We start from the raw sequence: 44,923 nt of genomic DNA, 5'->3' as shown, positions 1-44,923 counted from the left end.
AAAGGACGGGGCCTTTTATTCTACCGAACGGAGGAAAACACCATGAAGCGTCGCAGATTCAAGCAGTTGACCAGGACGGACCGCCTGAACATTGAAAAGTATATGCGCCAGGGCATGACGAAACAGGCCATCGCCGACGCCCTGGGTGTCAGCCTTCGGACGGTCTATTATGAACTGAAGCGGGGCCAGTATGTCCACACTAATTCCGACCTGACGGAGGAAATCCGGTATAGCTGTGACGTCGCCGAAGCGGTCAAGAAGTACAACGGCACGAATAAAGGCCCCCAGTTGAAGATCGGCAACGATCACGAACTGGCGGCCTATATTGAACAGCGGATCGCCGGCGACGGATATTCACCGGCGGCGGTCCTGGGTGAAATCCAGGTCCAGGGCCTGAAGTTCAAAACGTCGATCTGTAAGTCGACCTTGTATTCCTATATCCGGAAGGGCGTCTTCCTGTCGCTTGAAATGCGCGACCTTCCCCGCCACGGCAAGAAGAAGCGCGGCTACACCCGTACCCACAAGAAGGGCGCCAGGGCGTCCGCCGGAACCAGCATTGAACACCGGCCGGAGGAAGTGAACGCCAGGACGACTGTCGGTCATTGGGAAATGGACTCCGTCCTTGGAAAGAAGAAGACGAAGCCGGCCCTTCTGGTCCTGTCTGAACGGCTGTCCAGAAAGGAACTGATCATCAAGGTCCAGGACCACACCGCCGCCAGCGTGGTTCGCGCCCTGGACCGCCTGGAACGGAAGATGGGATCGCCGGCCTTCCGTGCCACCTTCAAGTCGATAACCGTCGACAATGGTTCCGAGTTTGCTGACGTCGACGGCATGGAACGAAGCTGTCGCCGGAAGGGGCCGCGGACGAAGGTCTACTACTGCCACCCCTATTCTTCCTGGGAACGTGGGACCAACGAAAACACGAACGGCCTGATCCGCCGCTGGTTCCCAAAGGGGACCGACTTCAGCAAAGTCAGTGTCCAGGAAATCCAGAAGGTCGAAGACTGGCTGAACGCCTACCCCCGCGAAATCCTGGGCTTCCGATCTGCTGACGCGGTCTTCTCCACCGCCTTCGCGGCCTGTGTCTGAAACTTTTTTATCTTTTTTGCAAAAATATGTTGACTTTTGCGCCTTTCAGTGAGGTAGGGATGTCGGCTTCTACTTTGTTGACTGTTCGATTCTTTGGGAGGATCAGAAAAGGAAAAGTGACGCTGCATGGAAAAAACGCCTGGGCAGAGGGTTAGCCTCTGCCCAGGCGTTTTTTTAGCCAAGTAAAGAATCCGTCGGACTCCGAGGTTGCCGGCGGCAGGACGGTGGAGGTCTCGGCTTGCTCCTGCAAAGCCTCCTGTAAAAATACTGCTTGGGCATCCACAGGAGCTTCGCCCTCGGGCCGGGGAATAGGCGACAAGCTTCCATCCGATCCGATGAGCCGGGCCTTCGTATTGTCTCTGCACAGCACTTCAATGTCGTGAGCCAGCTCCCGACGAACGCCAGGATCTAGGATCGGGCAGGCGATCTCCACCCGGCGCTGGGTATTGCGGGTCATGAAGTCGGCTGAGCCGATGTACATCCGTGCGTCCTCACCCGTTCCAAAGACAAAAACCCGTGGGTGTTCCAGAAAGCGTCCCACGATGGAAAAAACCCGGATATGATCGGTGAGCCCGGGGACGCCGGGGCGCAGACAGCAGATGCCCCGCACGTTCATCAGGACCCTGACCCCGGCCTGGCTGGCCTGGGCCAGCTTATCGATCAGAACCCGGTCGGTGATGGAGTTCATTTTGAGAAAGAGAAAGCCCTTGCTGCCCTTGGCAATTTCCCCGTCCATGAGGCTGAGCAGGGTGGGGCGCAGGCTGTGGGGGGCGGCGAGCAGCAGGCGGTATTCTCCTTCCAGATTGCCGGTGGACAGGTCCTGAAAGAAAGCAGCGGCGTCGGAGCCGATGGCGGGGCTGGCTGTCATGAGGCAGAAATCGGTGTAGAGCTTCGCGGTCTTTTCATTGTAGTTGCCGGTGCCGATCTGGGTGATGCACTGCACCCGGCCCCGGTCCCGGCGGGTGATGAGACAGATCTTGGAATGGACCTTGTAGCCCTCGATGCCGTAGATGAGGGTGCATCCGGCCTCCTCCAGACGCTCTGCCCACTGGATGTTGTTCTGCTCATCGAAGCGGGCCCGCAGCTCCATGAGCACAGTGACGTCTTTGCCGTTCTCCGCCGCCGCCGCCAGATACTCCACCAGCTTTGCCTTGGAGGCCAGCCGGTAGATGGTAATTTTGATGGAGAGGACGTCCGGGTCGGAGGCCGCCTCCCGCACCAGACGAAGAAAAGGCTCCATGGAGTGGTAGGGGTAAAAGAGAAGAGCGTCCCGCCGGAGGATCTGTGGGATCATGGGTTCCGTTTGGGAGAGACCCGCGGGCCATCCGGGGGTGAAGGGAGGGTAGGTGAGCGCGGCCCGACTCTCAGGCGGGAGCTTTGGCTCCAGGGCGTAGACATAGTCCAGAGAGAGGGGGGCCTTGGAGTGAAAGACGCGCTCTTCGTCCAGCCCCAGGCGCTGGCGGAGGCAGAGCAGGGTTCCCGGTGCCAGTTCCCCCTGATATTCCAGCCGCACTGGCGCCAGCCGGGCCCGTTTCTTCAATACCCGCTTCATGTGCTGGCGAAAATCGTCCTCTGCCTCACTGTCCTCGTCCTCTGGAGAAATATCGGCATTCCGGGTGACGGAGACCACCGCCCGGGCCCCCACGGAGTAGCTGTCGAAGAGCTCGTGGGCGAAGGTGAGCACCACCTGTTCGGTCAGTACGTAGCGCAGGCCCCGTTCTTCCAACTGCAGAAAAGGGGGCAGAGACCGGGGAATGGGCACCAGGCCCAAATACTCTTTTCCGTCCCGTTTGAGGGACAGAGCTACATTGAGCTGTTTGGTGGGCAGGTGGGGAAATGGGTGGTGGGCGTCCACTACCAGGGGGGAGAGAATGGGGGAGACACTGTTCCGGAAAAAGCGCTCCACCTGACGGCGCTCCCGGCCATCCAGCTCACTCCACTCCAGATTGCAGACGTTGCAGGCCCGCAGCCGCTTCTCCAGGGCAAGAAACAGTTTGTCCCGGCGGCGGTAGAGAGGCGGTACGGCCTGAAAGACGGCGGCGAGCTGCTGGGCGGGGGTGAGCCCGCTCTTGTTGTCCACATGGGGCTCCTTGATGAGGGCCATGTCCCCGATGCTCCCCACCCGGATCATGAAGAACTCATCCAGATTGCTGGTGAAGATGGCGGCAAACTTAAGCCGCTCGAAGAGGGGGACTGTCTCGTCCCAGGCTTCTTCCATCACCCGCTCATTGAATTTGAGCCAGGAGAGCTCCCGCTCCTGGGTGTAACGAGTGTCTACCTCATCCCGCCTGGACATCGCGGCCCCCCTTTCCCATGACGCGGCACAGCAGATAGCCCTCCCGGACACCCTGAGCGCTGACTGAGACGGTCTCCACTCCGTGGATCTTGATGACGGTGTTGAGGATGATCAGGCCGGGGAGGAAGGTGTGGACCCGGTCGGGGGCGGAGCGGAGGATCTGGCGCAGAGTGGATTTGTCGCCTTTTTTCAACAGGTGGTAGAGCTCCCGGATCTCCTCGGCGGAGAGAAGGCGTCCGGGGGCCCCGCCGTTGAGATCATCGCAGAGCTTGCCCACAGCCCGGATGGTTCCGCCCACACCCAGGAGATGAGGGAAGGAAGTACAGTCGTCACAGCCTGCCCGGCTCAGTTCCTGCCGGACTTGCTGTCGGATGCGCTTGGCCTCCTCCGGAGTGGGGAAAAGCCCGGAGACAAACTGAGTGTACAGAGAGAGGGAGCCCATGGGCAGGCTGCGCCCGGACCGGATGGCGCCGTTTTCATAAGCAACCAGCTCAGTGGAGCCGCCGCCGATGTCGGCCAGCAGCCCGGTGTGTTCCGGCTGCCGGGAGGCACTGAGAGCGCCCCGGAAGGAGAGCACGGCCTCCTCGGCACCGGAGATGACTTCCAGTGCCACGCCGGTCTCCGACCGTATGACGTCCACGGCTTCCTCGGTGTTTGAGATGTTTCGCAGAGAGGCGGTGGCGAAGGCGTGAAATTCAGAGATCCCCAGATTCTCCAGCAGGATCCGAAAGCTCAGAAGGACCCGGCAGGCGACCCGGATGCCCTCCGGGGAGAGCACTCCCTCTTTTACATAGCCGGCCAGACCGGCCATTTCTTTTTTGTTGAGCAGAAGCCGAAAACCGGCTTCATCATACTGAAAAATAGACAGACGCATGGTGTTGGAGCCCACGTCCGCAATTCCACAAGTGGCCATGATCGAAAGGCCCTCCCTCAAAGGATAGTGTTCCATTATTTTATGCCTCTTCTGCGAAAAAAACAACGGCAGTTACAAAGACTTTACAAAAAAGCCACCTGCAAGGAACCTTGCAATTCTTCGCTGGGTAAACTATAATGAACACAGATGTCAAAACAGCCCCAACCGGGCGGAAAAGAGAAGAGGGGGCGGGGGCCATGCTCTCCATCCGCAAAACCATAGACGGAAAAATGACCGCAGTGAAGGAGATCCAGGAGGGATGCTGGATCAACCTCATCAGCCCGACAGAGGCGGAGCTGGCGCGGGTCTCCCAGGCGCTGGAGGTGGACCAGACCTTTCTGCGGGCGGCGCTGGACGAGGAGGAGACTTCCCGGGTGGACTCCGATGACGGACAGACCCTGATCATCATCGACCTCCCCTCTGCCGAGGGGAGCGATCCGGTGCTCTATTCCACGCTTCCCCTGGGCATCCTGGTGACGGAAAACCATATCGTCACCGTCTGCACCCGGGAGAGCTCCATTCTCCAGGATTTTGAAAATGGGCTTATCAAGGCGGCCCAGACCCAGAAAAAGACCCGGTTCATCTTCTATATCCTTCTCCAGGTGGCCAAACGGTATCTCTACTATCTGCGGCAGATCGACAAGCTGTACAATCACATGGAGCGCCAGCTCTATAAGTCGCAGAGGAACAAGGAACTGATCCAGCTCCTGGATCTGGAGAAGTCTCTGGTCTACTTCAACACGTCCCTGAAGGCCGATGAAGTGACGCTGGAGAAGATCCTCCGGGGCCGCATCCTGCCGCTTTACGAGGAGGATCAGGAGCTGCTGGAGGATGTGCTCATCGAAGTGCGGCAGGCCATCGAGATGACAGGAATCTACTCCTCCATCATCTCAGGTATGATGGACGCCTTTGCCAGCGTGATCTCCAACAACCTGAACGTCATTATGAAGGTGCTGACCTCCATCACTATTCTGCTCACGATCCCCAACATCGTGTTTGGATTTTACGGAATGAATGTGGCCGGTCTGCCGATGGACCGGTTCTGGTGGTTCCCTCTGGCGCTCACCGCCGTCATTGTGGCTGTGATCGCGGTGATCCTGAAGGGAAAGGATCTGTTCTAGGCAAAAAAACTGCCCGCCGGTCGAATTCGATCGGCGGGCAGTTTTTTCTGTAGTTATGCCGGGAGAATATCCACATAGGACAACAGCCGGTAGAGGGTGTAGGCCGCCTCGTCCCGGGTGGTGGCGGCAGTGGGAGCAATCTCTCCGGCGTCAGCCCAGAGCAGGGTGATGGTGTTTCCGAGATAGCCCTTCTGGCTGTAAGACATCAGCCAGGCGGAGGCCTTGGACCAGTCGGCGTAGTGCATCAGGCCCACCACATTGTAGGAGCCGTCGGGAGCCTCCTGAGCGGTGTTGTAGAGATGCATATTCAGCCGCTGGGCCAGACGGCCCATGATGGTGATAAACTGTTGGTGGTCAATGGTGTCCTCGGGGCGGAAGGAGCCGTCCCCGGTGCCGGTGACCAGCCCCAGATTGGACAGGGCGGTGACGGCAGGGGAGTACCAGGCCTCGGGGGAGACATCAGTATAGGGACTTTTGTTTTCGGGCACCCGGCAGTTGAGGGCAGAGGCCAGCAGCTGGCACAACTCGGCCCGGGTGAGGGTGTCCGAGGGATGAAAGTCTCCGTCGTCCTTGCCGCTGATGAGTCCGTAGGTCTTGAGAACGCTCAGGGGGGTGAGGTAGTCGGAGTCCTCCTGGTCGGGAAAGACCGGGGCCTGGTAGGTCAGGCCGACGCGCTGGGCTACCGCAGAGGCCGAAGAACGGGTCCAGCCGCCGCTGCCGTTGGACAGCCAAAGGTCTTTGTTGTCTGGTACGGCGTTCAAAAGGGCCTGAAAGGCATCCCGGTAGTCGGTGCCGGCGGCGGTGGATAGGTCTATGTACCACTGCCAGTCCAGATCGAGACGCAGGGTGTTTTGGTTGTTTCCCTTGGGATCGGCCCCAGCCAGCAGATAGGCAATGTCGGCGGTGTAAGACGGATCTACCAGCAGATCGGGGATGACGCCCACTTGGTCGGTGGTGTTTCCGGCGGGGGAATAGAACCGGTGAGAGGTGATCTTTATGGCGTCTCCGTCGGCAAAGAAATCGGGCATGCTGTCCTCATCCAGCACGGATTGTGCCACGCCCTTTCCGAAAGTGCGGGTGCCCACCACGATGCCTGCTCCCCGGTCCCGGATGGCAGAGGCAAAAATTTCAGAGGCGCTGGCAGTATAGGAGTCCACCAGGACGATGACCGGGTAAAGAGTGAGGCTCTCCTCCTTGTGGTAGTAGGCGCCATATTCGCCCTCTCCATCCCGGAGGTAGGCCATTTCGCCGACTCCGGTGAACAGCCCGGCAGCCTCGGTAGCGGCCTCGGTGACACCGCCGGTGTTGGACCGCAGATCTACGATCCAGGCGGTGGCCTGATCCTTGTAGGCTGTGATGCCCTCCCGGAAGTGGCCCACCGTCTCGTTGCCGAAGGTGGTGCAGCGGATGTAGCCGATATGTCCGTCCAGCAGCTCGGTGGTGGTGGCGGGGATGACGATCATCTTGCGGGTGAGGACGGCGGTGGCCTCCTGACCGTCCCGGCGGTAAACGAGCTTCACCTGGGTGCCCTCTTTGCCCTGGATCCAGCCGGTGACAGTGTTGGAGTCCTGGCCCAGCACCGAGTGGCCGTCCACCTGGAGAATGAGGTCCCCGCCCCGCAGCCCCGCCTCTAAAGCGGGAGAGGCGTCCAGGACCCGGTCAAGGAGCAGGCCCTCCTCCGTGACGGTGAACACTACGCCGATACCCACCAGGGAGGCATCGGACATGCTGGCGTTAAAGCGCTGGTATTCCTCGGGAGTGAAATACTGGGTGTAGGGATCGCCGAGGGCTTCGATCATATCTGAAATGGAGGGCTGGTTCAAAACCGCCTCCGGAACGCTGTCCACATAAAACTGCTGAAGGAGAGAGCCGGCCTGCTCCGGGGTGAGCGCCCGGGCCGCGGGGACCAAAAGGAGCGTGAGAGAACAGGCGGCCGCGGTCAGCCGGGGGAGAAGTATTTTTTTCATGGCATTGCCTCCAATGGAAGATTGTCCTCATTGTAGTCCCAAACGCCTCCGGGCACAATGGCTGGAGGCGTTTTGTCATCCTTTTGTCATTTTTCTGAAAAAGTGGTTACAGAAGGAGCAGGGAGACCGGGCAGTGGTCGCTGCCGTCCATGTCGGCATGGATGGAGGCGTCCTCGATGCGTGGGCGGAGCCGGTCGGAGGTGAGGAAATAGTCGATGCGCCACCCGGCGTTGTTTTCTCGGGCGTGGAAACGATAGCTCCACCAGGAATAGGCTCCGGTGAGGTCCGGATGGAGCCAGCGGAAGGTGTCGGTAAAGCCGCTGGCGAGCAGTTGGGAGAACTTCTCCCGCTCCTGGTCGGAGAAGCCGGGATTGCCCCGGTTGGATTTCGGATTTTTCAGGTCGATCTCCTGGTGGGCCACATTGAGGTCGCCGCACACCACCACCGGCTTCTTTTGATCCAGCGTCAGCAGGTAGTCCCGAAAGGCGTCCTCCCACGCCATGCGGTAATCCAGCCGCTTCAGACCGTCCTGGGCGTTGGGGGTATACACCGTCACCAGATAGAAGTCCTCAAATTCCACCGTGATGGAGCGTCCCTCTCCCACGTGGTCCGGGTCATCGATGTCGTAGGAGACCGACAGGGGAGGGACGCGGGTAAAGACGGCGGTGCCGGAGTAGCCCTTCTTTTCCGCCGAGTTCCAGAACTCCTGATACCCGGGCAGATCCAGATCGGCCTGGCCGGGCTGCATCTTGGTCTCCTGCAGACAAAACACATCGGCGTCCAGCGCAGAAAAGTGCTCCAGAAACCCTTTTTTCAGGCAGGCCCGCAGGCCGTTGACGTTCCAGGATACCAGTTTCATGATGAGAGACCTCGTTTCATTTGAATGTAAAGGTGATGCTTCCCATGCCGTCGGTGCGGTAGATGTCACACCCCGCGGCCCCCAGCCGCTCCAGCATCTCCGGGGCTGGGTGGCCGTAGGGGTTGTATCCGGAGGAGATAACCGCCGCTTCCGGGCGTGTGGCCAGCAGCAGCTCCTCCGAGACGGCGTTCTTTGACCCGTGGTGGCCTGCCACCAGAAGCTCAATATCCGGCAGGTGTTTATACTTGACAAGCCGACGCTCCATGACGTCGTTCAGATCGCCCGTGATCAGCACGTCGAAGTCCCCGGCGGTACACAGGGCGGAGAGGCATTCCTCGTTGTCCCCGCCGTCACCCAGGGGGGCGTAGAGGGTCATGGCGGCGTCGCCAAAGGTGAGCGTGGAATCGTCAGAAAGAAATTCCACCTCACAGCCTGACTGCCCGGCCAAGGCGGTGATCTCCTGCCGGAGAGGGTCCTCCGGCTCCACATCGGGGACCAGGAGCAGGGATACCTCCACCCGGGCCAGCAGCTCGGGCACCCCGCAGGCGTGGTCGGCGTGGAAGTGAGTCAGGACCAGCGCGTCCAAGCGGGACAGCCCCAGGGACTGGAGGGCGTCGGCAGCCACATTGCCGGGGTCATCGGCGCCGCTGCCGCCGCAGTCCACCAGCACGGCCCGGCCCCGGGAGAAAAAGAGGGTAGAACTGCCCTGCCCCACATCCAGAGCGGTCACGGTGAGCCGGGCGTTGAGAGCGGGCCAGGCGCTCATCAGCAGGGCGGTGCAGAGGGTAACGATGGACGCCCCGATGGGGAGGGCGGGGCGGATGCGGCGGCGGAAGCGGAGCAGCAGCAGGAGCATGGAGTAGGACAGGACAAACCAGCCCGTCAGATAGACCGTGGTGAGGGAGAGCGCCGCGAAGGGCCGCCGGGAGATGGCTTGGGTCACCCACAGGACCCAGCGGGCGGGCCAGGCAAAGAATTGCCCCAGCAGGGAGGAGAAAGTGGGGAGGATCGAGCCTGCCAGCGCGGTGAACAGACCGCCGAGAAAAGTCTCAGACACCGCCCAGAGGGTGAGCAGATTGGTCAGCGGCCCTGCCAGAGAGACCGAGCGGAAATACCAGGCGGTCAGCGGGGTGGTAAAGAGGAGCGCTCCCAGCGTGGTGGCCAGGGAGCCGAACACAAACGCGCCCGCCGCCCGGAAGAGAGGCCAAAGCCCGCCCTTTTTTGGGGGGAGGAGTTTCATCCACCGGGCGTACAGCGGCCCGGTGACGAGATAGATGCCCGCCACTGCCGCGAAAGAGAGCTGAAGGCCCACATTGGCGGCGGCGTCCGGGCACTGGAGCAGAAGAAGCAGGAGCACGGCGGAGAGGGCGGTGGGCTTGTCCTCCTCCCGATTCAGCAGGGGAGCCAGCAGGAGAAAGCCCTCCAGAAAGGCTGCCCGCAGTACGGAAGGGGTGTTTCCCGCCGCCGCGGCAAAGAAAAAGACCAGGGCCATTCCCACGGCGGCGGAGAGGCGTTTTCGTCTGCCCAGGAGGGTGGTGAGCAGTCCGGCCAGAAAGCCCACATGGAGTCCCGACACCGCCACCACGTGGGCCAGACCCGCTCGCTGGAAGGCGGCGTACAGCCCGTCCGGGAGGCGGCTCTTGTCTCCGGTGACCAGAGCCGTGACAAAACCGGAGACATCCTCCGGGAAGCGGGCGGCAATGGCTGATTTCCAACTTCGGGACGCTTTCTGAGGAAGAAAACGCAGGGGGATGTGTCCCGGGCGGAGGGTCAGGGTGAAGGAATCGGCGGACCCGGTCAGATAGATGCCCCGGGACCGCGCATAGGCGGAGAAGCCGCCCTGCCTGAGCTCGTTGGCGGACCAGCGGACCACGGCCGAGAGCGTATCTCCGGGCCGCAGGTCGGCGGTGCTGACGTCCAAATGGAGGAGTGCTTCGGGGTCTGGAGCACTCGGGAGAGGGACCCGGACAAGCACGGAAACCCCGTAGGTGGCGGTCGTGGGATAGTCGGTTACCGTAAGAGTCACTGCGGAGGCTTCCTGCTCCGCCAGCGCATGGGCGGGGGCCCGGAACAGCAGATGGAAGCCCCCGGTCCAAAGCAGGCCGAAGGCCGCGCCCAGGAGGGCCAGAGCGGCCCGTCGGCGGGGGGTTCCGAGGAACCCCAGGAAGGCCAGGGAGAAAAGAGCGCAAAAAAGGCCCGCCGGAAAAAGCCAGACCTCCGGCAGGAGACAGACCGCGAGAAAAATGGCGGCGGAGCAGGGGACGGCAAACCAGCACAGCTTACGCACGGGGCCTGGAGGGGTTGTCCGTCCGACCCAGCAGATAGTCGGTGCTTGTCCCATAATAGTCTGCCAGCTGCATCAGTGCCCAGACCGGGATTTCCCGGTCTCCTTTTTCATATCGGCGGTATACGGAAGGCTGCATATGCAGCATCGCGGAGATTTCCTTCTGCGTTTTATCGTGGTCGATGCGCATATCGGCCAAACGTCTAAAGTACATCATTCATCACCAAACTAATCCTACTGGGGAATAGTATTGGTTTGAACGATGAGCTTCATTCGGAGCGAAAATGGAAGAAAAAGGCGTGATGTAGGCCGCCCCGAGGGGCGGCGTTTTGGCCTTGATCAGCCCCGGCAGCGACGGCCGCTTCCATTGCCGTTATTGCCGTTGGAGGCAAAGAGGGCCTCGTTGGCGCCGGTCAGCGCGGTCTCGCCGGCGTAGAAGCTGGGGTAGGAGACATAGACCGGGAACCGGGTGATGGGGAACTCCGGAAAGGGGGTGATTTCGTCGTCCTCGTCCCAACAGCATCCGCAGCAGGTATGGCGGCAGCAGCACTCCCGCCAGCCGCAATGATTCATGCACATAAGATGAATCCCTCCGAATGAGATATGGTGGCCTGACAGCCACGCTCTATCTTATGTGACGGGTGCGGTTCAGGTGCCGGACGGCTCCGCCCAGCTCCGGCTGCGCTCCACCGCCCGGTGCCAGTCCCGCAGGAGTGTCCGGCGGCGATCCGCACCCATTTCCGGAGAAAAGACGGCGTTCTGCCGCCAGAGGCTTTTCAATTCCGACTCATCCTTCCATATGCCGACGGCCAGCCCGGCCAGATAGGCCGCACCCAGGGCGGTGGTCTCCCGGATGGCAGGGCGCCGCACCGGGCGGCCCAGCAGGTCGGACTGGAATTGGAGAAGAAAGCCGTCCCGGCTGGCTCCGCCGTCGGCATTGAGGGCGGAGAGGGTCAGGCCGGTGTCCTTCTCCATGGCGGAGACGAGGTCCCAGACCTGATAGGCGATGGATTCCTCTGCCGCCCGGACGATATGCTCCCGCCGGGTGCCCCGGGTGACCCCGAGGAGACAGCCCCGGGCGTACATGTCCCAGTAAGGCGCGCCCAGACCGGTGAAGGCGGGCACCAGATATACCCCGCCGGTGTCCTTGACCCGGCGGGCCATTGGCTCGGCCTCGCTGCTGTCGGAGAGGATGCCCAGCCCGTCTCGCAGCCACTGGATCACCGCCCCGCCGGTGAAGGCGGAGCCCTCAAGGGCGTATTGGGTCCTGCCGCCCCGGCGCATGGCGACTGTGGTGAGCAGGCCGTTTTTGCTCACGCAGGGGGTCTCTCCGGTGTTCATCAGCAGAAAGCAGCCGGTGCCATAGGTGTTTTTTGCCTCACCCGGGGCAAAACAGGTCTGGCCGAAGAGGGCGGCCTGCTGGTCTCCCGCCATCCCCGCGATGGGGATGCGGGCCCCCGCCAGATCGGTCTCCCCGTAAATTTCGCTGCACTCCACCACACGGGGGAGCATGGCTGCCGGAATATCCAGGGCCCGGAGCAGCGTGTCGTCCCAGCACAGGCGGTGGATGTCGTAGAGCATGGTGCGGGAGGCGTTGGTGGCGTCGGTGACGTGGACCCGCCCGCCGGTGAGCTTCCACACAAGCCAGGAGTCCACTGTCCCGAACAGAAGCTCTCCCCGGCGGGCCTTTTCCCGACTGGGGTCGACCTTGTCCAGGATCCAGCTGAGCTTGGTGGCGGAGAAATAGGCGTCTGGGAGAAGCCCGGTGGTCTCCCGGATGTGCCCCTCCAGTCCCTCGGCGCAGAGCAGGTCCACCCGGTCGGCCGTCCGGCGGCACTGCCAGCAGATGGCGTTGTAGGCGGGCAGGCCGGTGGATCGGTCCCAGACCACCGTGGTCTCCCGCTGGTTGGCAAGGCCGATGGCCGCGATATCCCGGGGGTCCACGCCGGACTGGGCGATGACCTCCATCATCACCGCAGACTGGGAGCTCCAGATCTCCATGGGGTCGTGCTCTACCCAGCCCTCCCGGGGGTAGAACTGGGTCAACTCCTTCTGGGCAAGGCCCAGAATGTTCTGCTGTGCGTCAAAGAGGATGGCACGGGAGCTGGTGGTGCCCTGGTCGAGAGTCAGAATGTAATTTCCCATTTTTTGATTCAGCCTTTCGTGGAGACAGTCTTTCCACCCTTGACAAAAGGGGCCTGGATGGCGCCGCAGGGGCAGGCGCGGACGCATTTGCCGCATCGGATGCAGTCTGTGCCATTGGGCTTTTTCCATACCTGGATGTCCAGAGGGCAGGCATCCTGACAAACGCCGCACTGGACGCAGGCCCCGGGATCGACCTTCAGACGGACCAGAGACACCGGATTGCACAGGCCGTAAACGGCCCCCAGAGGGCACAGGTACCGGCAGAAAGGCCGGTAGACCACGAGAGAGAGGAGAATGAGGAGAATGAGCAGGAGGATCTTCCACCGAAAGACCCAGCCGGCGGCATCCCGGAGGGCGGCGCTGGCCAGAGTGAGGGGGATGCCCGCCTCCAGTGTGCCCGCGGGGCAGAGATAGGTACAAAACCAGGGCTTGCCCAGTCCGTAGGCGTCTGTTACAAACATGGGCAGGAGAATGACAAAGCCCACCAAGATGACATAGCGAAGCAGCCGCAGGGCTTTTTCGCCCGGCAGCCGCCTGAGTTTTTTGGGAAAGGGGATCCTGTGCAGCAGATCCTGAAAAAAGCCGAATGGACACAGCCAGCCGCAGACGAACCGGCCGCAGAGGGCTCCTACCGCCAGCAGAAAGCCCACCACATAGAAGGAAAAGCCGTACTCATGACTGGTGAGGACGGCCTGAAGTGAGCCGATGGGGCATGCTCCCAGCGCGCCGGGACAGGAATAACAGTTCAGACCGGGAAGGCACAGACCCTTGGTCCGGCCCTTAAAGATGGTTCCCCTGGCAAAGCCAACGGCATAGCCGTTGGACAATGCCGTGACACAGAGCTGGACAAAGGCCCGGGGATGGGTCTTCATCCACGCTTTCACCCTACCCAAGGCCGATGCACTCCAGGCAGACGTTGGCGGCCTTGGTGAGCACGGTGCCCGGTTCCCCCCGCAGCACGCCGAGGACGAGGAAGAGTACGCCGACCCCCAGCAGGCAGAGGCCGGAAAGAGCCCGGCGCATCATTTCTGCACTTCCTTCAGGCGGGCCTCGATGGTCTTTTGCCAGAAATCCTTGTCCCGGGCCAGCAGAAAGGTGGTGCCCACCTTGTTGCCCTCGCTGTCGATGAAGAAGGTGGTGGGAAAGCCCTGCATGTCGTCCAGAATGGCCTTGGCCAGACTGTCGGAGGGGAGAATGTGGATGTAGTTGGTGGCCCCGGTCTGTTCGATCAGGTCCTTGGCCCGCTGGATCTTCTCATCCTGATGGTCGCCGTCTGTGTAACGAATATCGCCCACGATGCCGAGAATTTGAACCTTGGTTCCGGCGTATTCATCCGCCAGGGAGGCCAAGTCGGTCATTTCCGGCAGGCACTTGGGACAGAAGGTGCCCCAGACGTTCAGCAGGGTCAGGTCGTAGTCGGCGAAAATGGAGGAATCCACTTCTTCCCCATCAATGGTGGTGGCGGTGAAATCAGAGAGCAGTCCGTCGGAGGACTTCCCGCCGCAGCCGGAGAGCAGGGTCAAAACCAGGCCGAAGCTGAGAAGCAGTGCACCAATTCGTTTCATAGTAGGGACCTCCTAAATAATTACGGGTGTGAGAAAACTGTGCTAATCAGGAATGGTTGTCTTTATTATCTATTATTTCCCAATGAAAAGCAATCGAAATTTCAACATCATGACTCTTTTGTATGAAACAGTTGACTGCGGGAAAACTGAGGGAGCGTATGAAAAAGGGGGAGTCCGCATGGATCGGATGGAACTGGGGCGAGAGACGGCGCGGGGATTGCGGCCCACGGGGCACAAAACAGGCCGGGGCGCGGCGAGAGAGATCGTCCGATCCCTGGATGAGGTGGAGCGGGTCCGGGAGCGGATTTCCCGTCAGAACAGGGAGCGGCTGCCGAGGGCGGCGGAATGGCTGCTGGACAACGCTTATCTGGCCCGGAGAGAGGGGCTGGAGAGTGCGGCCGATCTGCGGCGGGGACGGGGGCTGAGAGCGGCGGGGGGTCTTTTGTACATTCAATGCCTTGCCCGCGCCTTTGCCCGGGAGACTCCGGAAGCGGAGCCGGAAGAACTGGCCCGGTTTTTGGCGGGTGTGCAGGCCGTGCAGAGCCTGACCGAGGAAGAGCTGGCCTTGTTCATTCCTGCCCTGAAGGGCGCGCTGTGCCAAAGGCTGGCCGAACGATGTCCGGCACTGGAAGGGGAAACGGAGCCCGAGGGACTGGCGGAGGTGCTGGAGCGGATCTTTACCTGGCTGCGGCTGCTGTCCACCGCCAACCTGGGCCCGCTTCTGGAGGCCTCCAGCCCTGTGGAGGCGGCCCTTCAAAAAGATCCGGCGGGGCTGTATCCCAAGATGGACGACGCCACCAGGGCCCGCTACCGGAACCGGGTCTGTCAGCTGGCCCATCGGGAGGGGAGGGGCGAACGGGAGACGGCGGAAGCGGTGCTGGCGCTGGCCCAGGAGGAAAAGGGGGAGCGGGCGCACATCGGCTGGTTCCTGTTCCGCTGCCCGATGGGAAAGCCGGAGAGACGGCCTACGGGAGCCCTCTATGTTGCGGCAGTTCTGCTTCCGGCGCTGTTTCTGGCCCTGTTCCTGGGCTTTCTTCTGGAGAGCTGGGCGCTCTTTTTCCTCCTGCTTCTGCCTGCCACCGACCTGACCAAAAATCTGGTGGATTTCCTGATGGTACGGCTGGTGCGGCCCAGACCCGTCCTCCGGATGGAGCTCCGGGACGGCCTGCCCCGGGAGGGGCGGACCCTCTGCGTCATTGCCGGACTGCTCACCGGAGAGGACAGCGGCGATCAGTATGCCGCGCTGCTGGAGCGCTATCGCCTGGCCAACCGGGACAGCGGGGAAGAGCTGCGCTTCGGGCTGCTGGCCGACCTGCCGGACCGGGCGGCCCCCATGGCCTCGGCCCAGCGCAGACAGCTCCGCAGGGCCGAACAGGCCATCCGGGCCCTCAACGACAAATACGGGGGCGGGTTCTATCTCTTTTTCCGCACACCCGTGTTCCAAAAGACCGATGAGCGCTATGTGGGCTGGGAGCGGAAGCGGGGGGCCCTCATCGAGCTCAGCCGCCTGCTCCGGGGAAAGCCCGCCGGGCTGCGGGTGCGGGCGGGGGATGCGGAGGCGCTGAACGGCACCCGGTATGTCATCACCCTGGACTCCGATACGGCCCTCAACGTGGGTACGGCCCGGGAGCTGGTGGGAGCCATGCTCCACCCCCTGAACCGTCCGGTGGTAGACCCAAGGCTGCGGGTGGTCACAGAGGGCTACGGCCTGCTCCAGCCCCGGGTGGGGGTGGAGCTGAACGCCGCCAACCGCTCCCAGTTTTCCCGCATCTTTGCCGGACAGGGCGGCGTGGATCCCTACGGCGGGGCGTGCAGCGACGTCTACCACGACCTCTTTGACCGGGGCACCTACACCGGAAAGGGCATTTTCGACGTGGAGGCCTTCGGCCGCTGTCTGGACGGGCGCTTTCCCCAGGAGCGGATCCTCTCCCACGACCTGCTGGAAGGGGCCTACCTCCACGCGGGACTGCTGGGGGACGTGGAGCTGACCGACGGCTACCCCCACAAGGTCAACAGCTACTTTGCCCGCCTCCACCGCTGGGTGCGGGGAGACTGGCAGCTGCTGCCCTGGTTGGGCCGCTGGGTTTACAACGAGGCGGGGGAGAGGGTGGTCAATCCCATTGCCCCCATGGACAAGTGGAAGATCTTCGACAACCTCCGGCGGAGCCTGTCTCCGGCTTTTACCCTTCTGGCCCTGCTGCTGGGGATGTGCCTGTCCGCCCCTGCCTTTGGGACGGCGGCGGTCCTGGCCATCGTCTCGGCTTGGTCCAATCTGCTCCTCACCGGAGCCGATCTGGCCTTCCGGGGCGGGGTGGGCCTGCGTCGGCGATACCACTCTACCATCATTGCCGGCTTTGGAGGCATGATCCTCCAGACGCTGGTGCAGCTTTTGTTTCTCCCCTATCAGGCGTGGGTGTGTGCCTCCGCGGCGGCGGCGGCCCTGTGGCGGAGCTTTGTCAGCCACAGACGGATGCTGGAGTGGGTGACGGCGGCGGACGCCGAGGGGCGGAAGGACGGCGTCTGGGCCAACTTCCGTGCCCAGTGGCCCGCGGTGGCGGCGGGCGCGTTTGCCATGGCGTTCGCCCGTTTCCCGGCGGGGGCGGCGGCCGGGCTGGTGTGGGCCTTTTCCCCCGCCTTTGCCTGGGCCCTCTCCCGGCCGGTACGGGAGAAAACGGCCGCTCCGGAAGAGGATCGGCCCTTTCTGCTCCATCAGGCCGCTCTCATCTGGGGATATTTTCAGGACTGGCTGCGTCCCGAAGATCACTGGCTGCCCCCGGACAACGTCCAGGAAAAGCCCTGGCTGGGCCCCGCACGGCGAACCTCGCCCACGAACATCGGCATGGCTCTGCTGAGCTGCTGCGCAGCCGCCGATCTGGAGCTTACCAGCCGCCGCCGGGCGGCGGAGCTCATCGGGCATGTGCTGGACACCGTGGAGGCCCTCCCCAAATGGAAAGGGCACCTCTACAACTGGTACGACACCTCGGACTGCAGCCCCCTGTGGCCCCGCTATGTCTCCACGGTGGACAGCGGGAACCTGCGGGGATGCCTCATCGCCCTCCGGGAGGCCCTGTATGCCTGGGGGGAGGACGGCCTGGCCCGCCGGGCGGAGCGGCTGTCGAACGCCATGGACCTCAGCCCCCTCTACGACCGGGAGCGCAAGCTCTTCACCATCGGCTTCGACGCGGAGAAGGGGGCGTTCACCCAGGGCTGGTACGACCTGATGGCCAGCGAGGCCCGGCTGTCCAGCTATCTGGGGGTGGCGCTGGGGGAGGTGGACCCCCGCCACTGGCGGCGGCTGGGGCGGATGCTGGTGGAGGACAACGACTACTGCGGTATGGCCTCCTGGACGGGGACCATGTTTGAGTATTTCATGCCCAATCTGCTGCTGCCCTGTGAGCAGGGCAGCCTGATGTATGAGTCTCTGGCCTTTTGTATCTACGCCCAGAAGCGTCGGGGGGCCAAAACCGGCGCGCCCTGGGGGATCTCCGAGTCCGGCTTTTTTGCCTTTGACCCCGGTATGGCCTACCAGTACAAGGCCCACGGCGTGCAGGCGCTGGGGCTGAAGCGGGGGCTGGATCGGGAGCTTGTGGTGGCGCCTTACGCCTCCTTTTTGGCCCTCCTTCTGGCTCCGGGCAGTGCCGGACGCAACCTGCGCCGCCTCCGGGATATGGGGCTTGAGGGAACGTACGGCCTCTATGAGGCCGCCGACTTCACCCAGGGCCGCGTCCGGGAGGGGGAGAAGTGGACGGCGGTGCGCTCCTTCATGTCCCACCATCTGGGCATGAGCCTCATCGCTATCGACAACGCCTTGCAGGGAAATATCATGCAGGAGCGGTTCATGCGGGACTGCTCCATGGCCGCGTACCGGGAGCTTTTGCAGGAGAAGGTGCCGGTGGGCGCACCGGTGATGAAGCCAAGCCGCACCGTTCAGCCCGATCGGGCACGCCCCGTGCGGCAGAGTGAGTTCCACCGGGACGGGGAGCTGCGGGAGGAGGGGATGCCGGTCTGTCATCTCCTGTCCAATGGCCTGGTCTCCGCCCTGTGTACCGGGGACGGCTCTGTGCGGCTGACCGACGAGCGGGGGGAGAGCCCGATTCTGACGACTCTGCGGGAGCGTTTTTCCCCGGCAGGGGTGTCCTTTTTCTTCCGGGACGGGTCAGGGCGGCTCTGCCCGCTGACCGCAGCACCCCTCTGGCGGGAGGGGCGGTTTTCCTGGAGCTTTGACGGCTCCGACGCCGGCTGGAGCACGCAGGACGGTGCGTGTACGGCAAAGGTCTCTCTGTCTCTCCCGAAGGAGGAGCGGGGAGCCCTGTGGACAGTGAGTCTGGACGGGAGCGGCGGCGGAGAGCTGATCTGTTATCTGGAGCCGATGCTGGCCCGTTCCGCCGACTATCTGGCCCACCCGGCCTACTCCAAGCTGTCACTGGAGAGCGCCCCGCTGGAGCGCGGGGTTCAATTTGTCCGGCGGCCCCGGGAGGGAAGCCGCCGGGCGGCGCTGGCCGTGGTGTGGGACCGGGAGGAGGCGTCCTGGGACACCAGCCGGGAGCGGGCGCTGGGGCGGGGGGGACTCCGGCGGCTGGAGCAGGCGCTGGAATCCCCGGCGGGATCCACGGCAGGGGCGGTGCTGGATCCCTGCCTGCTGGCCCGGTTCCCGGTGGAGGAAGAACACTTCCGCCTGCGAGTGGCTCTGGGCTTTGAGGACGGTCCTCAGCGGGCTGAACAGACCGCCCGGGAGATGCTGCGCAGCGCAGGGGAGGGAATCGGGCGGCTGCCTGGTCTGCTCCGGGCGCTGCAAATGACTACGGAAGAGGGAAAGAGGGCCATGGAACTGCTGTCGTCACTGGTCTTTGCCCGCCGCCCGGGCGGTGAGTTTCCTCAGTCCGATCTCTGGGTGCATGGCATTTCGGGGGATCTGCCCATTGTCCTGGCGTCCCCGGAGCCGGAGGGGGAGGCTCTCTCTCCCTTCCCGCTGAAGGCCCACGCATTGCTGGCCCGCTGCGGCTTTTCCTTCGATCTCGTCTATCCTCTGGCCGATGGGGGAGACTACCGCCGTCCGGTTCGGGGAGCGGTGCTGGAGCTGGTGAAAAACCTTGGGATGGAGCCTGAGCTGGGACGCCGGGGCGGGATCTGCCTTACCGACGTGGGCCCCCAGGGAGAGGGAGAAGGCGCTTTGGCGGCATGGGCGGCGGTCCGTCTGAACGGAGCGGGACGCTGGCGCTCTCCCGAGGCGCTGCCGCCGGTCCGTCCGCAGCTTCCGCCCTGCCGCATCCAGCCGGGGCAGCCACGGGGATGGTATCTGCCGGAGGGAGAATATGCCTTACGGCTGGAGGGGACCCTGCCGCCTCTGGGCTGGAGCCATCTGCTGGTGAATCCGGCCTTCGGCTGGCTCACCGACGAGACGGGCTGCGGCCACCTCTGGCAGGGCAACGCCCGGGAGAGCCCCATCACCCCCTGGAACAACGATCCGCTGGCCATCGGCGGCCCGGAGTGGTTTTTCCTCACCTGGGGGGAGGAGACCCACAGCCTGTTTGCCGACGGCGACGGCCTCCCCGTGACGGTGACCTACGGCTTTGGCTGGGCCCGGTGGGAGAAGGAGTGGCCGGGCGGTGTCGTCCGGACCACAGCGCTGGTGCCCTGGGAAGAGCCCCGGCGGCTTCTGCTGGTGGAACTGCCCGATGGGGCCGGAGAGATCCGTCATATCAGCAAGGGGAAAGCGGATCAGCCTTACAGCTTTGCGGGGAGCATCCTGTTCTCCAGCGGCACGGAGGGGACCCGTCGGGCCGCGCCGGGGGAGTGGGAAAGCCGGTTCCGGGACACGGCGGCGCGCTGGCGGCGGATCGTCTGCCCCCTGACGGTGGAGACGCCGGACGCCGCCCTGAACCACTACCTGAACGGCTGGTGCCTCTATCAGGTGGTGGCCTGCCGGCTGCTGGCCCGCACCTCCCGCTATCAGAACGGCGGGGCGTTCGGGTTCCGGGATCAGCTCCAGGACGCTCTGGCCCTGCTGCCGGTGGACCCATCCTGGTGCCGGGCCCAGATCCTGCGCTGCTGCGCCCACCAGTTTCAGGAGGGAGACGTACAGCACTGGTGGCATGAGGTGAGGGAGGAGAAGAACCGCGGCGTCCGCACCCGCATCTCCGACGACCTGCTGTGGCTCCCCCATGCCTTGGCTCGGTACTGCGAGAGCTGGAACGACTGGACCATCTTGACTGAAAAGGTAAATTACCTGTCAGGTGAGCCCCTGAAAGAAGGAGAAGCGGAGCGCTATTTTATCCCCTCGACCGCCTCGGAGGCGGAGAGCGTCTACGACCATGCTGTGCGGGCGCTGAACTGTGCCCTGGATCGGGAGGCGGGCAGCCACGGCCTGATGAAGATGGGCTCGGGCGACTGGAATGACGGCATGAACCGCGTGGGAGTTGGCGGACAGGGAGAAAGTGTATGGCTTACCTGGTTTACAGCCATTACGCTGCAATCTTTTGCCCCTGTCGCGGAGCGGATGAGCGATCCGGAGTCGGCCGAACGGTTCCGCAGCGCGGCCGGCCGGCTGAAGCAGGCGGCGGAAAACGCCTGGGACGGGGCGTGGTATCTCCGGGGCTGGTATGACGACGGTACCCCTTTGGGCAGCGGCGGCGCTCCGGAATGTCAGATCGACTCCATCGCCCAGAGCTGGGCGGCGCTGACCCCCGGCGTGGACCGGACACGAGCGGGGATCGCCCTGCGGTCGGCGCTGGACCGTCTTTTTGACCGGGAGCTGGGGGTGGTTCGACTCTTCACCCCTGCGTTTTCCAGTGGAGAGACCGACCCGGGCTATATCCGGGGGTATGTTCCCGGCGTCCGGGAAAACGGCGGGCAGTATACCCACGCCGCCGTCTGGCTGGCGCTGGCCTGCTATGAGCTGGGCTGGAATGAGGAGGGGTGGGAGCTGCTCCGGGCACTCCTGCCGGAGACCCATCCGACGGAGGTCTACCGGGCCGAGCCCTATGTGCTGGCCGGGGATGTCTACACCAACCCCGATCACCCGGGCCGCGGCGGCTGGAGCTGGTATACCGGCGCTGCGGGCTGGTATTATCAAACCGCGATAAACGGCCTGTTTGGAATCACCGTAAAGGATCAATGCCTTTCAATTTCCCCAAAGCTGCCCACCGGTTGGCCCGGCTGTTCCGCCCGCTGGGCGGGGAAGGGCTGGACGCTGTTTCTCACAGTCCGCCGGGGTGGGGACCACGCCCTGCTGCTGGACGGGGAGCCTGTGTCTGCGGTCCGGCTGGAGGGATTGGAGGGGGAGCACCGGCTGGACGTTACGGTATCCGAATGATCCAAATGGAAAGGACCCCCAAATTTTTCCCGAAAAGGGTGCCCAAGCGAGGGAAAATGTTGTATAATAGCCTTCGTCTAATCATAGAAAGGAAGGTGGCTCCATGAGCGCTGTCACCCGGACGCAGCTGTTACCGGGCGTGTTTCTCACGTCGGTCCACACCAAAAAATTCAAATCCTCGGTCCTGTCCATGACTCTGCTGGCTCCGCTGGCAGAGGGAGACGCGGCCGCCAATGCCCTGATCCCCTACCTACTGCGGCGGGGGAGCGAACGCCATCCCGACCTTCAAGCCCTCTCCGCCGCCCTGGACCAGCTCTATGGAGGCTCCATCGAGCCCATGGTCCGCAAAAAGGGCGAGGCACAGTGCGTAGGCTTTACCGGGAGTTTTTTGGATGACGCCTATACCCTGGACGGCAGCGGCGTGCTGGACGAGGCCGCCGGGCTGATGGGGGAGCTGCTGCTTCGGCCCTACACCCGGGACGGGGCTTTCAGCCCCGACTATACCCGTCAGGAGAAGGCCAACCTCATTGACCGCATCCGCGCGGAAGTCAATGAAAAGCGCAGCTACGCCGCCAACCGCGTGGTGGAGGCGATGTGCGCCTCGGAGCCCTACGGGGTGAACCGCCTGGGCCGGGAGGCCGACGTGGAGGCCCTCACGCCCCAGTCCCTCTGGGAGCGCTATCAGCAGCTTTTGGCCCACGCCCGGCTGGAACTCTACTACTGCGGCTCCGCCGAGCTGAACCGGGTGTGCTTCATCCTGCAGAAGGCACTGGCGGGGCTCCCCCGGGAGGGGGGCTACACGCTCCCGGCATGCACCGTGATCCCCGCCGCCCAGACGCCCCGGCGGGTAGAGGAGACCATGGATGTGGCCCAAGGCAAGCTGACCATGGGCTTCCGCACCGGCGGCATCACTGCCGCCTCACCCGAATATCCGGCGCTGATGCTCTGCAACGCGCTCTTCGGCGGCACCACGACCTCCAAGCTCTTTCTCAATGTGCGGGAGAAGCTCTCTCTCTGCTACTATGCCAGCTCCATGCTCCACAAGTACAAAGGGCTGATGGTGGTCTCCTCCGGTGTGGAATTTGCCAACGTGGGAAAGGCGGAAGCAGAGATCAAGGCCCAGCTGGAGGCCTGCCGCAAGGGGCAGTTTGAGACTTGGGAGGTGGAGGGCGCCAGGCGGTACACCGTCAGTTCCCTCCTCACGCTGCCGGACAGCCAGGGCCGGCAGGAGGACTATTGGCTGGGACAGGCGGTGGCCGGTCTCACCGAGGGCCCGGAGGAGGTCGCCCGGGCGCTGGAGCAGGTCACGGCGGAGCAGGCGGTGGCCGCGGCCAAGAGCCTGAGCCTGGACACGGTCTATTTTCTCAAGGGAACGGAGGCGTGAGCATGGAAGAAAAACAGTATACGAGAGTGGGGGAGAAGCTCTTCCACACCGTGCTGGACAACGGCCTGCACGTCTATGTGGACCCCAAGCCGGGCTTTCAGAAGAGCTACGCCTTTTTTGCCACCAACTACGGCGGCATGGACATGCGCTTCCGGCTGGACGGGCGGTGGCTGGACACCCCCGCGGGCGTAGCCCACTTTCTGGAGCACAAGACCTTTGACACGGAGGACGGGAACGCCCTCCAGGATCTGGCGGCCAACGGGGCATCCCCCAACGCCTTCACGTCTACGGCACTGACGGGCTACTACTTTGAGAGCACGGAGAAGTTTGAGGAGAATCTCAAGATTCTGCTCTCCTTTGTCTCCATCCCTTATTACACCCAGGAGAGCGTGGACAAGGAGCAGGGCATCATCGGACAGGAGATCCGCATGGGGGACGACGAGCCGGACACCCAGGTCTTTTACGGAATGTTGGAGGGCCTTTACGCCCACAGCCCTATTCAGGTGAACATCGCCGGAACGGTGGAGTCCATCGCTCAGATCACCGCAGACACCCTGAACCTCTGTCACCGGGCCTTCTATGACCCGGGAAACATGGTGCTCTGTGTGGCGGGAGACGTGGATCCTGTCCGGGTGGCCGCCATCGCCGAGGAGGTCCTGCCCAAAGCGGGCCATCCGCCGGTGGAGCGGGACTACGGCGAGGCCGAGGGAACTCAGGCGGCCAAGCCCCGCTGGGAGAAGGAGATGGCGGTCTCCACCCCCATTTTCCAGCTGGGGTTCAAGGACACTCCCCCGAAAAAGGGAGAGGACTGGCTCCGCTGGGAGCTCATCGGCAACCTGGCCTGTGAGGCCCTGCTGGGCACCTCCACGCCTCTGTATGCCAAGCTCTATAACGAGGGACTGGTGAATGAGGGCTTTGCCTACGGCTGCGAAGCCTATCCCGGAGCGGCTTTCCTCTGCGCGGGCGGCGAGAGCCGGGACCCAGAGGCGGTCCGGGCCGCCGTGCTGGCCGAGGCTGAACGTATCCGGAACCAGGGAGTGGACGACGCTCTCTTCCAGCGGCTGAAAAAGGCGGCTTACGGTAATCTGGTGCGGGGGCTCAACTCCTTTGAGAACATCTGCGTCAACCAGGCCATGTCCCACTTTGCCGGGTTTGCGTATCTCTCTTTCCCCGAGGTCTTTGACCGCATCACCAAAGCGGACGTGGAAGAATGTCTCTGCCGGGCTGTGACGGAGAAACGGACCACGCTGGCAGTCATCCGTCCGAAGGGAGGCGCCCAATGAACACGGTCTCCTTTCCCGGGATCGGCTTTGCAGTCAATGTAAAGCCGATCGCCTTTCATATTTTCGGCTGGCCCATCCACTGGTACGGCATCATCATCGCCCTGGGGTTCCTGCTGGCTGTCTTTTATTGCAGCCGCAAGGCGGCGGACTACGGCATTATTCCCGACGATGTCATTGACCTGCTCATCTGGGCGGTGCCGCTGTGTATCATCGGAGCCCGGCTCTACTATGTGATTTTTTACCTCGATCTCTACCGAAGGGCTGACGGTTCACTGGATTTTCCGGCCATGATCCGCATCTGGGACGGCGGCCTGGCCATTTACGGCGGGATCCTGATGGCCATCTTGGTACTGCTGGTCTTCTGCAAGGTGAAGAAGATCTCCTTCCTGGCCTTTGCGGACCTGGGCTCCCTTGGAATGCTCATCGGCCAGCTGGTGGGCCGGTGGGGAAACTTCGTCAATGTGGAGGCTTACGGCGGCCCCACCGATCTGCCGTGGCGCATGGGGATCTACGACCTTGTCAATGGGACCTATCAGTATATGGAGGTCCACCCCACCTTCCTCTATGAGTCCCTTTGGAATCTGCTGGGCTTTCTGCTGCTGGCCTTCGTGGTGGCCCGCCGCCGGAAATTCGACGGGCAGATCTTTCTGAGCTATATGGCCTGGTACGGCCTGGGCCGGGCCTGGATCGAGGGCCTGCGGACCGACAGCCTGTACTTCTTCTCCACCGGCCTGCGGGTGTCTCAGGTGCTGGCCATCGTCTTTTTCCTTGCGGCGGCGGCAGTCCTGGCCGTCCAGCTGCGGCGGAAGCACAGTCCGGAGGACCTCTGGGTGAACCGGCAGAAGGTGGCGCGGACGGCGGCGCTCGAGGCGTCCGATCCCGCCGCCGGGACCGGGGAAGCTGACGGAGGCGTAAAGGCGGAAGAAAACAAGACGAAAGGGGAGGACAGCGATGATCCTGCTTGACGGCAAGGCTTTGGCGGCCAAGGTGAAGGAGGAGGTTTGCGCACAGGCGGCCCTTCTGCCCCGAAAGCCCGGCCTGGCGGTGATCCTGGTGGGAAACGATCCGGCCTCCCGGGTGTACGTCACCAGTAAACGCAAGGACTGCGAAGCCTGCGGCATTTACAGCGAGGAATACGCTCTGCTGGAGAGCACCACCCAGGAGGAGCTTCTGGAGCTGGTGGCGGAGCTGAACGGCAGGCCGGATCTCGACGGGATTCTGGTACAGCTCCCCCTGCCCCGCCATTTGGACGAGTCGGCAGTGCTGGAGGCCATCGCCCCGGAGAAGGACGTGGACGGGTTCCACCCGGTCAGTGCCGGAAACCTGCTCATCGGCCGCCCGGGCTTTCTGCCCTGTACCCCGGCGGGGGTGATGGCGATGCTGGACGAGTACGGGATCGACCCTGCCGGAAAGCGGGCGGTGGTGGTGGGTCGCTCCAACATCGTGGGCAAGCCCATGGCCCTGCTTTTGCTGCGCCGGGACGCCACAGTCACCCTCTGTCACTCCAAGACCCCGGAATTGGGGGAACTCTGCCGTCAGGCGGATATCCTGGTCAGCGCCGCGGGCCGTCGGGGCCTTATCACCGGCGATATGGTGAAGGAGGGGGCAGCGGTGGTGGACGTGGCCATGAATCGGGACGAGGCAGGGAAGCTCTGCGGCGATGTGGTATTTGCCGAAGCGGCGGCGCGGGCGGCCTGGATCACACCGGTTCCGGGGGGCGTGGGTCCCATGACCCGGGCCATGCTGATGAAAAACACCCTTTTGGCGGCACAAAACCGGCAAAAAGCCCACTGAGACTCTTTTAAAAAGAGACAAACCATGGTAGAATCAGGTATCATAAAGATACATAGGAGCGTGCGCATATGAAATGTCCTTATTGCGGCCATTTGGACAGTAAAGTCGTGGACTCCCGCCCGGCAGAGGACGGCACCAGCATTCGCCGCCGCCGGGAGTGTTTGGAGTGCCACAAGCGGTTCACTACCTTTGAGATCATGGAGTCCCTCCCGGTGATGGTCGTCAAGAAGGACGGCAGCCGGCAGAGCTTCGACCGCAGTAAGGTCCTGGGCGGGATGCTCCGGGCCTGTGAGAAGCGGCCGGTCTCCTTCAGTACGCTGGAGAAGATCGCCGAGGAGATCGAGCAGACCCTGCAAAACGAGATGGATCGGGAGGTCCCCTCCGCTAAGATCGGAGAGATGGTGATGGACCGGCTGAAGGGTGTGGACGAAGTAGCCTATGTCCGCTTTGCCTCGGTCTATCGCCAGTTCAAGGACATCAGCACCTTTATGTCGGAGCTCAACAAGCTGCTGCAGGAGAAGTAACTGTCGGCGGGGATTGGAAAGAACGAAGTCAAAGAAGCACGGGAAGCGGCTGGTTCCCGTGCTTCTTTGCGCAGACAGGTCATAAAATGTTTTTGATATTCAGCTGTTCCGCCTCGGCCAGCAGTTCCAGCTCTGTGATGAGGCAGGCGTTGGCGGCGGAGTATTCCCCGGACTCCCGGCACTGGATAAATTCCGCCACCTGGCGGAAACCGGTGTGGATCTGATCGGTCTCCCCGTGTCGGAGCATGACATGGAGGTAGGCGTCCCGCTCCTGCCAGCGGTGATTGGCCAGCTGGGTGCTCTCCTCCGCGGCAGCCCACTCGCCCTGCTCTGCCTGGATCTCGGCCTGTTCCAGAAGCCCGGTGATCTCTCCAATCAAATGGTTGACATAAAAGCTGTGACACAGCGTGCCGGTGAGGATGATCAGAAGAAGGCAGACGGCGATCCACACTCGTTTCATTTCTCTTCCTCCCTGGGGGCAAAGTAGATCCGGCCCAGCTCATCCACTGTCAGCAGATAGACTTCCTTGGGATCTTTGACTTTGTGGGCTTTGAGCTGTTTGTTGAGCCAGTTGCGGTCATAGCCCCGCAGTTTCAGGTTGTGCTCCAGCACCCGGCCGTCATTGATGAGGACTGCCGGGAGGCCAGGTTCCTCAGGTGCCACCTTCAGATCCTTGGCCGTGGGGGGCTTTTGGTCGGCAAAGGGGAGGACGGAGATCTGCCCGTTGGTTTCCAAAATGGCGTATTTGACCGTGGCAATGTCGGTGATTCCCTTCATTCTCAGCTCTTCCATCAGTTCGTCAACTGTAAAGCGGTTTTTGGCCATTTCCAGTTGGTGGAGCGTTCCGTTTTCCACGATAATGGAGGGCCTCCCGCAGATGAGAGCCCGGAATTTGATGCTCTTCATGGAGATGACAGAGATGATCATGGTGAGGGAGAGCAGGGTGAGGATGGGGATGATGCCCGCCAGAAGAGGAATGCCGAAGTCCTGCATGGGTACGGCGGCCAGGTCTGCGATGATGAGGGCGAGCACCAGCTCAGAGGGCTCCAGCTCTCCCACCTGACGCTTTCCCATGAGGCGGATTCCGGCAATGATGAGCAGATAGAGGATGATGGTACGGACGAAGGCAATGATCATATCGCGACCTCCCCAGCGTGTTCTTCCGTTCAGTATGGCCGGTTTCCGCGGAAGTATGAGCGTAAAACGTCAGGAAATTTTAAAACGCTGCGGGCGGGCGCATGGTAATATGGGAAAAAAGGAGGGCTGCCTGTGGCGGGGAAAAAGAAAAAGTGGGCCTGGATTGCGGCGGCGGCGCTTTTGATCGGAGTGGTTGGAAAGGGGCTGGATCACCGCCCGGTGGTCCGCCGGTATGAGGTAAAGAGCGAAAAGCTTACCCAGCGGGTTCGTCTGGTGTTTTTGTCCGATCTCCATTCCTGCGATTATGGGACCGGCCAGTCCGAACTGTTGGAGCTGGTGGAGGCCCAAGGCCCCGACTTGGTGCTGCTGGGGGGCGACTGGGTGGATGACGAATGGGACCGCCTCTCGCCGGAGCGGGCCTATACAGCGGCCCAGGCGCTGGCCGAGCGGTGGCCGACCTATTATGTGACAGGCAACCATGAGATCTGGTCCGGGCAGGCGCAGCAGATCAAAGTGGAGCTGGCGGCTCTGGGCGTCACTGTGCTGTCCGGGGAGAGCACAGTGGCCGAGGCGCAGGGCCAGCGGCTCCAGATCTGCGGGCTGGACGATCCGGACGCGGGGGAGAATGTCTGGCGGAGAGAACTGGAAACTCTGAGGCGGGGGAGGGAAGAGGCGGCGTTTACCATCCTGCTGACCCACCGGCCCGAGCGGGCGGAGGAGTACGGCGGTTTTGATCTGACGCTCTCCGGCCATGCCCACGGAGGGCAGTGGCGGATCCCGGCCCTGGTCAACGGCCTGCTGGCGCCGGATCAGGGGTTTTTCCCCGCTTATGCCGGAGGCGTTTACCCGGTGGATGGGGGAGGAACACTGCTCGTCGGCCGCGGCCTGGCCCGGGAGAGCACCCGGGTGCCCCGGTTTTACAATCCGCCGGAGGTGGTCGTGGCGGAGCTGGTCCCGGCGCTTTGACAAGAAGGGAAAATACGGCGCCGGGCCCCTTTGTCCAAAACCACAGTTTTTCGGTGGTGAGGGAAATCCATCCATTTTTATATTGTCAACCGCCTGATTTTGGAATAGAATCAAACAGATAACGACTGTGAGAAGAAAGGCGGGAGGCAGAGTATGAGAGCGACCCTCATTCTGGAAAACGGCGCAGTTTTCCGAGGCGAGAGCATCGGCGGCACGGCGGACCGGGTCTGTGAGATGGTGTTCAATACGTCCATGACCGGTTATCAGGAGATCCTGACCGATCCTTCCTATGCGGGGCAGGGCGTTGTGATGACCTATCCCCTCATCGGCAATTACGGCGTCAACAGCGCTGACAATGAGTCCGGCCGGCCCTGGGCCGAGGCGTTCGTAGTCCGTCATCTGGCGGAGCGGGGCAGCAATTTTCGTCGGGAGGGAGACCTGAACGACTATCTCAGACAATATCATATCACGGGCATCCAGAACGTTGATACCCGTGCGCTGACGCGTTTACTCCGCAGTCAGGGGACCATGAACGGCATGATCACCTGTGCGGAGGATTTTTCTATGCAGGCAGTTTTGGAGACCATCCACGCCTATCGGGTCTCCGGAACGGTGGAGCGGGTGAGCCGGAAGGAGGCGGAGTTCTGCCCCGCGGAGGGAGAGACGCTCTGCCGGGTGGCTCTCATGGACTACGGCGTGAAGGCCAACATGATCCGCTGCCTCCAGCGGCGGGGCTGTGCCGTCACGGTCTTTCCCGCCCATACGCCCGCCGCAACGGTGCTCGCCGGCGGCTTTGACGGAGTGATGCTCTCCAACGGTCCCGGCGACCCGGCGGACAACCAGGACATCATCCGGGAAGTCAAGAAGCTCTACGACGCCGAGCTGCCCCTCTTTGCGGTCTGTCTGGGTCATCAGCTGCTGGCGCTGGCCACCGGGGCCAGGACCCGGAAAATGCGCTTCGGCCACCGGGGAGGCAACCATCCGGTGAAGGACTTGGCCAGGGGGCGGGTGTTCATCACTTCCCAGAACCACGGCTACGCCGTGGTGGCCGACTCTGTGGATCCGGCGGTGGCCCGGGTCTCCCACAGCAATGTCAACGACGGCGGCGTAGAGGGCCTGGAGTATCTCCGGAACAATTGCTTCACTGTCCAGTTCCACCCGGAGGCCTCTCCGGGGCCCATGGACACGGAATATCTCTTTGACCGCTTTGTGGCATCCATGCAGAAAGGGGGCGCGCAGTAATGCCGAAGGATCCGAACATTCACAAGGTGCTGGTGCTGGGCTCCGGCCCCATCGTCATCGGCCAGGCCGCCGAGTTCGACTACGCCGGGACCCAGGCCTGCCGCGCCCTGAAGGAGGAGGGCGTGGAGGTGGTGCTGGTCAACTCCAACCCTGCCACCATCATGACCGACAAGGATATCGCCGACCATGTGTACATCGAGCCGCTGAACATCGCCTCGGTGACGCAGATCATCGCCAAGGAGCGTCCCGACGCCATCCTGCCCACCCTGGGCGGCCAGACCGGCCTCAATCTGGCTATGAACCTCCACGAGCAGGGGATTCTGGACGAGTACCGCGTCCGTCTGCTGGGGACCTCCCCCGAATCCATCCGCAAGGCGGAGGACCGGCAGGGTTTCAAGGACGCCATGGAGGCCATCGGCCAGCCCTGCGTGGTCTCCGACGTGGTGGAGGACGTGGAGTCCGCGGTGGCCTTTGCGGGGCGCATCGGCTACCCTGTCATTGTCCGCCCCGCCTACACGCTGGGCGGCTCCGGCGGCGGCATCGCCTACGATGAGCCCTCCCTCCGGGAGATCGCCGACCGGGGCATCCATCTCTCCCGGGTGGGCCAGGTGCTCATCGAGCGCTCCATTGCCGGCTGGAAGGAGATCGAGTTCGAGGTCATGCGGGACTCCGCGGGCAACGTGATCCAGATCTGTTCCATGGAGAACGTGGATCCCGTTGGCGTCCACACCGGCGACTCCATCGTGGTGGCTCCTACCCAGACCCTGGCCAACAAGGAGTTCCAGATGCTCCGCTCGGCCTCTCTGAACATTATCTCTGCCCTGGAGATCGAGGGCGGGTGCAACGTGCAGCTGGCCCTGGACCCCGATTCCTTTGAGTACGCGGTCATCGAGGTCAACCCCCGGGTGAGCCGTTCTTCCGCCCTGGCCTCCAAGGCCACCGGCTATCCCATCGCCAGGGTGGCGGCCAAGATCGCCCTGGGCTATACCCTGGATGAGATCCCCAACGCCGTCACCGGAAAGACCACCGCCTGCTTCGAGCCCACGATGGACTACTGCGTGCTGAAGATCCCACGCCTTCCCTTTGATAAATTCACCACTGCCAGCCGCACCCTGGGCACCCAGATGAAAGCCACCGGCGAGGTGATGGCCATCGGAAACTCCTTTGAGGCCGCCCTCATGAAGGCCATCCGCTCCCTGGAGCTGCCGGTGAAGTCCCTGAAAATGGACGGCCTGGACGAGCTCTACACCGAGGAGATCGAGGACCGGCTCCAGAACATTGACGATCAGCGGCTCTTCGTGGTGGCCGAGGCCCTGCGCCGGGGCTTCTCTCCGGAGAAGATCAACGCCATCACCAAGTACGATGTATGGTTCCTGGACCGGCTGCAAAAGATCGTGGATATGGAGGATCGGCTGGAAAAGGGCGTCCTGGACGCCGCCGCGCTCCGACGGGCCAAGGAGATGGGCTTCTCCGACCGGTGGATCGCCGACCTCTCCGGCACCACGCAGGAGGCTGTCAAAGCCCTGCGGGAGGAGAACGGCATCCGCCCCGCCTTCAAGATGGTGGACACCTGCGCGGCTGAGTTCGAAGCCGAGACCCCCTATTACTACTCCACCTATGACGCCGAGAACGAGGCCGGACAGCCCCGCGACTGGGGCAGCGCTCCTGTGGCGCCCAGCCTGCTGGGGGAACACGCTTACCATCTGCCCCCCGAACCCAGGGAGGGGAAACGCAAGGTGCTGGTTCTGGGTTCCGGTCCCATCCGCATCGGCCAGGGCATTGAGTTCGACTACTGCTCGGTCCACTCGGTGTGGGCGCTGCGGAAGCTGGGCTGCGAGACCATCATCATCAACAACAACCCGGAGACCGTCTCCACCGACTTCGATGTGGCCGACAAGCTCTACTTTGAGCCTCTTACCGCCGAGGACGTGGCTGCCGTGGTGGAGCAGGAGCATCCCTGGGGCGCGGTGGTCCAGTTCGGCGGGCAGACCGCCATCAAGCTGGCCCAGGCCCTTACTGACATGGGGGTGTTCCTCCTGGGCACCTCCGCCGACGGCGTGGACGCCGCCGAGGACCGGGAGCGCTTCGATGAGATCCTGAACGAGTGCCGGATCCCCCGGGCCAGGGGCGAGACGGTGTTCACCACCGAAGAGGCGCTGAAGGCCGCCCACGACGTGGGCTATCCCGTGCTGGTCCGGCCCTCCTATGTGCTGGGCGGCCAGGGAATGGAGATTGCCTACAACGACCGGAACATCATCGAGTTCATGAAGGTCATCCACCAGACGGTGCAGGAGCACCCCATTCTGGTGGACAAGTATCTCATGGGCAGGGAGGTGGAGGTGGACGGCGTCTTTGACGGCGAGGACATCCTCATTCCCGGCATCATGGAGCATGTGGAGCGGGCCGGCATCCACTCCGGCGACTCTATCTCGGTCTACCCGCCGCTCCACATCGAGGAGAGGCACCGGCAGACCATCCTCCGCTACACCCGGGATCTGGCCCGTGCGCTTGGGGTCATCGGCCTTGTGAACATCCAGTTCATCCTCTACGACGACGAGGTGTACGTCATTGAGGTCAATCCACGCTCCTCCCGGACCATTCCCTATATCTCCAAGGTAACCGGCGTGCCCATCATCGATCTGGCCACCCGGGTGATGCTGGGGGAGAAGCTGAAGGACCTGGGCTACGGCACCGGGATCTACCCTGAGGCCAGGTATTATGCGGTCAAGATGCCGGTGTTCTCCTTCGAGAAGCTCACCGATGTGGACACCGGCCTGGGGCCGGAAATGAAGTCCACCGGTGAGGTGCTGGGCCTGGCGGAGACCTTTCCCCTGGCCCTTCGGAAAGCCTTCAAGGGTGCCGGACTGAAAGCCCCCAAGCGGGGTGGACGGGCCATCATCACCGTCAAGGACGAGGACAAGGACGAGATCGTGGGTATCGCCCGGGGCTTTGCCGACATGGGGGTGGAGCTCTACGCCACCGCCGGCACCTGCCGGGTGCTCCGCGGCGCCGGCATCGACTGTAAGCTGGTGGCCCGGGTGTCGGAGGCCCATCCCAATATCGCAGACATGATCGCCTCGGGTACGGTGGACCTGATCATCAATACCCCCACCCACGGACGCCGCCATGAGAGCGACGGCTTCAAGATCCGCCGTATGGCGGTGGAGCACTCCGTAGCCTGTGTCACGGCGGTCGACACCGCCCGGGCCATGCTCACCGTGCGTGCCCGGAGCCGCTCGGCCGAGCTTCGGCCGGTGGATATCACCGGGATCTGAGTGCGGAAGCGGTTGACCGCGGCGGCAGGGACGTGGTAAAATAGCAATGTTCTTTAAGAATGTTTGATGCACAGAGAGGAAGAAACAATATGTCTCACCAAACCGTCCTCGTTTTGGATTTCGGCGGGCAGTACAATCAACTGATCGCCCGCAGGGTCCGGGAATGCGGCGTCTACTGCGAGGTCAAGCCCTATACCACTCCGCTAACCGAACTGAAGGCCATGGCTCCGATCGGGATCATCTTTACCGGCGGACCGGGGAGCGTCTATGAGCCAGACTCTCCCCAGGCGGATCCGGAGCTCTTCCGGATGGGGGTGCCCATCCTGGGCATCTGTTACGGCTGCCAGCTTTTAGCTCACAATCTGGGGGGGTGTGTCACCCCTGCCCAGGCCGACTCTGCCCGGGAGTACGGCAAGACCGAGACCTTTTTCGACACCGGCTGCAAGCTTTTCCGGGACCTGCCCGCAGAGGGCATTTCCTGGATGAGCCACGGGGACTATATGGAGAAGGTACCTGATGGGTTCTCTCTGGTGGCCCACTCCGACGCCTGCCCCAACGTGGCCATCTGTGACGAGAGCCGCGGTTTCTACGGTGTCCAGTTCCACCCCGAGGTCAACCACACCCAGAATGGCACCAGCATGATCCGCAACTTCCTCTATGAGGTATGTGGAGCCAGGGGTGACTGGACCATGGGAGATTATAAGGAGACCGCCATTCGTCAGATTCGGGAGAAGGTGGGCTCCGGCAAGGTGCTGCTGGCCCTCTCGGGCGGCGTGGATTCCTCGGTGGCCGCGGCACTGGTGGCCGAGGCGGTGGGCAGCCAGCTCACCTGCGTGTTTGTGGACCACGGCCTCATGCGCCTCAACGAGGGCGACGAGGTGGAAGAGGCCTTCCGCAAGTGGGACATCAACTTTGTCCGCTCCAATGCGGAGGAATTGTTCCTTTCTAAGCTGGCGGGGGTGACTGATCCAGAGCGGAAGCGGAAGATCATCGGGGAGGAGTTCATCCGGGTCTTTGAGGCGGAGGCCAAAAAGATCGGCCAGGTGGATTATCTGGTCCAGGGGACGATCTATCCCGACGTCATTGAGTCCGGCGCGGGGGATGCGGCGGTCATCAAGAGCCACCACAACGTGGGTGGCCTGCCCGACTATGTGGACTTCAAGGAGATCATCGAGCCGCTGCGGATGCTCTTTAAGGATGAGGTCCGCCAGCTGGGCCGGGAACTGGAGCTGCCGGAGTACCTGGTGATGCGCCAGCCTTTCCCGGGTCCGGGCCTGGCGATCCGCATCATTGGCGAGATCACGAAGGAGAAGCTGGACACGCTGCGTCTGGCGGACTTCATTTTCCGGGACGAGATCGACAAAGCCGGGCTGGAGGGCAGCATGAACCAGTACTTTGCGGTGCTGACCAACATGCGTTCGGTGGGCGTCCAGGGCGATGGCCGGACATATGATTACACCTTGGCGCTGCGCAGCGTCACCACCAGTGATTTTATGACGGCGGATTGGACCCGCATCCCATACGAGGTGCTGGACCGAGTCAGCGTCCGCATCGTCAACGAGGTGCCGCACATCAACCGCATTGTTTACGACATTACCAGCAAACCCCCCGCGACCATCGAGTGGGAATAACTAGCAAAACCCGCAAAGCCTTGAAAACACTGGGTTTTTGAAACGGAAACGGGGCATTTGATAGCAAATTGATAGCAGATACCAAAACCGGATTTACTTTGTTCACTCCCGTATAGCGGGTGGCTTGCGGGTAAATCCTCCATATCCTAAGAAAAAGGTCTTGCTGACTTTCACCAGTCGGCAAGACCTTTTTTGCTATTTGTCTTTTCTCTGTTTCTTCAATCCTTTTATCAGAGCATCGCTTAATTCCTTCGAGGGGACTTTGGCCCACCGCTGGGTGGTGTCATACTTGGGGTAGTTGTACCGCCAGCGGTCATAGTCCTCCTTGGTAATCTCCCCGGCCTCCAGCTTCGCCGCCTGTTCCCGCCACGCAATCAAGATTTTGTTCAGCTCACTGGCTTGACGGCCTCCCTGAAAAATATCTGCTTGCAGGCAGGCACGTCCATCCGCCTCTACCACTTTCAGACTGTAAACATCCTCCAAGGCGAACAGCGTATGGGCCAAACCTATGTAGTTATCTATGTCCGGGACGCTCAACGCCTGGGGCGATACATCTAATGTATGCGCCAGGGCAGCGGTCAAGTCGGCCTTCGGCGTCCGGGTGCCTGTTTCGTACTGTGCCAGACGAACATCGGCGGAACGCTCTGGAAAGCCCACCGCCATACCAAGATACTTCTGTGTCATACCCCGGAGGGTGCGGAAAAAATGGATGCGCTCTCCTATTGCCATAAATGCCAACTCCTATCTGGTGGTTTCTGTCGAAAACAGTATAACATATTCGCTTAGTAACAGTCAAGAGTATCTTAAACAAAAAAGTTAAAAATTATTCCGCAAGCCACTTGACAAAGCAAATTTGCTTAGTTATAATAGGTTAAGCATAAAGGCTTAGTCCTGGAGCCGTGAAAGGAGGTGAGCGCACAATGGCAAGCACCATGTTCATGCGGGTGGACGAGGTAGCGGAGGAATTAGGAGTTTCTGTCCCCTATGCCTATAAGCTGATTCGTTCTATGAATGCGGAGTTGAAAAAGACGGGCTGTATTACCATTTCAGGCCGCATCGACCGCAAATTCTTCCACGAAAAATTTTATGGCACAAGAGGCCAGAGCGAAAGGAGTGATTAACCTATGGCGGCGTTTAAGAACAAGGCCAACGGCACTTGGTACGTCCAGTTCCGCTATACGGACTGGAAAGGAGAGCGCCAGCAGAAGTTAAAGCGTGGCTTTGCCACCAAGAAAGAGGCCCAGGCGTGGGAACGGGAGTTTCTGATGCAGAAGCAGGCCGATGTGAACATGACCTTTGAGAGCTTCGCCCAGCTCTATGAGAAGGACATGAAGCCCAAGCTGAAGCTGAACACCTGGCTGACAAAAGAGAGTATCATCCAGAAGAAAATCCTGCCGTATTTTGGAAAGCGGAAGTTGTCGGAAATCACCGCCAAGGACGTGATGGATTGGCAGAACGCGATCCGAGGGTTGACGGACGCCAAGGGAAAACCCTATTCCCCTACCTATCTCAAAACCGTCCACAATCAGTTGAGCGCCCTCTTTAACCATGCTGTCCGATACTACGGCCTCCAGGTCAATCCTGCGGCCAAGGCCGGGAACATGGGGGTGGAGGAACGGCGTGAAATGCTGTTCTGGACGAAGGAAGAGTATCTGAAATTTGCCGACGCCATGATGGACAAGCCCCTCTCCTACTATGCCTTTGAAATGCTCTACTGGTGCGGTATCCGGGAGGGGGAACTGCTGGCCCTCATCCCAACAGACTTCGACTTTGAGGCGGGTACAGTGTCCATCAGCAAATCCTATCAGCGGCTCAAGGGCAAGGACGTGATTACCACCCCCAAGACGAAAAAGAGCAACCGTGTCATTAAGATGCCCAAATTCCTCTGTGGAGAGATGGAGGACTACTTAAAGATGTTTTACAGCGCCGGGGCGGATGAACGGATTTTCCCTGTCAGCAAGCACTATCTCCACCATGAAATGGACAGGGGTGCGAAAGCGGCGGGAGTGAAGCGGATCAGGATTCACGACCTCCGACATTCACACATTTCCCTGCTGATTGATATGGGCTTTACCGCCTTGGCAATCGCTGACCGGGTAGGGCATGAGAGTATCGACATTACCTACCGCTACGCCCACCTGTTTCCCACAAGGCAGACGGAGATGGCGGACAAGCTGGACTTTGAAAGGATGGGAACGTAACCATGTCACTGAAAAACCGAGACAACAAAAATCGCTGGAGGAACAAGACCGTGGCCTTCCGGGTGTCCCCGGAGGAAGATGGACAGATCGAGGCCGCTGTGCGGCTCTCCGGCCTGACAAAGCAGGACTACATCACAAGACGCCTCCTGTGCCGGGACGTAGTGGTACAGGGCAATCCCAAGGTCTACAAGGCCCTGCGTGACCAGCTTGCCGCCGTTCTGGACGAACTGCGGCGGGCCGAGGACGGGGCTGGCGTGGACGATGAACTGCTGGACACCATTCAGATGATCGCTGCTATCATGGGCGGCATGAAGGAGGATTGATAGATTGATGGATTCCAGAGAAACGAAAAGGACTGTCCCGGTTCCGTCTGTTGGCGCAGACGGGGAACAGCCCATTTCACAAACACCTACCGCAAGTATAACAGAGGAAACGACAGAAAACAATCCCCCTGAAAAAAATTATGCGGAACTGCTGCGGAAAATGCAACGCATGAACGACCCGGCATATCTCCCCACGATTTCCATGAACGAGTTGTACGAGAACGTCTATCAGAGCAGACCGCCCGTCATTGACGGTCTGCTCTATCCGGGGACGTACCTCTTTGCGGGAGCACCCAAGGTGGGCAAGTCGTTCCTGATGGCCCAGCTTGCCTACCACGTCAGCATGGGCCTCTCCCTGTGGGACTATCCCGTTCACAAGGGGACTGTCCTCTATCTGGCGCTGGAGGACGATCATCGCCGTTTGCAAGAGCGGCTTTACCGGATGTTCGGTATGGACGGCACCAACGACCTTCTCTTTTCCATCTGTGCCAAACAGGTCGGCAACGGGCTGGAGGAACAGCTAAAGCGATTCGTGCAGGAACACCCAGACACCAAACTGATTATCATTGACACCCTTCAGAAGATTCGGGAGGCTGGCGGGGATAAGTACAGCTACGCCAACGATTATGAGGTGGTAGGAAAGCTGAAACGCCTTGCTGACGCTTGCGGCGTCTGCCTCCTACTGGTACATCACACTCGGAAGCAGCAGGCCGACGACAAGTTTGATATGATCTCCGGCACCAACGGCCTGTCGGGGGCAGCAGACGGGGCCTTTCTTCTTCAGAAGGAGAAGCGGACGGACAGCACCGCCACCTTGGATGTGGTAGGACGTGACCAGCAAGACCAGCGGCTCTATCTCACTAAGGACAAGGAACACCTGACATGGACACTGGAGCGGATGGAAACGGAGTTGTGGGTAGAACCCCCCGACCCGGTGCTGGAGGCCGTAGCCGCCTTTATCACGGCGGAGAGGCCGTCCTGGGGCGGTACGGCCACGGAGTTGGCGGCAGCCCTGCAAGTGGATATGAAGCCCAATGCCCTGGCGATGCGGCTGAACGTCCGGGCCGGGAAACTGGCAACGGACTATCATATCCGCTATGAGAACACCCGCACCCACGCCGGGAGAAGTATCAGCCTGACCCTGGATCCTCCCCAAGCGTGACGACCGTGACGGCTGTGACGGCTTTTTTGAGAGCGGGGGCGGTGTCCAAAACATCGTCACGGTCGTCACGGCTGTCACGGGGAGCGGGGTCAAATGTCAAGGGGGCATACCTGCGGGTGGAGATTGCCGCAAGGCAATACAACCCGAACCCCTTGACATTTGGCCTACGGAGGACACTTGCCGGGTGGTGGAAAGGCTGCGCATTTCCACCTGCCCAACGGCGAGTGGCAAAGTTTAGGCGGGGTGCAGGGTGCCCTTTTCAAAGGGCGGCCCTGCTGGGGGAGGCAACCGCAGTTGCCGGGGGCAAAGCCCCCACACCCCCTCGGAGAGCCCACGGCACTTTGCAGCCCGCAGGGATGAAAGTGTCATAGTGGGTTATTACACTTCCCGCAGGAAGTGCCTCCCCGAATCCCCGTTCTCTTTCAACAACCAAACATCTGAAACAGGAGGATTTTTGCCTATGGCGAGAGGCGACGGTATTGATCGTACCAACGCAAGAAATATGAGGCTGACCGAAACCAAGATCGGCAACACCCAGCAGCACAACGAGCGTGAGAAGGATTCCTATATCAATCAGGACATTGTACTGGAGCGGACGCCGCTCAATGTCCACTTCAAAACCCCGTCCGCCGGGTATCGGGAGATGTTCTCCCAAATGGAGGCCGATGGTGTGATCTCCACCCGTGGCATTAAGGCGGACGCATTTCGATACGGTGAGTTGGTCTTTGATGTGAACTCCGCCTACTTCTACAATCACGGCGGCTATGACTTTGCAAAACAATTTTACACCGACGCATACAAATCCGCAATCAAAATCGTAGGTGGAGAGCAGTATATTTTGTCGGCGGTCATGCACGCCGACGAACGCAACCGGGCTATGTCCGAGGCGCTGGGAGAGGACGTGTACCACTACCACCTCCATGTGGTCTATATCCCGGTGGTGGAGAAGGAGATACGATGGACAAAGCGGTGTAAGGACAAATCCCTGGTGGGCAAGGTCAAAGAAACCGTTATGCAGGTCAGCATGAGCAAAAAGTGGGCGTCCCGGCCCGCAGTAGACGAGGCTACCGGGGAGCCATTACGAACAGCAAAGGGCAAGCCTGTGCTGAGAAAGTCGTACAGCGTCTTGCAGGATGATTTCTTTCAGCAGATGCGCTCCGCTGGCTACACGGACTTGGAGCGTGGAGAGCGTGGCAGTTCCGAGGAACATCTGACGGTCACGCAGTTCAAGGTGAAGTGTGAACAGGAGCGGTTGGCACAGCTTCAGGAGGCGGCTGTGCTGGCCCAGGTCGAGGTTGACCGAAAGAACAGGGAGGCGGCAGCTGCCGAGAAGAAAGCGGCCCAGGCCAAGGCCAAACTAAACGATGTGGCCCCCATGCTGAAAGGCATGGAGAAGCTGGCGGAGGAATTTTCCAGGGACCCGGAACAGGTCTTGCCAGAAGCGGGACCGCTGGAATCAGCCAGGACCTATCGGGAGAAAAAGGCCAAGCCCTTATGGGCGAAGATCGTCAAGGTGCTGCGGTCTGTCTATCGGGCCTACTGCGACCTCAAATCCAAATTTGAGCGGCTGCAAGCGGACTATGGCCGGGAGGTCAGCAAAAACAGTTCCTTGTCAGAAAGGATTTACGAGGTCTGCGCCGAGAGGGACAGTCTAAAGGGAAAGGTCAGGGACTATGAGCGGGTCAGGCAGGCTATTGGCCTGGAACAGGCGGACAGGATATTAGAGGCCACTTACCAGCAGGAACAGGCTGAAAAGGAATGGAAACGGACCGCAAGGCAAAAAACAAGGGTAGGCGCACGATAATCACCAAAACCGGGGGGGTGTTCCAGTGAATGCCCTCCTGATTTATTTGGGGAATCGGGTAAAAATAATTTCTTGTTTTTTAGAGCGTACTATGATATACTGCTATTATCCTGATTTGAGGAGTCTACCAAATATGCGGCAAGGTATTCTTAAATAAAATTTGATAATGGGCGCAAAAATGATTGCCCCTTGCAGGGGCTTAGTTTTTGTACCCAATTTAAGAATACTTTTGCCTTTTTAGTAAATATCGTGACGGACAGCGGCTCATGTAAGCCGTCATACTTCTGTTTGTCCGAAGTCATGATCCCCAGCGGTAAAAGTATTAGCCGCTGGGGATTTTTGCGCCCATTTGGGCCTTGTACGGAGGATAGACATGAACATTATCAATATTGGGATTCTTGCCCATGTAGACGCTGGAAAGACAACCTTGACGGAGAGCCTGCTGTATGCCAGCGGAGCCATTTCAGAACCGGGGAGCGTCGAAAAAGGGACAACGAGGACGGACACCATGCTTTTGGAGCGGCAGCGTGGGATTACCATTCAAGCGGCAGTCACTTCCTTCCAGTGGCACAGATGTAAAGTCAACATTGTGGATACGCCCGGCCACATGGATTTTTTGGCGGAGGTGTACCGCTCTTTGGCTGTTTTAGATGGGGCCATCTTGGTGATCTCCGCTAAAGATGGTGTGCAGGCCCAGACCCGTATTCTGTTCCATGCCCTGCGGAAAATGGACATTCCTACCGTTATCTTTATCAACAAGATCGACCAGACTGGCGTTGATTTGCAGGGCGTGTATCAGTCTGTTCGGGATAAGCTCTCCGCCGATATTATCATCAAGCAGACGGTGTCGCTGTCCCCGGAAATAGTCCTGGAGGAAAATACCGACATAGAAGCATGGGATGCGGTCATCGAAAATAACGATGAATTATTGGAAAAGTATATCGCAGGAGAACCGATCAGCCGGGAAGAACTTGCGCGGGAGGAACAGCGGCGGGTTCAGGACGCCTCCCTGTTCCCGGTCTATCATGGCAGCGCCAAAAAGGGCCTTGGCATTCAACCGTTGATGGATGCGGTGACAGGGCTGTTCCAACCGATTGGGGAACAGGGGAGCGCCGCCCTATGCGGCAGCGTTTTCAAGGTGGAGTATACAGATTGCGGCCAGCGGCTCATCTATCTGCGGCTATACAGCGGAACGCTGCGCCTGCGGGATACGGTGGCCCTGGCCGGGAGAGAAAAGCTGAAAATCACAGAGATGCGTATTCCATCCAAAGGGGAAATTGTTCGGACGGACACCGCCCATAAGGGCGAAATTGTCATTCTTCCCAGCGACAGCGTGGGATTAAACGACGTATTGGGGGACAACACCCGGCTTCCTCGTGAAAGGTGGTGCGATGCCCCCCTCCCCATGCTGCGGACGACGATTGCGCCGAAAACGGCAGCGCAAAGAGAACGGCTGCTGGACGCTCTTACGCAGATTGCGGATACTGACCCGCTTTTGCGCTACGAGGTGGATCCCATCACCCATGAGATCATTCTTTCTTTTTTGGGCCGGGTGCAGTTGGAGGTTGTTTCCGCTTTGCTGGCGGAAAAGTACAAGATTGAAACAGCGGTGAAAGAACCCACCGTCATTTATTTAGAGCGGCCGCTCAAAGTGGCCAGCCACACTATCCATATCGAGGTGCCGCCCAACCCGTTTTGGGCATCCATCGGACTGTCTGTTACGCCGCTCCCGCTTGGCTCCGGTGTACAATACGAGAGCCGGGTTTCCCTGGGATACTTGAACCAGAGTTTTCAAAACGCTGTCATGGATGGTATCCGTTACGGTCTGGAGCAAGGCTTGTGTGGCTGGAACGTAACGGATTGTAAGATTTGCTTCGAATACGGGCTTTATTATAGCCCGGTCAGCACGCCGGCGGACTTTCGCTCATTGGCCCCGATTGTATTGGAACAGGCATTAAAGGAATCAGGGACGCAGTTGCTGGAACCTTATCTCTCCTTCACCCTCTATGCGCCCCAGGAATACCTTTCCAGGGCTTATCATGATGCGCCGAAATACTGTGTTACCATCGAAACGGCCCAGGTAAAAAAGGATGAAGTTGTCTTTACTGGCGAGATTCCCGTCCGCTGCATACAGGCATACCGTACTGATCTGGCCTTTTACACCAACGGGCGGAGCGTATGCCTGACGGAACTGAAAGGGTATCAGGCCGCTGTCGGCGAGCCGGTCATCCAGCCCCGCCGTCCAAACAGCCGCCTGGACAAGGTGCGCCATATGTTCAGTAAGATCACTTGATACACCACAGCGAGGAAGGTTATTGCATTTCCCTGTCTTTCGTGGTAAAATGTAGTTGTAAACCACCAGAGAAACCAATCTAATTTTACCGTTGATAGCCATTTCCTTGATAGCCAAATGATAGCAAAAGTTCGGCAAGCCCATAGGATAAGGATAATAGGTATCAGGAAAAATCAAATGGTATCAAATCCCCCAAACAAAAGCGTTTAGAATTAAGTTTCATTTTGCGAGTGGGAATGAAGCACAAACCTCAAGAAAGCCTTATTTTAAGCCATTTTCAGAGGTTGTGCCGGTGGGCTGATACTATTTTGATACTATAAAGCAGCCACTTATCATTACAGAGAGATATGAAAATGCCTTCTGGGAAACGGCAAGTTTTCCAGAGGGCTATTTTATTGCAAATTTTATATGTAAGAATTATTAGAATAGAAAATTTTTACTTCTTCAACAAAACTTTGCATGAGCAAAAAAGCTTCTTTAGCTTCTTTAAGTTTAGGCAAAAGTGAAGAAGGGGAACTTGCAAAGGAAATCTTGATTGAATTTATGAAAGATTTTCAGAAACGGAATCCATACTGGAAGAAAAATGTGCAGAGTTTCGGGGCGAATTAGGGCAGATACAGGGGCAAATAACCCTTGCTGGAGCTGAGATGGAGCAATTACAGGAAGATACCAAAGAAGCCAGAGAGGAAGCTCTAAAAGCGGAAAAACAGGCAGATAAGCAACAAAAACGGCTCAAGGAACTTGCCCCGGCTGTGAAGAACATAGAGCGGTTGGCAGCGGATTTCTCCGCCGACCCGGAGGAGATTTTGCCGGAGCCGGGAACACTGGAAACAGGCAGGGCCTACCGGGAGAAAAAGGCCAAGCCCCTGCTGGCTCAAATCGTCAAGGTGCTGCGCTCCCTGTATCTGGCCTATGTGGAGCTGCGGGGGAAATTTGAGCGTCTGCAAGGGGACTATGGCCGGGTGCGGGAGGGCAATGCCTGCCTGTCTGACCGCTTGATGGAAATGAAGTTGGAGAACAAAAAACTGCGGCAGATCTCCGCCGACTATACACGGGGCAAGCGGGTCTTCGGCCCGGAGCAGGTAGCGGCGGTGGTGGAGGCCGACAGACAGCGGAAACAGGCGGAGAAAGGCCACAAGCGGCCCCGGCGCTCTTTTAGTCGGGATGGACGGTAAGAGAAGTAGGTTTATGCAAAGTCTTGTGATATACTGTTCTCAAATAGCAGGGCGACAATCGGGAATTATTTTAATGCGTCTTAGGCGGACAAGACGCAGAACAGCAAATCGGAACTTGTTTGCATTGAGAGGGATTTTTTGTGATGCCTAATAGACGCTCGATTATTATTGATGGACAGAAAATTACTTTAGACGCAACGGAACTGCCAATGGGCCTTCAAATCATGAAAGATTTGACACCAATTGCAGTTTTGAAATGCTTAAAAAAACTGGAACTGCCCTGCAACTTAATCTCCGATTTAACACCGCTGGCAGAATTAAAACAACTATCTAATCTTGACCTTGCGATGAACCGAATTACAGATTTGACGCCGCTTTCAAATCTGACGCAACTAAAAAAACTACTTCTAAGTCAAAATCAAATCATAGACCTGACGCCGCTGTCCAACTTAACACAACTAAAGGTCTTGTGTTTAGGAGAAAATCAATGTGTTGACTTGTCACCATTAAAAGATTTGAAATTGCTGGCGTTTCTGGATTTGAGTTATAATCCAATTACGGACATATCACCTTTAGCGGCTCTCTCTCGAATCGTGAACTTACGACTATCAAACATCCAGATTACAGATATTTCTTTTCTTGCAAATATGAAACAATTGCGCAGCTTATACCTTAGCGGATGTCAAATTGTCACTCTATCACCCTTGGCTGGCCTAACACGGTTAGAGTGGCTGGACTTGAGTGATAACTGTATTTCAAATTTGGCACCCTTGGCAGGATTACTGCGATTAAGTACACTGTATCTGAACCACAACCAAATCACAGACCTATCGTCCTTGACAGGTTTGCCAAAATTGTTTGAACTGCATCTGGAACACAATGGAGTCACAGATTTGACGCCGTTGACCAGTTTGACTTGGCTACACAGGTTGTATCTAGAGGGCAATCCTGTCAGCGACCTAACGCCATTGATTAATATGCCAATGCTGAGGGAACTAATTATACTAGATTGCCCAATTCAAAAACGCAGCCGTGCGGCTTTCCGAAAGGCGCGGCCGGATTGCTATATTGAAATAAGACATAAACGCAAATAGCAGTGGGGCCATTATATTTCCCTTATATCGAGTTAATTTAACTGCGCCTTCTTGGTATAATGCGTACTTGCCAACTTCAATCAG

35 protein-coding genes are annotated in these 44,923 nt (G+C 60.2%); 21 read left to right on the top strand and 14 right to left on the bottom strand.

What is annotated here, in order from left to right; all coding sequences use genetic code 11:
- Positions 1 to 42: 42 nt before the first annotated feature.
- The gene (locus ACQRD3_RS10175) at positions 43 to 1,089 is read left to right on the top strand and encodes an IS30 family transposase (protein WP_427781333.1); all 1,047 of its coding nucleotides are present in this window, start codon (positions 43 to 45) and stop codon (positions 1,087 to 1,089) included.
- A 151-nt stretch (positions 1,090 to 1,240) separates the two neighbouring features.
- Here ACQRD3_RS10175 and ppk1 read toward each other — a convergent pair whose 3' ends face one another.
- Complete coding sequence (gene ppk1 / locus ACQRD3_RS10170) at positions 1,241 to 3,385, bottom strand: polyphosphate kinase 1 (RefSeq protein ID WP_427781331.1); 2,145 nt, start codon at positions 3,383 to 3,385, stop codon at positions 1,241 to 1,243.
- Entirely contained in the window at positions 3,369 to 4,334 is a 966-nt protein-coding gene (locus tag ACQRD3_RS10165) for a phosphatase (protein ID WP_427781329.1), read from the bottom strand. Before ACQRD3_RS10165 ends, ppk1 begins: the two co-directional genes overlap by 17 nt.
- A gap of 161 nt (positions 4,335 to 4,495) precedes the next feature.
- On the opposite strand from ACQRD3_RS10165, the gene ACQRD3_RS10160 reads away from it, so the two are divergent.
- On the top strand, positions 4,496 to 5,419 hold the full coding sequence (locus ACQRD3_RS10160) for a magnesium transporter CorA family protein (RefSeq protein ID WP_198933281.1): 924 nt from the start codon (positions 4,496 to 4,498) through the stop codon (positions 5,417 to 5,419).
- A 53-nt stretch (positions 5,420 to 5,472) separates the two neighbouring features.
- Here the strand turns inward: ACQRD3_RS10160 and ACQRD3_RS10155 are convergent, their stop codons facing one another.
- The 9 genes from ACQRD3_RS10155 to ACQRD3_RS10115 form a co-directional block, all read right to left on the bottom strand.
- Positions 5,473 to 7,386 (bottom strand): S41 family peptidase, encoded by a 1,914-nt coding sequence (locus ACQRD3_RS10155; protein WP_080907775.1) that lies wholly within the window; start codon positions 7,384 to 7,386, stop codon positions 5,473 to 5,475.
- A 106-nt stretch (positions 7,387 to 7,492) separates the two neighbouring features.
- Positions 7,493 to 8,245 carry an exodeoxyribonuclease III gene (locus ACQRD3_RS10150; protein ID WP_427781327.1) on the bottom strand — a complete coding sequence of 251 codons (753 nt, stop codon included), beginning with the start codon at positions 8,243 to 8,245 and terminating at the stop codon, positions 7,493 to 7,495.
- 16 nt (positions 8,246 to 8,261) lie between these two features.
- Positions 8,262 to 10,532, bottom strand: coding sequence for a DNA internalization-related competence protein ComEC/Rec2 (locus ACQRD3_RS10145; RefSeq protein WP_427781325.1), 2,271 nt, complete (start codon positions 10,530 to 10,532; stop codon positions 8,262 to 8,264).
- Positions 10,525 to 10,743 (bottom strand): helix-turn-helix domain-containing protein, encoded by a 219-nt coding sequence (locus tag ACQRD3_RS10140; RefSeq protein WP_080907842.1) that lies wholly within the window; start codon positions 10,741 to 10,743, stop codon positions 10,525 to 10,527. Before ACQRD3_RS10140 ends, ACQRD3_RS10145 begins: the two co-directional genes overlap by 8 nt.
- Positions 10,744 to 10,868: 125 nt before the next feature.
- Positions 10,869 to 11,108, bottom strand: coding sequence for a hypothetical protein (locus ACQRD3_RS10135; RefSeq protein WP_080907778.1), 240 nt, complete (start codon positions 11,106 to 11,108; stop codon positions 10,869 to 10,871).
- 69 nt (positions 11,109 to 11,177) lie between these two features.
- Positions 11,178 to 12,674 (bottom strand): glycerol kinase GlpK, encoded by a 1,497-nt coding sequence (glpK, locus tag ACQRD3_RS10130; protein WP_080907779.1) that lies wholly within the window; start codon positions 12,672 to 12,674, stop codon positions 11,178 to 11,180.
- Positions 12,675 to 12,682: 8 nt separating this feature from the next.
- Positions 12,683 to 13,546: a 4Fe-4S binding protein gene (locus ACQRD3_RS10125; RefSeq protein WP_427781322.1), complete on the bottom strand. Its 864-nt coding sequence runs from the start codon at positions 13,544 to 13,546 to the stop codon at positions 12,683 to 12,685.
- 13 nt (positions 13,547 to 13,559) lie between these two features.
- Positions 13,560 to 13,700 (bottom strand): CD1871A family CXXC motif-containing protein, encoded by a 141-nt coding sequence (locus tag ACQRD3_RS10120; protein ID WP_427781320.1) that lies wholly within the window; start codon positions 13,698 to 13,700, stop codon positions 13,560 to 13,562.
- Positions 13,697 to 14,239, bottom strand: a complete 543-nt coding sequence (locus tag ACQRD3_RS10115) for a TlpA disulfide reductase family protein (RefSeq protein WP_080907782.1) — start codon at positions 14,237 to 14,239, stop codon at positions 13,697 to 13,699. The genes ACQRD3_RS10120 and ACQRD3_RS10115 overlap by 4 nt, the downstream gene beginning before the upstream one ends.
- Positions 14,240 to 14,417: 178 nt before the next feature.
- Between ACQRD3_RS10115 and ACQRD3_RS10110 the strand changes: the two genes are divergently transcribed.
- The 6 genes from ACQRD3_RS10110 (at position 14,418) to nrdR (ending at position 26,536) form a co-directional block, all read left to right on the top strand.
- Positions 14,418 to 21,551: a GH36-type glycosyl hydrolase domain-containing protein gene (locus ACQRD3_RS10110; protein ID WP_427781318.1), complete on the top strand. Its 7,134-nt coding sequence runs from the start codon at positions 14,418 to 14,420 to the stop codon at positions 21,549 to 21,551.
- A gap of 103 nt (positions 21,552 to 21,654) precedes the next feature.
- On the top strand, positions 21,655 to 22,935 hold the full coding sequence (gene yfmF, locus ACQRD3_RS10105) for an EF-P 5-aminopentanol modification-associated protein YfmF (protein WP_427781316.1): 1,281 nt from the start codon (positions 21,655 to 21,657) through the stop codon (positions 22,933 to 22,935).
- 2 nt (positions 22,936 to 22,937) lie between these two features.
- Positions 22,938 to 24,218, top strand: coding sequence for an EF-P 5-aminopentanol modification-associated protein YfmH (gene yfmH, locus ACQRD3_RS10100; protein ID WP_080907786.1), 1,281 nt, complete (start codon positions 22,938 to 22,940; stop codon positions 24,216 to 24,218).
- Positions 24,215 to 25,183 (top strand): prolipoprotein diacylglyceryl transferase, encoded by a 969-nt coding sequence (gene lgt / locus ACQRD3_RS10095; RefSeq protein ID WP_080907787.1) that lies wholly within the window; start codon positions 24,215 to 24,217, stop codon positions 25,181 to 25,183. The genes yfmH and lgt overlap by 4 nt, the downstream gene beginning before the upstream one ends.
- Positions 25,170 to 26,012: a bifunctional methylenetetrahydrofolate dehydrogenase/methenyltetrahydrofolate cyclohydrolase FolD gene (folD, locus tag ACQRD3_RS10090; protein WP_427781313.1), complete on the top strand. Its 843-nt coding sequence runs from the start codon at positions 25,170 to 25,172 to the stop codon at positions 26,010 to 26,012. Before lgt ends, folD begins: the two co-directional genes overlap by 14 nt.
- 68 nt (positions 26,013 to 26,080) lie before the next feature.
- Complete coding sequence (nrdR, locus tag ACQRD3_RS10085; protein ID WP_427781311.1) at positions 26,081 to 26,536, top strand: transcriptional regulator NrdR; 456 nt, start codon at positions 26,081 to 26,083, stop codon at positions 26,534 to 26,536.
- 79 nt (positions 26,537 to 26,615) lie between these two features.
- On the opposite strand, the gene ACQRD3_RS10080 is transcribed toward nrdR, so the two are convergent.
- Together ACQRD3_RS10080 and ACQRD3_RS10075 are read right to left on the bottom strand one after the other, a co-directional pair.
- A complete protein-coding gene (locus ACQRD3_RS10080; protein ID WP_427781309.1) occupies positions 26,616 to 26,996 on the bottom strand; it encodes a DUF4363 family protein in 381 nt (126 codons plus the stop codon).
- Positions 26,993 to 27,673, bottom strand: coding sequence for a DUF421 domain-containing protein (locus ACQRD3_RS10075; RefSeq protein WP_080907791.1), 681 nt, complete (start codon positions 27,671 to 27,673; stop codon positions 26,993 to 26,995). Before ACQRD3_RS10075 ends, ACQRD3_RS10080 begins: the two co-directional genes overlap by 4 nt.
- A 132-nt stretch (positions 27,674 to 27,805) precedes the next feature.
- Here ACQRD3_RS10075 and ACQRD3_RS10070 point away from each other — a divergent pair, with 132 nt between their 5' ends.
- From ACQRD3_RS10070 to guaA, 4 genes are all read left to right on the top strand, one after another.
- Positions 27,806 to 28,639, top strand: a complete 834-nt coding sequence (locus tag ACQRD3_RS10070; protein ID WP_427781307.1) for a metallophosphoesterase — start codon at positions 27,806 to 27,808, stop codon at positions 28,637 to 28,639.
- A 153-nt stretch (positions 28,640 to 28,792) separates the two neighbouring features.
- A complete protein-coding gene (locus ACQRD3_RS10065; RefSeq protein WP_080907793.1) occupies positions 28,793 to 29,881 on the top strand; it encodes a carbamoyl phosphate synthase small subunit in 1,089 nt (362 codons plus the stop codon).
- Positions 29,881 to 33,156: a carbamoyl-phosphate synthase large subunit gene (gene carB, locus ACQRD3_RS10060; RefSeq protein ID WP_427781305.1), complete on the top strand. Its 3,276-nt coding sequence runs from the start codon at positions 29,881 to 29,883 to the stop codon at positions 33,154 to 33,156. The genes ACQRD3_RS10065 and carB overlap by 1 nt, the downstream gene beginning before the upstream one ends.
- 89 nt (positions 33,157 to 33,245) lie before the next feature.
- Positions 33,246 to 34,787 (top strand): glutamine-hydrolyzing GMP synthase, encoded by a 1,542-nt coding sequence (gene guaA, locus ACQRD3_RS10055; protein ID WP_427781303.1) that lies wholly within the window; start codon positions 33,246 to 33,248, stop codon positions 34,785 to 34,787.
- 195 nt (positions 34,788 to 34,982) lie between these two features.
- On the opposite strand, the gene ACQRD3_RS10050 is transcribed toward guaA, so the two are convergent.
- Positions 34,983 to 35,516, bottom strand: a complete 534-nt coding sequence (locus ACQRD3_RS10050; protein WP_004221664.1) for a helix-turn-helix domain-containing protein — start codon at positions 35,514 to 35,516, stop codon at positions 34,983 to 34,985.
- A 191-nt stretch (positions 35,517 to 35,707) separates the two neighbouring features.
- Between ACQRD3_RS10050 and ACQRD3_RS10045 the strand changes: the two genes are divergently transcribed.
- The 9 genes from ACQRD3_RS10045 (at position 35,708) to ACQRD3_RS10005 (ending at position 44,839) form a co-directional block, all read left to right on the top strand.
- Entirely contained in the window at positions 35,708 to 35,908 is a 201-nt protein-coding gene (locus tag ACQRD3_RS10045) for a DNA-binding protein (protein ID WP_033524007.1), read from the top strand.
- 3 nt (positions 35,909 to 35,911) lie between these two features.
- Positions 35,912 to 36,988, top strand: a complete 1,077-nt coding sequence (locus tag ACQRD3_RS10040) for a tyrosine-type recombinase/integrase (RefSeq protein ID WP_427781301.1) — start codon at positions 35,912 to 35,914, stop codon at positions 36,986 to 36,988.
- A 2-nt stretch (positions 36,989 to 36,990) separates the two neighbouring features.
- Positions 36,991 to 37,311 carry a plasmid mobilization protein gene (locus ACQRD3_RS10035; protein ID WP_427781299.1) on the top strand — a complete coding sequence of 107 codons (321 nt, stop codon included), beginning with the start codon at positions 36,991 to 36,993 and terminating at the stop codon, positions 37,309 to 37,311.
- A gap of 7 nt (positions 37,312 to 37,318) precedes the next feature.
- The gene (locus ACQRD3_RS10030; RefSeq protein ID WP_427781297.1) at positions 37,319 to 38,473 is read left to right on the top strand and encodes a helicase RepA family protein; all 1,155 of its coding nucleotides are present in this window, start codon (positions 37,319 to 37,321) and stop codon (positions 38,471 to 38,473) included.
- 460 nt (positions 38,474 to 38,933) lie between these two features.
- A complete protein-coding gene (locus ACQRD3_RS10025; protein WP_427781295.1) occupies positions 38,934 to 40,277 on the top strand; it encodes a plasmid recombination protein in 1,344 nt (447 codons plus the stop codon).
- A 373-nt stretch (positions 40,278 to 40,650) separates the two neighbouring features.
- The gene (tet(W), locus tag ACQRD3_RS10020; protein WP_427781293.1) at positions 40,651 to 42,570 is read left to right on the top strand and encodes a tetracycline resistance ribosomal protection protein Tet(W); all 1,920 of its coding nucleotides are present in this window, start codon (positions 40,651 to 40,653) and stop codon (positions 42,568 to 42,570) included.
- 459 nt (positions 42,571 to 43,029) lie between these two features.
- Positions 43,030 to 43,179, top strand: a complete 150-nt coding sequence (locus ACQRD3_RS10015; protein WP_198933277.1) for a hypothetical protein — start codon at positions 43,030 to 43,032, stop codon at positions 43,177 to 43,179.
- A 143-nt stretch (positions 43,180 to 43,322) separates the two neighbouring features.
- Positions 43,323 to 43,745 (top strand): hypothetical protein, encoded by a 423-nt coding sequence (locus ACQRD3_RS10010; RefSeq protein ID WP_427781291.1) that lies wholly within the window; start codon positions 43,323 to 43,325, stop codon positions 43,743 to 43,745.
- Positions 43,746 to 43,969: 224 nt separating this feature from the next.
- The gene (locus tag ACQRD3_RS10005) at positions 43,970 to 44,839 is read left to right on the top strand and encodes a leucine-rich repeat domain-containing protein (protein ID WP_427781289.1); all 870 of its coding nucleotides are present in this window, start codon (positions 43,970 to 43,972) and stop codon (positions 44,837 to 44,839) included.
- Positions 44,840 to 44,923: the final 84 nt, after the last annotated feature.

Origin of the sequence: Candidatus Pseudoscillospira sp. SGI.172, assembly GCF_050313575.1 — a bacterium.
In the GTDB taxonomy this organism is placed as follows: domain Bacteria; phylum Bacillota; class Clostridia; order Oscillospirales; family Oscillospiraceae; genus Vermiculatibacterium.
This window is presented reverse-complemented; position numbering and strand designations above follow the sequence as displayed.

What these genes read in the sequence shown, in the direction of transcription:
- ACQRD3_RS10175 (WP_427781333.1), top strand. Translation starts at nt 43, where the DNA reads ATGAAGCGTCGCAGATTCAAGCAGTTGACCAGGACGGACCGCCTGAAC.
- ppk1 (WP_427781331.1), bottom strand. Translation starts at nt 3,385, where the DNA reads ATGTCCAGGCGGGATGAGGTAGACACTCGTTACACCCAGGAGCGGGAG.
- ACQRD3_RS10165 (WP_427781329.1), bottom strand. Translation starts at nt 4,334, where the DNA reads ATGGAACACTATCCTTTGAGGGAGGGCCTTTCGATCATGGCCACTTGT.
- ACQRD3_RS10160 (WP_198933281.1), top strand. Translation starts at nt 4,496, where the DNA reads ATGCTCTCCATCCGCAAAACCATAGACGGAAAAATGACCGCAGTGAAG.
- ACQRD3_RS10155 (WP_080907775.1), bottom strand. Translation starts at nt 7,386, where the DNA reads ATGAAAAAAATACTTCTCCCCCGGCTGACCGCGGCCGCCTGTTCTCTC.
- ACQRD3_RS10150 (WP_427781327.1), bottom strand. Translation starts at nt 8,245, where the DNA reads ATGAAACTGGTATCCTGGAACGTCAACGGCCTGCGGGCCTGCCTGAAA.
- ACQRD3_RS10140 (WP_080907842.1), bottom strand. Translation starts at nt 10,743, where the DNA reads ATGTACTTTAGACGTTTGGCCGATATGCGCATCGACCACGATAAAACG.
- ACQRD3_RS10135 (WP_080907778.1), bottom strand. Translation starts at nt 11,108, where the DNA reads ATGTGCATGAATCATTGCGGCTGGCGGGAGTGCTGCTGCCGCCATACC.
- glpK (WP_080907779.1), bottom strand. Translation starts at nt 12,674, where the DNA reads ATGGGAAATTACATTCTGACTCTCGACCAGGGCACCACCAGCTCCCGT.
- ACQRD3_RS10125 (WP_427781322.1), bottom strand. Translation starts at nt 13,546, where the DNA reads ATGAAGACCCATCCCCGGGCCTTTGTCCAGCTCTGTGTCACGGCATTG.
- ACQRD3_RS10120 (WP_427781320.1), bottom strand. Translation starts at nt 13,700, where the DNA reads ATGATGCGCCGGGCTCTTTCCGGCCTCTGCCTGCTGGGGGTCGGCGTA.
- ACQRD3_RS10115 (WP_080907782.1), bottom strand. Translation starts at nt 14,239, where the DNA reads ATGAAACGAATTGGTGCACTGCTTCTCAGCTTCGGCCTGGTTTTGACC.
- ACQRD3_RS10110 (WP_427781318.1), top strand. Translation starts at nt 14,418, where the DNA reads ATGGATCGGATGGAACTGGGGCGAGAGACGGCGCGGGGATTGCGGCCC.
- yfmF (WP_427781316.1), top strand. Translation starts at nt 21,655, where the DNA reads ATGAGCGCTGTCACCCGGACGCAGCTGTTACCGGGCGTGTTTCTCACG.
- yfmH (WP_080907786.1), top strand. Translation starts at nt 22,938, where the DNA reads ATGGAAGAAAAACAGTATACGAGAGTGGGGGAGAAGCTCTTCCACACC.
- lgt (WP_080907787.1), top strand. Translation starts at nt 24,215, where the DNA reads ATGAACACGGTCTCCTTTCCCGGGATCGGCTTTGCAGTCAATGTAAAG.
- folD (WP_427781313.1), top strand. Translation starts at nt 25,170, where the DNA reads ATGATCCTGCTTGACGGCAAGGCTTTGGCGGCCAAGGTGAAGGAGGAG.
- nrdR (WP_427781311.1), top strand. Translation starts at nt 26,081, where the DNA reads ATGAAATGTCCTTATTGCGGCCATTTGGACAGTAAAGTCGTGGACTCC.
- ACQRD3_RS10080 (WP_427781309.1), bottom strand. Translation starts at nt 26,996, where the DNA reads ATGAAACGAGTGTGGATCGCCGTCTGCCTTCTTCTGATCATCCTCACC.
- ACQRD3_RS10075 (WP_080907791.1), bottom strand. Translation starts at nt 27,673, where the DNA reads ATGATCATTGCCTTCGTCCGTACCATCATCCTCTATCTGCTCATCATT.
- ACQRD3_RS10065 (WP_080907793.1), top strand. Translation starts at nt 28,793, where the DNA reads ATGAGAGCGACCCTCATTCTGGAAAACGGCGCAGTTTTCCGAGGCGAG.
- carB (WP_427781305.1), top strand. Translation starts at nt 29,881, where the DNA reads ATGCCGAAGGATCCGAACATTCACAAGGTGCTGGTGCTGGGCTCCGGC.
- guaA (WP_427781303.1), top strand. Translation starts at nt 33,246, where the DNA reads ATGTCTCACCAAACCGTCCTCGTTTTGGATTTCGGCGGGCAGTACAAT.
- ACQRD3_RS10050 (WP_004221664.1), bottom strand. Translation starts at nt 35,516, where the DNA reads ATGGCAATAGGAGAGCGCATCCATTTTTTCCGCACCCTCCGGGGTATG.
- ACQRD3_RS10045 (WP_033524007.1), top strand. Translation starts at nt 35,708, where the DNA reads ATGGCAAGCACCATGTTCATGCGGGTGGACGAGGTAGCGGAGGAATTA.
- ACQRD3_RS10040 (WP_427781301.1), top strand. Translation starts at nt 35,912, where the DNA reads ATGGCGGCGTTTAAGAACAAGGCCAACGGCACTTGGTACGTCCAGTTC.
- ACQRD3_RS10035 (WP_427781299.1), top strand. Translation starts at nt 36,991, where the DNA reads ATGTCACTGAAAAACCGAGACAACAAAAATCGCTGGAGGAACAAGACC.
- ACQRD3_RS10030 (WP_427781297.1), top strand. Translation starts at nt 37,319, where the DNA reads ATGGATTCCAGAGAAACGAAAAGGACTGTCCCGGTTCCGTCTGTTGGC.
- ACQRD3_RS10025 (WP_427781295.1), top strand. Translation starts at nt 38,934, where the DNA reads ATGGCGAGAGGCGACGGTATTGATCGTACCAACGCAAGAAATATGAGG.
- ACQRD3_RS10015 (WP_198933277.1), top strand. Translation starts at nt 43,030, where the DNA reads ATGAGCAAAAAAGCTTCTTTAGCTTCTTTAAGTTTAGGCAAAAGTGAA.
- ACQRD3_RS10005 (WP_427781289.1), top strand. Translation starts at nt 43,970, where the DNA reads ATGAAAGATTTGACACCAATTGCAGTTTTGAAATGCTTAAAAAAACTG.